This is a genomic window from Echinicola strongylocentroti (genome assembly GCF_003260975.1).
Lineage (GTDB): Bacteria > Bacteroidota > Bacteroidia > Cytophagales > Cyclobacteriaceae > Echinicola > Echinicola strongylocentroti.
On the sequence record NZ_CP030041.1, the window covers coordinates 4,193,530 to 4,251,200 of the forward strand.

31 protein-coding genes and 1 pseudogene (2 of these 32 only partly in view) are annotated in these 57,671 nt (G+C 45.5%); 25 read left to right on the forward strand and 7 right to left on the reverse strand.

All coding sequences use genetic code 11. The features are described 5' to 3' along the window. Positions 1 to 275, forward strand: partial view of an ABC transporter ATP-binding protein gene (locus tag DN752_RS16295; RefSeq protein ID WP_112784935.1) — the end only. Its footprint begins 682 nt before the window's first position; only the last 275 of its 957 coding nucleotides appear in the window; its start codon lies beyond the left edge, outside the window; its stop codon occupies positions 273 to 275. A 241-nt stretch (positions 276 to 516) separates the two neighbouring features. Here DN752_RS16295 and DN752_RS16300 read toward each other — a convergent pair whose 3' ends face one another. The 4 genes from DN752_RS16300 to DN752_RS16320 all read right to left on the reverse strand — a co-directional run bounded on the left by DN752_RS16300 (position 517) and on the right by DN752_RS16320 (position 7,299). Next, positions 517 to 1,035: an FKBP-type peptidyl-prolyl cis-trans isomerase gene (locus DN752_RS16300; protein WP_112786584.1), complete on the reverse strand. Its 519-nt coding sequence runs from the start codon at positions 1,033 to 1,035 to the stop codon at positions 517 to 519. A 191-nt stretch (positions 1,036 to 1,226) separates the two neighbouring features. After that, positions 1,227 to 4,001: a leucine--tRNA ligase gene (gene leuS, locus DN752_RS16305; RefSeq protein WP_112784936.1), complete on the reverse strand. Its 2,775-nt coding sequence runs from the start codon at positions 3,999 to 4,001 to the stop codon at positions 1,227 to 1,229. Positions 4,002 to 5,344: 1,343 nt separating this feature from the next. Continuing rightward, the gene (locus DN752_RS16315; RefSeq protein WP_112784938.1) at positions 5,345 to 6,307 is read right to left on the reverse strand and encodes an outer membrane beta-barrel protein; all 963 of its coding nucleotides are present in this window, start codon (positions 6,305 to 6,307) and stop codon (positions 5,345 to 5,347) included. Between the two features lie 89 nt (positions 6,308 to 6,396). Beyond that, positions 6,397 to 7,299 (reverse strand): mechanosensitive ion channel family protein, encoded by a 903-nt coding sequence (locus tag DN752_RS16320; RefSeq protein WP_112784939.1) that lies wholly within the window; start codon positions 7,297 to 7,299, stop codon positions 6,397 to 6,399. A gap of 153 nt (positions 7,300 to 7,452) precedes the next feature. Here DN752_RS16320 and DN752_RS16325 point away from each other — a divergent pair, with 153 nt between their 5' ends. The 5 genes from DN752_RS16325 (at position 7,453) to DN752_RS16345 (ending at position 14,138) form a co-directional block, all read left to right on the forward strand. Then, on the forward strand, positions 7,453 to 8,994 hold the full coding sequence (locus DN752_RS16325) for a carbon-nitrogen hydrolase family protein (RefSeq protein WP_112784940.1): 1,542 nt from the start codon (positions 7,453 to 7,455) through the stop codon (positions 8,992 to 8,994). Positions 8,995 to 9,245: 251 nt separating this feature from the next. Continuing rightward, positions 9,246 to 9,797, forward strand: coding sequence for a KdsC family phosphatase (locus DN752_RS16330; RefSeq protein WP_112784941.1), 552 nt, complete (start codon positions 9,246 to 9,248; stop codon positions 9,795 to 9,797). A gap of 3 nt (positions 9,798 to 9,800) precedes the next feature. After that, positions 9,801 to 10,649 carry a 3-deoxy-8-phosphooctulonate synthase gene (gene kdsA / locus DN752_RS16335; RefSeq protein WP_112786585.1) on the forward strand — a complete coding sequence of 283 codons (849 nt, stop codon included), beginning with the start codon at positions 9,801 to 9,803 and terminating at the stop codon, positions 10,647 to 10,649. Positions 10,650 to 10,781: 132 nt separating this feature from the next. After that, positions 10,782 to 12,437 carry a L,D-transpeptidase family protein gene (locus DN752_RS16340; RefSeq protein WP_112784942.1) on the forward strand — a complete coding sequence of 552 codons (1,656 nt, stop codon included), beginning with the start codon at positions 10,782 to 10,784 and terminating at the stop codon, positions 12,435 to 12,437. Between the two features lie 93 nt (positions 12,438 to 12,530). Further along, positions 12,531 to 14,138, forward strand: coding sequence for a L,D-transpeptidase family protein (locus tag DN752_RS16345; RefSeq protein ID WP_112784943.1), 1,608 nt, complete (start codon positions 12,531 to 12,533; stop codon positions 14,136 to 14,138). A 35-nt stretch (positions 14,139 to 14,173) separates the two neighbouring features. Here the strand turns inward: DN752_RS16345 and DN752_RS16350 are convergent, their stop codons facing one another. Beyond that, positions 14,174 to 14,899, reverse strand: coding sequence for a murein L,D-transpeptidase catalytic domain family protein (locus DN752_RS16350; RefSeq protein WP_112784944.1), 726 nt, complete (start codon positions 14,897 to 14,899; stop codon positions 14,174 to 14,176). A gap of 406 nt (positions 14,900 to 15,305) precedes the next feature. Here DN752_RS16350 and DN752_RS16355 point away from each other — a divergent pair. The 10 genes and pseudogenes from DN752_RS16355 (at position 15,306) to DN752_RS16400 (ending at position 30,430) form a co-directional block, all read left to right on the forward strand. Continuing rightward, positions 15,306 to 15,715 (forward strand): annotated as a pseudogene (locus DN752_RS16355) (6-pyruvoyl trahydropterin synthase family protein). Beyond that, on the forward strand, positions 15,675 to 16,373 hold the full coding sequence (gene folE / locus DN752_RS16360) for a GTP cyclohydrolase I FolE (RefSeq protein ID WP_112784945.1): 699 nt from the start codon (positions 15,675 to 15,677) through the stop codon (positions 16,371 to 16,373). The pseudogene DN752_RS16355 and the gene folE overlap by 41 nt, the downstream one beginning before the upstream one ends. A gap of 289 nt (positions 16,374 to 16,662) precedes the next feature. Further along, positions 16,663 to 17,238: an RNA polymerase sigma factor gene (locus tag DN752_RS16365; protein ID WP_112784946.1), complete on the forward strand. Its 576-nt coding sequence runs from the start codon at positions 16,663 to 16,665 to the stop codon at positions 17,236 to 17,238. Positions 17,239 to 17,980: 742 nt separating this feature from the next. Beyond that, complete coding sequence (locus DN752_RS16370; protein WP_112784947.1) at positions 17,981 to 19,051, forward strand: FecR family protein; 1,071 nt, start codon at positions 17,981 to 17,983, stop codon at positions 19,049 to 19,051. 124 nt (positions 19,052 to 19,175) lie between these two features. Further along, complete coding sequence (locus tag DN752_RS16375; protein ID WP_112784948.1) at positions 19,176 to 22,574, forward strand: SusC/RagA family TonB-linked outer membrane protein; 3,399 nt, start codon at positions 19,176 to 19,178, stop codon at positions 22,572 to 22,574. Between the two features lie 13 nt (positions 22,575 to 22,587). Further along, a complete protein-coding gene (locus DN752_RS16380; protein WP_112784949.1) occupies positions 22,588 to 24,414 on the forward strand; it encodes a RagB/SusD family nutrient uptake outer membrane protein in 1,827 nt (608 codons plus the stop codon). An 11-nt stretch (positions 24,415 to 24,425) separates the two neighbouring features. Next, positions 24,426 to 25,478 carry a DUF5126 domain-containing protein gene (locus DN752_RS16385; RefSeq protein WP_162633235.1) on the forward strand — a complete coding sequence of 351 codons (1,053 nt, stop codon included), beginning with the start codon at positions 24,426 to 24,428 and terminating at the stop codon, positions 25,476 to 25,478. 236 nt (positions 25,479 to 25,714) lie between these two features. Next, entirely contained in the window at positions 25,715 to 27,541 is a 1,827-nt protein-coding gene (locus tag DN752_RS16390) for a DUF3472 domain-containing protein (RefSeq protein WP_112784951.1), read from the forward strand. 42 nt (positions 27,542 to 27,583) lie between these two features. After that, on the forward strand, positions 27,584 to 29,206 hold the full coding sequence (locus DN752_RS16395; protein WP_112784952.1) for a discoidin domain-containing protein: 1,623 nt from the start codon (positions 27,584 to 27,586) through the stop codon (positions 29,204 to 29,206). Between the two features lie 129 nt (positions 29,207 to 29,335). Next, the gene (locus DN752_RS16400) at positions 29,336 to 30,430 is read left to right on the forward strand and encodes an acyltransferase family protein (RefSeq protein WP_211324062.1); all 1,095 of its coding nucleotides are present in this window, start codon (positions 29,336 to 29,338) and stop codon (positions 30,428 to 30,430) included. 648 nt (positions 30,431 to 31,078) lie between these two features. Here DN752_RS16400 and DN752_RS16405 read toward each other — a convergent pair. Together DN752_RS16405 and DN752_RS16410 are read right to left on the reverse strand one after the other, a co-directional pair. Further along, positions 31,079 to 32,998 (reverse strand): peptide-N-glycosidase F-related protein, encoded by a 1,920-nt coding sequence (locus DN752_RS16405; RefSeq protein ID WP_112786586.1) that lies wholly within the window; start codon positions 32,996 to 32,998, stop codon positions 31,079 to 31,081. A 79-nt stretch (positions 32,999 to 33,077) separates the two neighbouring features. Then, complete coding sequence (locus DN752_RS16410) at positions 33,078 to 34,505, reverse strand: sulfatase family protein (RefSeq protein WP_245949265.1); 1,428 nt, start codon at positions 34,503 to 34,505, stop codon at positions 33,078 to 33,080. Between the two features lie 881 nt (positions 34,506 to 35,386). Between DN752_RS16410 and DN752_RS16415 the strand changes: the two genes are divergently transcribed. The 9 genes from DN752_RS16415 to DN752_RS25260 all read left to right on the forward strand — a co-directional run. Next, the gene (locus DN752_RS16415; RefSeq protein ID WP_112784954.1) at positions 35,387 to 36,970 is read left to right on the forward strand and encodes an outer membrane protein assembly factor BamB family protein; all 1,584 of its coding nucleotides are present in this window, start codon (positions 35,387 to 35,389) and stop codon (positions 36,968 to 36,970) included. Between the two features lie 207 nt (positions 36,971 to 37,177). After that, positions 37,178 to 40,288: a glycoside hydrolase family 2 TIM barrel-domain containing protein gene (locus tag DN752_RS16420; protein WP_112784955.1), complete on the forward strand. Its 3,111-nt coding sequence runs from the start codon at positions 37,178 to 37,180 to the stop codon at positions 40,286 to 40,288. A gap of 34 nt (positions 40,289 to 40,322) precedes the next feature. Next, complete coding sequence (locus tag DN752_RS16425) at positions 40,323 to 41,624, forward strand: DUF3472 domain-containing protein (RefSeq protein WP_112784956.1); 1,302 nt, start codon at positions 40,323 to 40,325, stop codon at positions 41,622 to 41,624. Positions 41,625 to 42,028: 404 nt separating this feature from the next. Continuing rightward, positions 42,029 to 45,040: a SusC/RagA family TonB-linked outer membrane protein gene (locus DN752_RS16430; protein WP_245949267.1), complete on the forward strand. Its 3,012-nt coding sequence runs from the start codon at positions 42,029 to 42,031 to the stop codon at positions 45,038 to 45,040. 19 nt (positions 45,041 to 45,059) lie between these two features. Next, the gene (locus DN752_RS24985) at positions 45,060 to 46,025 is read left to right on the forward strand and encodes a RagB/SusD family nutrient uptake outer membrane protein (protein ID WP_245949269.1); all 966 of its coding nucleotides are present in this window, start codon (positions 45,060 to 45,062) and stop codon (positions 46,023 to 46,025) included. Further along, entirely contained in the window at positions 46,025 to 46,693 is a 669-nt protein-coding gene (locus DN752_RS24990) for a RagB/SusD family nutrient uptake outer membrane protein (RefSeq protein ID WP_245949271.1), read from the forward strand. The genes DN752_RS24985 and DN752_RS24990 overlap by 1 nt, the downstream gene beginning before the upstream one ends. Before the next feature lie 499 nt (positions 46,694 to 47,192). Beyond that, positions 47,193 to 55,208, forward strand: coding sequence for an Ig-like domain-containing protein (locus DN752_RS16440; RefSeq protein WP_112784957.1), 8,016 nt, complete (start codon positions 47,193 to 47,195; stop codon positions 55,206 to 55,208). Between the two features lie 7 nt (positions 55,209 to 55,215). Then, a complete protein-coding gene (locus DN752_RS16445; protein WP_112784958.1) occupies positions 55,216 to 56,184 on the forward strand; it encodes a PorP/SprF family type IX secretion system membrane protein in 969 nt (322 codons plus the stop codon). Positions 56,185 to 56,193: 9 nt separating this feature from the next. Further along, positions 56,194 to 57,671, forward strand: the 5' portion of a protein-coding gene (locus DN752_RS25260; protein WP_112784959.1) for an OmpA family protein. The gene runs 502 nt beyond the window's last position; only the first 1,478 of its 1,980 coding nucleotides appear in the window; the start codon lies at positions 56,194 to 56,196; its stop codon lies off the right edge, out of view.

Sequence of the window (57,671 nt, forward strand, 5' to 3'; positions counted from 1 at the left end):
CAGCCAACGAGTATGTAGCACGGCTGTTTGGGTATTTGAACCCGGTTCCGGGCAAGAAAGGAGCGTATGTGCGTCCGTCAGAGGTGAGGCTTACTGCAGAAAATGGCCTTAAAGCCAACGTGGTCAAACAACAATTTCTGCTTCATTATAACCTGTTGACAGTGAAGCTAGCGGATTCCGGTGCGCTTTGGAAAGTCGATGATCCGAGCAGGGCCTTAGAAGTAGGTAGTGAGGTTTTTTTGGACTATCAAAAAGAACAACTCATCCAGTTTTGAGGAGATGTAGGCCAGTGTGGGCAATGGGCACCTGATGCCATAGGAACGGATTTAGCTGTTTGGGATTTGTAATCCCGAACCGGAATAAAGGGGATTTGAAATCCCCCTAGGCCATTTGTGAAGCGCACAAACATCAATAAGGATGCAGATTTCCAGTAACTTACATGTGTTAGCCAGCCTGCTCTTTTTGGGCTTGCGCTTTCTTCTACCTTGGTACTTCTCCTTAGTGTTATTGTTTTTCTCAGTGTTGGTGGCCATTTATGCCATGTACGTGGCCGTGATTCAGCTCTTCTTCCGTGGCTTTACGGACTTCTTTTACTTCACCATCAAAATGAAGCCTGAAGTTCACCAAGGGGTGGTTGAAGTCTAAAAGTAACTGATCTCCGAGGTCTTTCAGGACTTTGGCCTGCATGGGATAGCCCTCTTCATCCACGAGTGGGAGGAAATTCCCTTCTTGGAGCATTTCAGGTTTGAATCCCCTATCTTCAGTAAGTTGATCCTTGGAGATATCCACAATCAGTTCATCATCTGCCTGTCCATAAGCTTCGTCCACTTCTAGGGTGAAACTGAAATTGTCACCTTGTTTTTTATTGGCCAGATAAGCTTCGAATTTCTCTGGCAAATCACTCCCGCCAAAGATGAAATAAAAAGGATCTTCCTCATCTCTCACTTCCACACTGAAGGGTGCTGACTCCTCATCCACACTGCTTACTTTTAGTTCATAGGTAAGGCCGACTACGGTGTTGTTGGATATTTCCATGTTTTTACTTGTTGCTTTTTTACAAAGATAATCGCTTAATCGTACGCTCCAAAAGGACTTGGGGTAGATCAAGCAAAAAGGATGGCCCTCCGAAGAAGGCCACCCTTTTTTATAGTGTACATTGGCTCCCAAGCATGTCAGTAAGGTGTTTGCCAACATGCTGACAGCTAGTGGCTTGGGTTTTGGTGGGGTTAAACCACGATATTGACGATTTTGCCCGGTACTACGATGATTTTTTTAGGTGTTTTGCCATCCAGCCACTTTTGTACATTGGCATCTGCTAGTGCTGTTTTTTCAATTTCCTCTTTACTAAGGCTGAGGGAAATAGGAAGTTTTACCCTCATCTTACCGTTGATGGAGATAGGATATTCATGTGCATCTTCGGTAAGGTATTCTTCATTGAATGTAGGGAAGGCAGCTTCCACGACAGATCGGTCATTCCCCATGAGCGACCACAGCTCTTCGGCAATGTGTGGCGCATAAGGTGAGATGATAATGACCAATGGTTCGAGAATATCCTTTTTATTGCACTTCATGGCAGAAAGCTCATTCACACAAATCATAAAGCTGGACACAGAGGTGTTGAACGAATAATTGTTCATGTCTTCCTCCGTTTTCTTGATGGTTTTGTGTAGGGCTTTTAGCTCATCCTTGGTTGGCTGGGCGTCAGATATGGAGAAGTTACCGTTTTTGTCATGGTATAATCTCCAGAGCTTTTTAAGGAACTTGGATACGCCGTCGATACCATTGGTGTTCCAAGGTTTGAATTGCTCCAATGGCCCCAAGAACATTTCATATAGTCGAAGAGTGTCCGCGCCATAACGTTCGATGATGTCGTCAGGGTTGACCACATTGTATTTGGACTTGGACATTTTCTCGACTTCTGCACCGCAGATGTACTTGCCGTCTTCCAGTATAAATTCAGCATCTGCCAAATCCGGTCGCCAGGCTTTGAATTTGTCCAGGTCCAGCTGATCGTTGTGGACAATGTTTACGTCCACGTGCATGGCTGCTGTGTCATGGTCTTTGCGAAGGCCTTGGCTTACAAATTTATTGGTGCCCTTGATTCTGTACACAAAATTGGACCGCCCTTGGATCATTCCTTGGTTGATCATTTTCTTGAAAGGCTCGACAATTGTCACCAGCCCCCTGTCATAAAGGAATTTGGTCCAGAAGCGGCTGTAAAGCAAGTGGCCTGTGGCGTGTTCCGCCCCGCCGATATATAAGTCCACTGCTTCCCAATACTGCTGGGCTTCTTTGTTGACAAATTCCGTGTTGTTTTGGGGATCCATGTAGCGAAGGAAGTACCAAGAGGAACCAGCCCAGCCCGGCATGGTGCTGAGCTCAAGAGGGTATTCTTCTCCGTCGGTTTTATAGCTCCAGTCACTGGCCCGTCCCAATGGCGGCTCACCGTCTTCGGTAGGCAGGTATTTGTCGACTTCAGGAAGGACTACAGGAAGGTCCTTTTCGTCCACTAGATAAGGAATGCCGTCTTTGAAATACACCGGAAGTGGTTCTCCCCAGTAGCGTTGTCTGGTGAAGATGGCATCGCGCATCCTGTATTGGATTTTTCCTTTGCCTATTTTCTTTTCTTCGAGAAAGGCAATGGCCTTTTCCATGGCGTCTTTCATGACCAATCCGTCGAGGAAGCCAGAGTTCATGGCGATACCATCCCTTCCAGGGAAAGAACCGTTTTCCATACTGCCTTCCAGTACCTGACGGACTTCCAGTCCGAAGTGGTTAGCAAAGTTATAGTCACGCTCATCGTGGGCGGGGACGGCCATTACGGCTCCTGTACCATAGCCGGCTAAAACATAATCGGCTATCCAAACAGGAATCTCTTCACCGTTAAACGGGTTGATGGCGTAGCTGCCGGTGAAGGCACCTGAGATGGTCTTGACATCGCTCATGCGGTCCCTTTCGGAGCGGTTTTTGGCCACTTGGATGTAGGCTTCCGCTTCTTCACGTTGATCGTCGGTGATCAGTTCCGCTGCCAGCTCACTTTCAGGAGCCAATGCCAGGTACGTCACTCCATAAATGGTGTCGATACGCGTGGTGAAGACTTTGATTTGCTGTGCTTTATCCTTTACCTGAAAGACCATTTCGGCACCTACTGACCGTCCGATCCAGTTGCGCTGCATTTCTTTGATCGGTTCTGGCCAGTCCACCTTTTCGAGGTCATTGAGCAGTCGCTCTGCATAGGCGGTGATGCGCATGCTCCACTGCATCATTTTTTTGCGCTCTACGGGATGTCCTCCACGTTCGGAGAAACCGTCTTTGACTTCATCATTGGAAAGTACCGTTCCTAGGGCCGGGCACCAGTTTACGGTGGTTTCGGCAAGATAGGTCAGGCGATATTGGAGCAGGGTTTGCTGCTGTTCTTTCTCAGAATATCCCTTCCACTCACTAGCGGTAAAGAGCTGAACGTCCTCATCACATACTGCCTTGACATTGGCGTTGCCTTCCTTTTCGAAGGTGCTGATCAGGTCGTTGATGTCCTTGGCCTTGTCCTCGGTTTTGTCATAGTAGCTGTTGAACAACTGCATGAAAATCCACTGGGTCCATTTATAGTAAGATGGATCTGAGGTCCTCACCTCTTTGTCCCAGTCAAAGGCAAAGCCAATATTTTTAAGTTGCTCAGTATAGCGTTTGATATTTTGTTCTGTAGTGATGGCTGGGTGCTGGCCAGTCTGGATGGCGTATTGCTCCGCCGGAAGCCCAAAGGAGTCGTAGCCCATGGGGTGGAGGACATTGTACCCTTGCAGCCGCTTGAAGCGCGTGACAATGTCCGAAGCAATATATCCCAACGGATGCCCTACGTGCAAGCCCGCTCCGGAAGGGTAAGGGAACATGTCCAGACTGTAGAATTTAGGTCTTTGTGGGTCTATTTTGGCATTGAAAAGCTGGGATGCTTCCCACCTCTCTTGCCATTTTTTTTCGATTTCTTGAAAATTGTAATCAGCCATTTTTTAACAAAATTGTTACTTGGTATAGGATTGGTTGCAAAAATAAAAAAATAAATGGTATATGTCGATGGATTGTCGAAGTATCACACATAGAGCATGGACTCCAGTAACTTATGTCAAGATCAGCGATGTCATGTTCGGGATTTTTCCTGAAAAAAATACGGGAAAGATGGACGTTTTTTTTTATGTTTTTTTCAGCAACTCCGCCCACCGGGCATAGCCGTCAGTTAAACCCGGAATCAATGCCGTTTAGTTAGTGTGTATCTGGAAAATATGGGTTCTATATTTTTTCCTTGGGCAGCATTTCGTCAAACAAGCCTGCCTTTTTGCCCACCCGCTTTTTAATTTCTTAACGCCCAATACCTGCAAGGCGGATCCGATTAATAAGTTTCTTATGGATAAATTATCATCATTATTCCATTTAGTGGTATATTTTCTTAAGTAACCAAGTTGAGCGAGAACTATAAGCCCCCCTGAGCCAAAAAAGGTATCGCTTCCTTATTACGGTCCTTGGTAAGCCTGTTTTCCAGCCGATGGTGGAGGCCGTTAAGAAAGTGAGTTGGCTCGCGTCGTGGAACAGCGAGACCCACTCACTTTTAGGTCGTAGCCATCGGGTGGAAATTAAAATGGGTGACGGATTTCGGTCGCAGGGTAAATCCATGTTCCATTTTAAAAGGCATACCACCGGCCTAGATTTTTTTCTTTCTTTTTTCATCAATAGCCTGCCCCGAAGGCTTTCGGGGGAAAAAAGGAAAAGGATAAAATCCACCAAGATGATCAGGTTTCCCCAGCCAAAGTCAATCAAAAAAAGGACTTTTAGGTATATGAAAAGGAGGAAATGCCCTTAACTAAACGGCATTGAACCCGGAATATGCATTAGCCTATCTATTGCGGTATGAACCTACTTCAAAATCAGTCGCTTCGCTGCTGTTTTCGATTTCACCATCCGCCGCGGCGGATGCCTCAATCTCCAAACAGCCTGATTTTCTTGCAGTTTCAAACCTCATCACGATTCCTAATGCATAAACCGGGTTAAAGATGTTATCGGCACACCAGCTGCCACAAATACACCAACTTAGCTGTTCGGGATTTGGAATCCCGAACCGGATTAATGGGGATTTGTAATCCCCCTAGGCCATTTGTGAAGAGCACAGACATCAATAAGAATATAGATTTTAAGCAACTTTCATGCTTTAACCTGACGGCTATGCGCCCACCGGGAGCAAATCTCGTACAATCCCATCCAAAATAATCCCCACCTATCCACCCTAAGATCGTGGAGGTTAGGTGTTCCCAAGTCTCAAGTCGCCCTACTCAAGACTCATGTCTCACTACTACTACTACTACCAGAATCTCCAGCTTCTCTTTTTCGTTCGTCCTCGTCTTAGCCAGTTTTCCCAGATGTCTTGTGAGAAGTAGATTTCTACGCCTACGTTGAATGTGAAATAGCCGTCATAACGGTGGTCAAGTCCGCTTCCACGGCGAATTTCATGCTGAAACTCACCGTTTTTGTCAAAATAGACTGCATTTCGGATTTTTTCGGTGTCGGGCAACCCGTTATCGTCCAAGTATTTGGGGTTTCTCACGGCCAGTCGGAGTCTCTCCGGCATAGGCCCTTCTCCGTTGTCAACATAGCTGGCCAAGAGGCTTAGGTAGGAGTCTTTGATGTTATAAGCACTAATGTCGTCCAAGTAATCCGTAAGGGTAAATCGATAGTTCCCCTCTATAAAGAGATCCATGTAGACATTGAGCTTGTATTTCATGCCCAGCCCCATGGGAAAGACCATTGCCACAGCGGGATATTCGTTGTTTTCGAGGGCCAAAGGCCTTAGGTTGTACCATTCACCGTCCAATTGGGCTTTTGGGGTATTGGTAGTGGCACCTACCCCAGCAAAGACATACCAGTTCAGAAAGTGTCGGGTGATATTGTACAGTTTGACAGGTTTCCAGTGGTATTCTGCCATAAAGGCCATTTCAAAATTTCGCGCCCTAAAATGTAAGTCCCGTGGGTAACGGAAAGCACGAGGATCAGAAGGGTAGTCTTTTCCGGACATTTGGATGTAAGAGGCTTCCACACGAAGCCGGGTATTGGTGCCAATGGTCCTCCGCGCATTGATGGATACATTAAAGTCTGGCTGGACACCTTCATGGTACTTCCAGAGAGAATATAATTCGCCAAAATACTGCGTGACACCGCCTCCTACACCGAAAGACCAAGGCTCTTCAAATTTGAAGCGGTTAAAGCTTTGGGCATGCGTGCCTTGGGCGGTTATTGCCAAAAACAGTAGAAAGAGTATGTATCTCATGCGTATAGGGTTGGTTTAAACCATTGATATATACTTGGTTTAAATCACGCGTTGTTGGTTCTAAACGTGTTGATACTGTAAATAAACAATTAATTGTTCAACTTTTCAAATCCAGATTTTAAATGTAGATCTCTTTGTGGGAAAGGGATTTCTATACCTTCTTCATTGAACCTCCTGAAGATTTCGTAGTATAATTGGCTCTTGAGGACCTGCGGTTTATTAATGTATTGGGAGGTCCAGACGCGAAGGAGAAAATTGATGCTATTGTCACCATAATCCACAAAAAGTACGTCTGGTGGTGGTGTCTTGAGCACCCCATCATTATTAGTGGCGACTTTCATCAGGACAGACTTGATCTTTTGTGGATCCTCTTTGTAAGATACGTCAACAGGAAAGTTAAAGCGGATGTTCCGGTCATTGTGTGACCAGTTGATCACAGGGCTATCGATAAATTGGCTGTTGGGGACGATAATGGATATATTGTCATTGGTGACGATCATGGTAGACCTGGAAGAAATCTTGATGACGTCTCCATTGACGTCATCAACTTCAATTCGATCACCGACTTTAATAGGCCGTTCAAACAAAATGATCAGGCCACTTATGAAATTATTGGTGATGTTCTGAAGTCCAAAGCCAATCCCCACGCCGAGGGCACCTGCCAATATCCCTAGTGCACTGAGGTCAATACCGGAATTTTGGATAATGATCACGAAACCTCCTATCAAAAGGATATAGCGGATGATGGTTCCTACTGACTGTCGGGTACCGATATCCATCTGATAGCGGGAAAGTACCTTGTAAACAATGATTTTTTTGATCCATTCGGTAGCTATTACCAGTATGAAAACCGAAAACATCAACGCGATTAAGAGCCCGACGGTAAGCTTCGAGCTTCCCAGCGTGACCAGAGTATATTCCAAAAAGTTGTTTAAGCGTTCCAAAAATACGCCCAGTCCATCTTCTTTGACATCTTGCAAGAGATCTTCCATAACAATAATAATGTAAAGTATAGTAATAAAGTACCCACAAAATAATAATATTTATATTGTGAAACTAGTCGAAAACTGCCTGATTTAATTATTATTGACGTGGGGTAACTACGGATAGTTTAAGATATTTGTGGCAGAAAACAGTATACAATTATGAGTAAGCAAAAAGAGGAACTAGAGCACAGGCTCAAGCTAAGAAATGTTCAACTATCAGATTATAATGATATCCGAGAGTTGATGACATTGATATATGAGCAAAAAGGGATGACTTATACGAGGGAAGAGCTTAAAAATCAGATAAAAGCATTTCCCGAAGGACAGATCTGTATCGAGGATAATGGGAAGGTCGTGGCGGTGGCCCTAAGCGTGGTAGTGGAGTATTCGCAGTTTGGCGATAGTCATACCTATGATGAAATCACCGGCTTTGGCAAGTTTGATACCCATGATCTGGAAAACGGAGACACCCTCTATGGTACAGAAGTGTTTGTTCATCCTGAGTATCGTGGGCTGAGGCTGGGGAGAAGACTTTATGATGCCAGGAAAGAATTGTGCGAAAACCTCAATTTGAGGTCCATTATCGCTGGTGGGCGGATTCCCGGCTATAGCAAACATTCGGAGCAAATGACCCCACGAAAGTACATTGAACTGGTAAAGAACAAGGAGATCTATGACCCCGTGCTCTCTTTTCAGCTGGCCAATGAATTCCACGTTCGGAAAGTCATCACCAAATATTTGCCTGAGGACAAGGATTCCAAGGCATTTGCGACCTTATTGGAGTGGAACAATATCTACTATGAGAAAGATGAGAAGCTTATAGGGAACAGTAAGTCCATTGTCCGGCTGGGGCTGGTGCAGTGGAAAATGAGGCGGTTTAATGACGTGGACGACCTGATGCAGCAGGTGGAGTTTTTTGTGGATACTGTCTCCGGTTATAAGTCTGATTTTTGCCTTTTGCCAGAGTTTTTCAATGCTCCCTTGTTAGCAGGTTTTAATGATATGGATGCCTCTGAAGCCATCCGTAATTTGGCGGATTATACTGAAGAGGTGCTGTCACGCATGAGGGATTTGGCCCTTTCTTATAACGTCAATATCATCGCCGGGAGTATGCCGGAATACGATGGAAAGAAGCTTCGCAATGTGAGTTATCTATGTAGAAGGGATGGCACCACTGATAAACAGTACAAGCTTCATATCACTCCTGATGAGCAGGCCTATTGGGGCTTACAGGGAGGAAACGGAATTTCTGTTTTTGATACGGATGCTGGTAGGATCGGGATTTTGATCTGCTACGATGTGGAGTTTCCAGAGCTAGGGAGGATCCTCGCTGAGCAGGAGATGGATATTTTGTTTGTGCCCTTCTGGACGGATACCAAAAATGCCTATCTTCGTGTGAGTACCTGTGCGAAAGCCAGGGCAGTGGAAAACGAGTGCTATGTGGCCATCACGGGTTCTGTGGGAAATCTGCCAAGAGTGGAGAATATGGATATACAGCATTCCCAAGCGGCTATTTATTCTCCATCTGACTTCTCCTTTCCCCACGATGCGGTAATTGCGGAAGCGTCCTTGAACACCGAGACCACCATCGTGGCCGACGTGGACCTGGATTTACTGACCAAGCTGCGAAAAATGGGCAGTGTGAGGAACCTTGCCCAGCGGAGACTCGACCTCTATTCTATCCAGTGGAAGCGGAAGTGAGGGATGTTCGGTGACTGAAGTACCAAGGTAGAATACAAGGTACGAAGTGGAACCCGAAATGCGTTGGTGCGATATTCTTTACTCAGGGGTTGACATTCATTATTGCGGAAGTGGTGAAGCCTGAAATTGGGAATACGAAGAGCATCCAATCCAAGTAGTGACCAATAAGCATTATTCAGCAAGCAGTAGCCAGTAATCAGTGGGGAGTAACCAATAACCGAATAGCTCAATAACGAATAACCAACAGCCATATGGAAAACTACCTCAAAGGTATAGACGATAAGGTCGTCAAAAAAGCCGCTAAGATCAAGCTCCTGATTACCGATGTAGACGGAGTGTTGACGGATGGAGGGGTCATTTATGATGACCATTACCTCGAATTCAAAAAATTCAACGTGAAAGATGGGCTGATCGTAAAACTACTCCAAAAACACGGGATAAAGGTAGGAGCCATCACGGGAAGGAACTCACCCGTGGTAAGGAGCCGATGTGAAGAGCTGGGCTTCGACTTTCACTATCATGGGGTCAAGGATAAGCGGGAGAAGTTGAAGACGGTGTTGGATGGGATGGACTTGCGGCTGGATGAGTGTGCCTATATCGGAGATGACCTTATCGATTTGCCTATATTGGTTATGGTAGGGCTGTCTGTAGCTCCCAAAGATGCGTTGCCATATATCAAAGAAGAAGTGGATATGGTCTCTACCCTCAATGGAGGTAGGGGGGTATTCAGAGAAGTAGCGGATTTTATATTGAATTCGCAGGGAAAATTAAAAATGATTATTAACCAATTGAAGGAAAAATAAATGATGCCTGTATTTACACAGCCTATGCGCATCACCGACCAGGTGGTGTTGGGGGAGGGTAAGCCTGTTTTGTTCTCTGGTCCTTGCGCCGTAGAGAGTTTTGATATTTGTATGGAAATCGGCAGTACCGTAAAAGCTGAAGCGGAGAAGAATGGTTTTTCATATGTTTTTAAAGCGTCTTTTGATAAGGCCAATAGAACTTCGTCCGGTTCTTTCCGAGGCATTGGAATGGATAAGTCGCTGGAGGTCCTTCAGCGTGTGGGCAAAGAGCTGGGTGTGCCTTTGGTCACTGATATTCATGAAAGCTGCCAAGCCGCAGAAGTCGCTGAGGTAGCTGATGTGTTACAGATTCCAGCTTTTTTATGCCGCCAGACGGACTTGTTATTGGCAGCTGGAAAAACCGGAAAGGCCATCAAGGTCAAAAGAGGACAGTTTATGGCCCCAGAGGATATGCAATATGCCGTCGATAAAGTAAGGTCTACTGGTAATGAAAACGTATGTCTTACAGAAAGAGGTTTTTCATTAGGCTACCATAATTTGGTGGTGGATATGCGGTCATTGCCTACCATGCGGCAGTTTGCACCGGTCGTGTTTGATATTACCCATTCGGTGCAGCAGCCCGGAGGCCAAGGAGGAAGTAGTGGCGGCCAGCGTGAGTTTGCGCCGTTTTTGGCAAGAGCTGCAGCGGCTGCGGGAGTGGATGGCTTCTTTATCGAAACCCATCCAGAGCCTGCCAAAGCACTGAGCGATGGGCCAAATATGATTCCATTACATAGGATGGCTGATTTTCTTGAAATGCTCAAGGAATGCTGGGAAACAGGAAATAAGTATAGTGGCTTTAAAGTAGAATAGTAAAATGTCTTTTGGCTGCTTTTGGCGGAGTGATGTCACCTGTCAAGGGCGGCTTTTTTTAATTGTTGGTGCTAGCTAAATGGTGAAATCCTCAATTTTTATTTTTAAATTACTTGTGTTAAGCGAATTTTTATGAAAAAATTAATTTGGCTTGGCTGCTTTATGTCATTGTTCTATTGCACGGCAGCAGCACAAGTAATGAGTTCTACAACGGAAGTGTCACTCGAAATCCGAAATATTTTAGAGTCATTTGCTCCTGATAAAACAGCTCAAGTAGGTGAGCAACATTTCCATCACCCTGATTTATTGATTGCGTTTTATAGCAACAGGCAGTTTGAACCTGTCTGGGTAAATGACGGGAAATGGCATGATTTGGCAAGTGACCTTCTTGTCCAAATAGAGGAGTCAAAATACGATGGCCTCCTGCCTGCTTCCTATCACTTGTCCGCAATCAAAGAAGTGATCTCGCTGGATAAGCAACAGTCCATCGACAATGGACATCCCGTCCACCAAGCCTATGTGGACCTCCTGCTTGCTGATGCCTATTTTGGCCTTGCCAATGACCTGTATTTAGGAAAGGTAGTGCAAAAAGGACTTCAAAATTCGTGGGAAATCACTCCAAAACGCGTCAAGGTGGATTTTGGAGAGGCCATGAAAAGAGGGCTTGAAAGTGGTGATATTTCAAAAAGCCTGGAGGATTTTTGGCCACGGTATAAGGTGTATAGAAGCATGCGAAAAAGCATGAAGGAGTTTTATGAGATGGACGAATCCTTGGAGGAAAAATGGGAAAAGGTCGGTGGCAAAACCCTTAAAGTGAATGAAGAGAATAAATCGGTACCAGCGATTAGGGAGCGACTTATTTACTGGAATGACTTGCTGTCCTATACAGTCCCCAATGAAGAGCTTTATGACAGTACGATGCTGGCAGGGGTGATGCACTTTCAGAAACGCAACGGGCTGGATGCAGATGGAGTTATTGGTAAGGATACGTATACCGCACTCAATGCGAGCCCCGCAGATATGGTAAAGAAAATTGCCGTCAATATGGAGCGGATGCGCTGGCTGCCCGACACACTGCTGGAAGGAAGGTTTGTCATGGTCAATATCGCCAATTTTCAACTGGACTATTTGGAAAATAATGGACTTGATACGGTTTTTACTTCTAGGGTAATTGTAGGGAAAGAATACCATACCACACCTGTTTTCAATGGGGAAATGGCCTATATTGTGTTGAGCCCTACTTGGACAGTGCCCAGCTCCATAATCAAGAGGGAGATGATTCCTAAGATCAGGAAGGATGCCAATTATTTGAATAGGAACCGTCTCAAAATCCTTACTTATTCAGGGAAGGAGGTCAGCCCTTCATCGATCGATTGGTCAAAGGCCTCTTCTGGTAATTTTCCCTATATGATAAGGCAAAGTCCAGGCCCTTCCAACTCCCTTGGGCAGGCCAAGTTTATTTTTCCAAACAAACACAACGTGTATATCCACGATACCCCTTCAAAATCCCTGTTCAGCAAAGATTTGAGAGCATTTAGTCATGGGTGTATCAGGATTCAGCAGCCTGCGGAGTTTGCGGAAATACTGTTGGAAGACGATAGCAAATGGGACATGCAGCGTATCCGTGAAGCAATGGATAAGGGAAAGGAAACGACTGTGATGCTTAAAGAAAAGGTGCCTGTAGTCTTGATCTACTTGACCTTTTGGGCTGACCCATCGGGCAAGGCCCATTTTAGAAAAGATATTTATGAACGCGATGATGCCATCGCCAAAGCGTTGCTAAACTGAAAGGAGCTGGTATTAAATATTTATTTTAGGTTATTTATTTTTATGATGGCATAGTCATTGATCTTTTATTGGTACTAAACCAATTAAAATTTTATGGATAGATGCCAGAAGTGGATCGTATTGGGCTTTTTGTTTTTAGCCGCTTGTAGCCCAAAAGTGGATGAGGATACACTACAAGCAATCAAACAGCAACTTCAAGGAGAAGCGCTAGAAAAGGTATATGGGGAGTTTGATTATCAACCCATCTGGATCAATGCTGAGGGGTTAAGCGAAAATGGAGAAAGCTTTGTGGAGGTGCTTAATGAGGATATTGCTGCGGATGGTTTGGATAAGGAAGATTACCACTATGAGCTGATCCAGCAATACGTAGATAGCATAAACCAAGGAGGGGGAGTGGATGCATTGGTGAAGTCGGAACTGATGATCTCCGAAGCGTTCGTAAAATTGGCCAACGATCTTCATTATGGTGCGGTGGATCCAAATGAAATATCCTCCAAGTGGAAAATGGAACCGAAAGCCAAAGAGGTAGATGTGGAGGCACTTTTGGGAGAGATAGGGAAAGGAAATATCGGTTCTCTCAATGAGGTCTTTGATCAATTGCGGCCTGAAAATAGACTCTACGATGGACTTAGAGAGCAGATGAAGAAAGCGCTGGAAGCAGAAGGCGATCTTGATGGACCTTCCATTAAGCATGATGAGACGGTAGAAGTGGGCGACCGAGATCAGGTGGTCGCACAAGTACGCAAGGCTCTCCAAGCAATGGGTGAGGAGGGGATTTCCAGCCCAGAGGAGCCGGATGTATATGATGAGGTATTAGAACATGCCGTAAAGCGATTTCAGCAAAAGCATGGACTCAAGGAAGATGGTGTGCTGGGCGAGGATTTTTGGCGCGCCATCAATTATAGCAAGGAAGATTTGCTGGCGAAATTGAAAGTCAATTTAGAGCGATTGAGGTGGTTGCCGGATTTTTTGGACACTGATGGACCAAAAGTGCTAGTGAATATCCCCAGTTACTATATGGATTATGTAGTGGATCAAGACACCGTTTTTTCTACCAGGGCTGTAGTGGGCAAAGAGTACTACCAAACGCCCGTGTTTACCGCAGAGATGAGTTATGTGGTGTTCAGTCCCTATTGGAACCTCCCTGAAGGCATTCTCTGGGAAGAGACCATTCCTGCTATCTTGAAGGATAAAAACTACCTTTCTGAGCACAATATGGAAATAGTGGATGAACAAAGAGCAGAAGTCAAGCCCAATAGTATTCGCTGGAAGAAGCTATCAAAGGAAGAAGGCTTCCCCTATTTGATCCGACAGAAGCCAGGGGATGACAATGCCTTGGGGAGGGTGAAGTTTATGTTTCCCAATACATATAATATTTACATCCATGACTCTCCCGCCAAGGCCTTGTTTGATAAAGATGAGAGGGCATTTAGTCACGGCTGCATCAGGATAGCTGATCCCGATGGCTTTGCAGAGGTATTGCTGAATGATAAGAAGGAATGGAACAAAGACTCCATTAATAACGCTATGCAGCTGGAGAAGGAGAAGCAAGTGAATTTGGACACCAAGCCTACAGTTTGGATATTATATCTCACAGCATGGAAATCAGCAGATGGGCTCCAGCTAAGGGAGGATGTCTATGACAGTGACAAGGAGCTGGCCCAGAAGATGGGCGCTAAGGTGAGTGATGCGTTTTTTTAGGAAGAATCAACTTGAGCAAGTATGGGGCTAGGTGGTCATGTCCGTGTCAAGTAAGGCGCTTGCCTGGGGGTAATCAGTGGTGGGGCATAGATAAAGAGGCAGCCATCTTCTTTAATGCTGTCAATGATTGCTTTGTATTGGTTCATCGGCAGTGCTGGGCATCCCAGACTTCTTCCCAATCGACCGTATTTTTTGATGAATTCCGGGTTGGCATATTCTGCACCATGGATGACAATGGCCCTTTGGCGGGCTTGGTCATTGACTCCCTTTTCGATTCCGTCCAATCGGAGCGAATAGCCGTGTTTGCCGGAGTAGGTTTCTGCCGTTCGGTAAAAACCGAGGCTGCTCATATAGCTTGAATGGGTGTTAGAGAATTTCTTGGCCATCAGTCCGCCGCTGTTTCTGCCGTGTGCCACATAAGTATGATGGAGGATTTTGCCCGTGATAGGGTCTACGGTCCAAAGTCTTTTTTGGGAAGACGGAAGGCTGAAGTCAATAATGGTAAGCGGCTTGTCTGGAGAAACGCTGCCCTTGGCACTGAGTTTTAAAAAACCATTGATGCCCATTTCAAGTGCTTTGGGAGAAATGGTAGTTTTGGCTTTCATGCCATCAAGGTGGTTACGTACTTTCTGGATGAGTATTTCCGCAGCAGTATTTGCAGTTGATGCGATAGGCTGTAAAGTGATGTTTTGCTGGGGTGTGTACGCAAATAGGCCTGTGCTTAGCAGCAGTGCCAGCATAAGTCCTGTTTTTCTAAGCATATATTCCTTTAATTATTGTCTGGGTAATAAGTGTGTTAATCATTTGATAGTTAATGAATTACTCTCTTGTTTTATAACGCAAAAGTAAAGTAATCATTGCAAATATGAACCGAAAGGGCTGTTTATTTTGTTAAAAAACCTGAAATATTTCATGTAAATCACTTGTGAATCCCTGGTTTGGGGAGGTTATTCCTAAAATGACATGCATAAGAAATAATATTTGGTTAATTTTGCCGTCCTTATTTGGTTCAACTTTTTGGTTACAAATGAGTTGACGTGTTGGGGGCGCAGAGAATGGCCAGTGTTGAAAACAAATAAGTAAAAGGAATTGTTCTGCATAGCGTGATGATGCCAATGAGAAGCAACCGATCACCTCACAGAAAACACCGTAAATAAAAACATAAGCATGAGAGTAGCGGTTTATCGCAAGGAGCATTTTAATGCGGCACATCGATTACATAATCCAAGCTGGACCGATGAGAAGAACGATCAAGTGTTTGGGAAATGCAATAACCCTAGTTACCACGGCCACAATTACGACCTTCATGTCAAGCTAGTGGGCCGATAGATCCAGAGACAGGATATGTATACGACATGAAGGTGCTCAGCGATTTGATTAAAAATAAAGTAATAAAGAAGTTTGACCATAAAAATTTAAACCTGGATACAGATGAATTCAAACAACTCAACCCAACTGCAGAAAACATTGCTGTGGTTATTTGGAATATTTTAAGGAACGAAATTGAAGAAAAATACGATCTAACGGTTCGATTATATGAAACAGAAAGGAATTATGTTGAATACGACGGGGATTAAAATAGATAGTTCAATTGATGAAATGGGAGACGAGCATATCGGAACTTCCCATGAGACCCCATTGCGAGAAGATGCCTTTGAAATGGATGATGAGCTCAAAATGGAGCTGATCGAAAAGCACTTCAAAGATATCATGCATGTGCTGGGGCTGGACTTGACCGATGATAGCCTGAGCGGAACTCCACGTCGTGTAGCGAAGATGTTTGTACAGGAAGTGTTTAGTGGGCTGGACCCAAAGAACAAGCCTGAAGTGAAGCTTTTTGAGAATAAGTATAAGTACAGTGAGATGCTTGTAGAAAAGGACATTACCTTCTTTTCGCATTGTGAGCATCATTTTGTGCCTATTTATGGAAAAGCCCATGTCGCCTATATTTCCAATGGCAATGTGATCGGACTGTCCAAGATCAACCGTATCGTCCAGTATTTTGCTAAAAGACCGCAGGTTCAGGAGAGGCTCACCATGCAGATAGGAAATGAGCTGAAAGAAATCCTTGGTACTGAGGATGTGGCTGTGGTCATTGACGCCCATCATATGTGCGTATCCTCCCGCGGAGTACAGGATGTAAACAGTAAGACAGTGACCTCTTTTTATAGCGGGAAGTTTGATAAAGATGATACCACGAGAAAAGAGTTTATGCAGTATATAGCATTGAAATAACATAAAATACGTTAAATAAGTAAAAAAAGCCAGAGGATTCCTCTGGCTTTTTTTATGTAAAATAGGGTGAAAGCCCTATTTATTTGTCGAATCCTTTTGAATAGAGTATGTAATTATTTTATTTCTTTATTATTTGAAATTTTGATTTTTATAAAAATTTCATTTACCTTCAAATCTATTATTCAATGTTTCAAATGCATCCTGTTTAAGATTACGATCTTTTATTTGGGGTGGTTTGATTTACGTTTTGAATGATATTAACACCACTAACCCTTTAATCCCCTTTCCGATGACTTCATTAAGTCTTTCATATTCCGAAAAAGGTGATACCCAGCTTTGGTTGGATATGAAGGCAGGGGATTCGGAAGCTTTTGAACAGATCTATCGCGACCATGTGGATTTTATCATCCGATATGGAAACAGCTTTACGGATGACCAGGCGGTGATTGATGACTGTGTCCAAGAAGTGTTTTGCAGGATTTGGCAAAAACGTTCCTTGCTAAAGGTGACGGATAATGTCCGCTATTATGTGATGGCGGCTTTTCGGAAAGAGTTATTGAAATTCTTGAAAAAAAGATCCAAGAGCAATTCACTGTTCGGAGTACTATTTCCTGGAGCCGGAGTGAATTTTGAAGCTTCCTTGGAGGTGGATATCATTAGAGAGGAATCGAGGAGGAGCCAAATAGAACTGCTCAATAGGGCCATGGTAAAACTGAGTTCCAGGCAGCGGGAAGTGGTTTACCTGAAGTTTTACAATGAACTGTCCATAGACGAAATAAAAGAGGTGATGGCCCTAGACCGCAAGGCTGTGTACAATGCCCTTTCCAAGGCAATGATGGTCATGAGGAAAGAGCTGAAAAAATAATTTTAGTTGAAGTGTGAAGTGTCAAAAACGACCTGAAAAGGTCGTTTTTTTTATTTTCCTTAAACCCGAATTCTAAGACTTTGAGGAAGTAGCATAAAGTAGCCAACTTATTTGACAACCACAGAGGGCACAATAGGGAAAGTGTCCATAAGCATTCCCCTCCCTTAGACTGAAAGTCTAGTTCAACAGCTCGCTTTAGCCACACCAAATTCCACGATATAAAAGCTTTACGAAGTTAGATGGATATGTATTAGCCTGAGGGCTATGGGCGGCAAGGCAGGCTCACCATCGCGGCGGATGCCCCAATCTCCAAATAGCCTGATTGAGTTTTTTACTCAAGACTACTTGCTGGAATTATTCTTTCGGATATGATATGACGCTAAACTAGTTGTTAATCAACTATGTATATCCGCAATGATACCAGTAATCACAGCAATAGTAAATAGGTCCTCACAGAAACCACTGAAATCTCAGAAAAGCGTTGTTTCATTCTGGGTGTTCTGTGCGTTCCGTGAGAAATAAAACCTACAGGCAAGAGAGCGTGTAATCAGATAATCCAATTAAGATAAAAATTCAGGTTAATTATTGATTTGCTCATATTGTTTTGAAAATCAAATGGTTATGTTTTGAGAATGAGGGCGGTAAATGGTACAGGCCTAAAAAGAAGATATTTTTTCCCTTTTTCAGGGAGTAATTACTAGTATCTGGGGATTATTAGGTTGTATTAATATTCTTTTACGCTTTGAAAAAAACAAATAACCATTACTCGGATTACAAAATCCAGGACTTTTTGACAGATGAGTCCTTTATCGATTGGGCGAGAGGCCTGTCAGTAGAGGAGGATTGGACTAATATTTTGGAACAACACCCGCACTTAGTTCCCTTAGCAGCAGAAGCAAAAAAACAGTTATTGGCCATTAAGTTTGGTGGAGAAGAGGTCGGGGAGCTCCGTAAGGACAAGCTCTTTAATAAGGTCCAAAGCAGGATCAGTAAAGAAAACCGCGAGGACAATATCGTCCCAATAAACACCAAGCATCCCCAAACCGAACGAAGCAAGCATTTCCTATGGCTGGCAGCGGTCAGCATAGCGATATTGTCCCTGGTAGGGATAGCATGGTGGCAGGGAGGGCTGCACTTCGGCTTGGGGACCAAGTCAGGAAAGTACTTGACCAAGGAAACGGCCAAAGGACAAAAGCTGACCGCTATTTTGAGTGATGGCTCGAAGGTAATGCTAAATGCAGGAGGGAAGATTGGGTACCGGGAATTTTTCAGTGATACCGCAAGGATCGTGCACCTAGAAGGAGAAGCTTTTTTTGAAGTAGCAAAAGATATAAAAAGGCCATTTCGTGTGGTCACTGGCAAGACAGTTACTACGGCATTAGGTACATCATTTAATATCCGAGAGGGCTTAGAGGATGTTGCTATTTCATTGTTAACAGGGAAAGTGGGCGTGGATATTTCGGATAGCGAAGGAGTGAAAGTGGCTACGTCACTTTTACCAGGAGAGCAGGTGGTAGCGGATTTAGGTGAGGAAGTGTCCTTTGTGAAAGAGGCTTTTAACCCTGATGAGGTCACTGCTTGGCAAAGGGATATTCTGCTCTTCAAAAATGCCTCCAGCAGGGAGGTCTTTCAGAAAATAGAACTGTGGTATGGAGTGGAAATACATACCAGTGATGATAGTAAGTTTCGAAAGGACTGGAATTATACCGGAAGTTTTGAAGGAGAACGTCTTGAAGACGTGTTGGCGAGCATTGGCTTTGTCAAAGGATTTAACTACAGCATAAAAAAAAATAATCAAGTCTACCTAAACTAAAACACCTATGCAGAAAAACTACAGCAAAAGAAGAAAGGAGTAACCGCCATTACTCCTTTCAGGGCCGGCGAACAGCCGGAAATTTTTAACAAAGTGGATTATTCATTAAAAACTTTACAAAAGTATGAAATTAAATGTACCAAATCCCCATTTGGTATTGAAAAGTACAGCTCTATGGCTTGCCTTTCAATTTTTGGGAATGGGATTGCTCATGGCCGAAGCTACAAACGACAGGCCAACTAATCAGGAAAAGGACCTATTTGTCAATTTGTACTTTGATCAAAATAGCCTTGCTGAAGCCTTCGGTGTCATCGAATCAAAAACTGATTTCAAATTTTCGTACGATGCGACCGACCTTGATCCCACGCTTAGGATCAGTAAACAGTTTATCAATGCTCCACTCGAAAGTGTGTTAAGTTACCTTGGTAAGGAAGGCCACTTGGAATTTAAACGGATCAATAAGATCATTAATGTAGTGGCTTTGGGTTCCCCCTCGGAGAATCTTTCGGAGAGAACGATCAAAGGAGTGGTAAAAGACCCGTCCGGAATTACTATTCCTGGCGTGAACATCATAGAAGTGGGGACTACCAATGGTACCGCCACTGACATTAATGGTGAGTTCAGCATGAAGCTCACGACCACTAATCCCGTGATAAAATTGTCTTTCGTTGGCTATCAGGCCAAGGAAATCAAAATAGGAGCCTCCAGCGTGTATGAGGTGGTGTTGGAAGAAGATCAGAAAGCACTCGATGAGGTGGTTGTGGTAGGCTTTGGAGAACAAAAAAAGGTCTCAGTAGTCGGATCCGTGACCACTATCGAACCCAAGGAGCTGAAGATTCCTACCTCCAATCTCTCCCAGTCATTTGCTGGCCGACTTTCAGGAGTGGTGGCCGTACAGCGTTCGGGTGAGCCAGGTCGTGATGCGGCGCAATTTTGGATCAGGGGATTGGCCACTTTTGGCAATACCAACCCCTTGGTGTTTATGGACGGAATCGAAATTTCCATCAGTGACATGAACAGCATAGATCCCATGAATATCGAGAATTTTTCTATTCTGAAAGACGCTTCTGCGACGGCCATATACGGTGCCAGAGGGGCTAATGGCGTGATATTGATCGAAACCAAGCGTGGCGAAATCATGGATAAACCCCAAGTGAATATCATGATGGAAAATTCATTTATGGGGCCTACCCAGCTGCCGGAATTTGCTGATGCGGTGACCTTCATGGAAATGTACAACACAGCACGTAAAAACCAGAACCCTTTTCAGCCTCCGAAGTTTACCGAAGACAAGATCGAAGGCACCAGACAGGGCCTCGACCCCTACGTTTTTCCCAATGTAAACTGGATGGATGAGCTTTTTAAGGACTTCTCTACTCGCCAATATGCCAATGTAAATGTCCGTGGAGGCGGTAAAATGGCCAAATATTACATGGCGGTGTCCTATTATAAGGACCAAGGGATATTGCAAAAAACTGATGTCAATGATTTTAATAACAACATAGATCAGAACCGCTATAATTTTGTCAATAATATCACGGTAAACGTTTCCCCTACTACTGAACTGGAACTGAATATCAATGCAGATATTATTGATTATAATGGGCCTGCGGTAGATGCTTCGGGGATATTTAACAATGTGATGAATTCCAATCCGGTGCGTTTTCCTGTGACTTATCCTGCGCAAGAGGAAACAGGCTATATCTGGTTTGGTAACAAAACGGGAGGTTTTGTCAACAATGCCTTTTATAATCCCTATGCGGACATGGTGAAGGGCTATAAGGAGCGGAACAATTCCACTTTGATGTCCACAGTAAGGATCAGACAAGATTTAAAAGCGATTACCGAAGGACTTACATTTTCGGGAATGGCCTCTTTTAAAAACTGGTCATCTTCAGAGATTACCCGTTCTTTTGAACCTTATTTTTACGAAATGACCTCTTACGAGTATGATGAAGCCACAGGGCAGTACAATTATAATCTTGGGCTGATCGGGCAAGGAGGACAAGAGGCCTTGAGCCAGGAAGGGGCAAATAATGGTGATCGTTCATTGTATTTTCAGACATCCTTAAATTATAACAGGTCTTTTGGTAAGCATGATGTAGGTGGCCTTTTGGTTTACCTTCAGCGGCAGTATAATACCAACATAGTCGGAGGTAACCTGACAGCTTCATTGCCAAGTAGAAACCAAGGGGTTTCTGGCAGAGTGACCTATGCCTATGACGAGCGCTATTTAGTAGAGGCCAATTTTGGGTACAATGGCTCCGAAAACTTTATAGAGGGCAAAAGGTTTGGGTTTTTTCCCAGTGTGGCATTGGGCTATGTGATCAGTAATGAAGATTTTTTCTATGGACTTACCAATATCTTTAGCCTTCTGAAACTGAGAGGATCCTTTGGGGTGTCAGGAAATGATCGGATCGGTGATGAGAGATTTCCATATCTAAGTAATGTCAACTTGGGTGCAGATAATGGTTACACCTTTGGGCAGAATTTTAATAACAGTAGAAGTGGGGTGATGATCAATCGCTATGCGAATCCTAACATCACTTGGGAAGAAGGCCAAAAGCTGAACCTCGGAATGGATGTAGAGCTTTTTGGTAAAATGATGCTTAACGTAGATGTGTTCAAGGAAACGAGGAGTGGGATCTTTATGCAGCGGAACACCGTGCCGGGCACCATCGGTGTGGGGGATGCCAAGCCGTATGCTAATCTAGGGAAAGTAGAGAACAAAGGCGTGGACTTGACCTTGGCCTATACACAGTCATTTGGGAATGACCTGCTCGTTTCCACCCGGGGTACGTTCACCTTTGCTAGGAATAAGGTACTCGAACGCGATGAACCCAATAGGTTATATCCTTACTTGAGCGGGATAGGCAGGCCGATCAACCAGCTATGGGGGCTTCAAGCAGAGCGCCTCTTTATCGATCAGGCGGAAATAGACGCTCATTCCACACAGACGTTTAGCGGGCAGTATTACCCTGGGGATATTAAGTATACAGATGTCTCCCAAGCGTACGATGAACTGTCCCAGATCGATGCCAACGATAAGGTGCCGATGGGACATCCCACTGTGCCTGAAATTACCTATGGTTTTGGTGTCAATGTCATCTACAAGAAATTTGATGTAGGCATTTTGATGCAGGGAGTGGCCAATACATCTTTCTTTATCAATGACATCCAGCCTTTTGCCCAAAATGAACGCAATGTGCTGAAGGCCATAGCGGATGACTATTGGACAGCCGAAAACCAAAAATTCAATGCCTTTTACCCTCGGCTGTCAGAATTTGACAATCCAAACAATACCCAGAACTCTTCTTGGTGGCTTCGGAGCGGGGCATTTGTCCGCCTGAAACATGCAGAGATCGGCTATCAGTACAGCCCCAAAGTACGGTTCTACTCCAATGGAGTCAACTTGATGACATTTAGCAAATTCAAGTTATGGGATCCAGAGCAGGGTGGAGGAAATGGACTGGGCTATCCGCCACAACGGGTGATCAATATTGGTGTTCAGATTAACCTTTAAAAATTGAGAAAAGATGCAAATTAAGAATATAATAAATAAACTGTCTGTAGGCCTGCTGTTGTCAGGAGCGCTTTCTATGGGGGCATGTGATTATTTGGACATTGTGCCGGATGATGTCAGTACCGTCGAAGATGCCTTTAAACGCCCCAATGAGGCCATGAATTTTCTGTACTCCCTGTACGGATTTATGCCAGCTGAGAATGACATGTTCAGTGCCATCGCACTTTGGGGTACGGATGAGCTGGTGACGCCTTGGGACAGGTCCCACTATTATGCCAAGCGAATGATGCGGGGAGAGTTAAATGCTACCGATCCGTTTTTTGACTACTGGACTCCCAGTGGCGACATAGACATGTATGATGGGATCAGGCAATGTTATATTTTCTTGGACAATATTGACGGTACACCTGGTTTTTCGGAGGCAGAAGTGACGCGGATGAAAGGAGAGGCGACTTTTCTTATTGCCTATTATCACTTCAATCTTCTTCGTCAGTACGGGCCGATTGTATTGATGAGGGGAGAGGTCGCTTTTGATGCGCCAGAAGAAGAATATTTTGCAGCAAGGGAGCCTTATGATGAGTGCGTCTCTTTTATAGCTGGGAAATTTGATGAGGCGATCTCCTTGCTCCCCAGTAGTGTGGCTTCGGCAAGTGAACTGGGACGGGTAACCAAAGTGATCGCCCAGTCCATAAAATCCCGCATGTACCTTTATGCAGCCAGTCCGCTGTTCAATGGTAATGCAGAATTTTATCAGGATTTCACCAACAAGGATGGGACTCCTTTGATGAACACAGGATACGCTGAAGAAAAGTGGCTTTTGGCTTTGGAGGAAACCAAAAAGGCAATAGACCAAGCGGAGGCGTTGGGCAAGCAGCTATATGAACATGAACTAGTGGATGGAGCGCCAAGCGAGCAAGGGAAGTTGAACTATCGGTATTCGATGGTGCAGCCGTGGAATGAGGAAGTGGTGTGGGGCTACAGCCGTCCAGAGCCTTATTATGGCTGGCAAAGGCACAGCATGCCAAGGGTGGCAGGCGCCGCATATAACGGGCAGGCACCTTCCATATCCATGGTGGAGCGGTATTATACCAAAAATGGACTGCCAATTGACGTAGATCCTGAATTTGACTACACCGATAGGTACGATCTAGCGGACAGTACTATTCTGCTGCATAGAGACAGGGAGCCGAGGTTCTATGCTTCCATTGCCTATGATCGGGGAGTGTTTTTGGCCAACAGTACCGAAGTGGTCATGCATATGCGTGAAGGGGAAGAGCATGGGTGGTCCAGTGGCCAAAACAATTATTCCCCTACCGGATATTTAGTCCAGAAAGGAGTCCACCCTGAGTCCATCATTACCACCAGTCAAAATCAAGTCATCAACTATCCTTGGCCATTGGTAAGGCTCGGAGAGTTGTATCTCAGCTACGCCGAAGCCTTGAACGAATATTATGGCGCAGCCAGACATACCGAGGTGATCGAGTACCTGGATGAGATCCGACAAAGAGCCGGAGTGCCGACTATTCAGGAGGCTTGGTCACGTGTGGGTAAGACCTCCTTCTCCAAACAGGAGATGAGAGAGATCATCAAGCAGGAAAGAAATATCGAGTTGGCTTTTGAAGGTCATCGTACTTGGGATGTCAGAAGGTGGAAAGAAGGAGATGAAAACTTCAATACAGTGGCCAGAGGATTGGAAATCACTGCCAATGCTCCTGAAGATTTCTATAAGGTGGTCAATGCAGAAAACAGGATTTTCAACACTCCTTCTTACTACCTGTTCCCCATTAGGATTTCCGAGTTGGAGATCAACCAAAACCTAGTTCAAAATCCCGGATGGTAAAAAATACTGACATGAAAAAAATAACATTATATATTTCTGCCCTATGTTTTACATGGTCATTGGTCACAGGATGTGTCAGTGACGAAGACATCAGCCTTCCTACAGGCCCGTCGAGTATTGAGACGGAGGCAGGTTACGGTGAGGTGGTGTTTACTTGGGTGTTTCCGGAAGATCCTGCGGCTGAATTTGTGCAGGTAAATTATCAAAATGCCGGAGGTGAGGAGTTGCACCAAAAATTCAGTAGGCATGCCGAAACAGCTATAATAGCAGGGCTTGAAGAGCGTTCCTATACGTTTGATGTCATGGTGGGTGATAAGGAAGGCAATCTGTCGGCTGCACAGTCGGTGACAGTGACTCCAAATAAACCGCCACATCTTTTTGTCGCTGAGACGGTGAAGTTAGAGCCGGACTTTGGCAGTATACAAGTGCTTTGGGAAAATGCCACTGAGCGCGAAGTAGCCGTGAATGTGACCTACATGGACGTGAATGGGCAGTCTAAAGTGGCCGTTTTCAATTCCAGTGATCCTGAGGGGATTGGAGAGATTTCTGATGCCGCACTCGAAGAACAGCACTACGAAATTCATGTGAGCAATCCCGTGGGTGCACAATCAGCAGTACAGACTGTTTTGCTAGCACCATTTGCGGAATCCGCCTTTGATAAGAGTGAATGGGAGGTAGTCGAGATCTCCGCTGAAGAAGAGGAAGGTCAAAAGTATAACTTATATGACGATGATGTCAGTACCATCTGGCACTCGCCTTGGTCTTGGTCCCAGCCAGATTACCCCCATTATTTTGTAATCGACCTAAAAGAACAAAAAATCATCAGTCGGGTGGGACTTGTCAATAGACAAAATGACACCAGGGGGATGACCAAAGTGGGTTTTTCAGGTAGTGTGGATAATGAAAACTGGATGGATTTTGGCGAATTTGATTTTGAGCAGATCAATGAGGAACAAAAATTCAGGCTTTCTGCCAACCCCTCTATTAGGTATTTAAAAGTAACTCCTCTCGAAGGAACCAATTTCTTTACCTTTTTGGCGGAGGTAAATATTTATGGACAATAAGTGTTTTAAACCCGGTTTATGCATTGGCCTATCTACGCCACGGCGCACAGGTATTGCGGTTTGATCCGCCGCGATGGACAAAATCAGTCGCCTCGCTGCTGTTTTCGATTAAGCAGATATCGGCACACCAACTGCCACAGTTTAGCGGTTCAGGATTTCTAATCCCGAACCGAGATAATGGGGACTTGAAATCCCCGTAGACATGCATAAACACGGGTATAACCCCAAAAAAAACAATGAGACAACGATATATTATGATTTTATCGCAGGTGATTTTGGCTGTATGCGTGTCCTGTGCGACAGAAATCACAGATCCAATTGTAGAGAATAATGATACCACGGCTACTGATGTGGTCTATAAAGACATCGTCATTCCGGCAAATAAGTCCTATATAGAGCCTTGGGATGAACAATCCCCTGCCATGCTTTACAATCCAGATGCGGATCACGAGGTGGTGACAGGTTGGCAATCCATCGACCATGATCTGGTGGGGTATTATGAACTGGAGCCAGGCCAATACATTACGGGGCTTTTGGCTAAGGTGGAGAATGGTGCAGCAACAGATTTTAAGTTGACCATTTCTTCTCCAAATGATGAAGCCGTTGAATGGGTGTCTACGGCCACATTTACAGGTACGGGGAATTTTGAGGAAGTACTGTTTGATACGATTCAAGTTGATCAAACTGGTTTTTTCAGGTTGGAGCTTTCTCCAGTTTCTGCCACGGGATCCGAAGTGGCAGAAGTAGCGGATTTCGTTTTTAAAACCGAAAGTGGCTCTGCAAGGTATGCCCATTGGCTTTCTTCTCCTTCCGTGCACTTGAGCTTTAAGCCTGGGGACCAAGTTACCAGAGATTATGATTGGCTATATGGAGAAATCAACGTGCCCCAAGGATACGATCCTATGTATACTTTTTATATGTGCATTGGGTTTTATAGGGGATATCTTGGTATCCAGGTCAATAGTTCTACCGAGAGAAGAGTGCTTTTTTCGGTTTGGGACAGTTCCGATGTTCCAGATGATCGTGATGAGGTGGATCCAGAGGATTTGGTGACCCTGATCGATAAAGGTGACCAGGTACACGCAGGTGGGTTTGGCAACGAGGGAACAGGAGGGCAGTCTTACTGGAAATACCCCTGGGAAACAGCCGTTCCTATAAAATTCATCATGAATGTCCGCCGTAACAATGACAACACCGTGCTGTTGTCTGCTTGGTTTATGGATGTGGAAAGCGAAGGGTGGAAATACATGGCCACTTGGAAGGCCCCACAAGAGCAACGGTATTTTGACGGGTTTTATTCATTTCTAGAAAATTTCGGCAATCGAAACGGTCAAAAGGTAAGGATGGCAGAGTATTACAATATGTGGGGAAAGGAAGTAGGAGGAAGTTGGATCAACTTTAACCGTGCGACCATGACCCATACTGACGGAGTGCCCGAAGGTAGGGACGATTACGCAGGAGGGCTTTTGGACGGGGCATCACAGCGGTTTTATATGAGTTCTGGAGGATATACCCATGCAGATGAACAAGCCGTGAGTATTGCTTCGGCGAGATCGAACCCACCAATGGCCGATATTACAGCATTGGCTTCAAGGGTAGATGAGGCATTGTCAAACCAAATCATTCCAATGGACAAAACAGCGTGGACAGTATTAGGGTTTTCTTCAGAAGAGGCCGCGGGCGAAGGGGCTGATAACGGTCGGGCAGCAGATGCCATAGATGATAACCCGGCCACCTTTTGGCACAGCCAATGGGCAGGAGGAAATCCCGGCTATCCACATGATATTACCTTGGATTTGGGAGAAGAGGTGACCGCCAAAGGCATCCTGCTGCAAAATCGCTCTAAGCATAACGGTAGGCCTAAAACAGCAACGGTGGAAGTTAGTGCAGATAATGTGACATGGACTTCTTTAGGAACCATACACTTTCCTCTAGATGGAGGGGCGGTGGAATTTGTTAATTCTGAAAATTTTAGGTTCATGAAATTGACCATTACCGAAGGGTATCACGATGGGACTGAAAGTGACTTTTTCGTGCATGCTGCAGAAATAGGCTTGTACTGATTAGGATCAGATATTATTGTTTTAACCATAACCATAACCAAAATGACTATTCGAAATCAACTAACATTTTGCCTGATACTGGCTGGCTTTTTTTATCAAGGTTGTACCTTGGAAAACAATGTGAACCCCGTAGAGGAAGAGGAAATAGAAAAGGAGTTGGAGCTGGGGAACTATGAATCAGATTACAATTATAATCTTAATGTGGTATATTTTGTCCCCTCAGACATTGAGCCGTTGGCTAATTATCATGAGCGGCTATCTGGTGTCATGTTGTTCATGCAGGATTGGTTTGAGGATGAGATGACAGCATTGGGCTTTCCTGGGAAGACTTTTGGATTGCTAAAGAGTGAAGTGGACCCTTCTTATGTAAAAGTAATCCTGATTCGAGGAGAGGGAGGGCAGGATGATTACCCTTATCAAGGCGGGGGCAGTTCGGCAGGAGCAGAAATCCGTCAATATTTCCAAGCCCACCCAGCTGAGGAAGCGAGTGACCACACATTGGTGTTTATGCCCAGTAGGACTGGAGGTAATGGCTGGGATGCAGGAGGGGTGCCCTTCTATGGGCTTGGTAAGTGGTGCTATGCGCTGGACTACCTTCATTTTGACATGAGCTATTGGCAAGATGGTTCCCGGCAGGGAGACGAACTTTGGATTGGGGGCACGATTCATGAATTGGGGCATGGGCTGAATTTGCCCCATAACAAACATAAGGCAACGGATAATTGGACGTCCATGATGTCTTGGGGCAATCATGAATTTAACGATACACCCGATCAGGTGAAATTGACTTTGGCAGATGCCTTGATCCTCAACAATAACCAAGTGGTCAATGAAAGTACCGGAAGTGGACACTATACGGGAGAGGTGGGGTTTAACTTGAAATCCATGCGTATCCACGCTGATAACCAGAACCTATATTTGAAAGCACGTGCCGAATCCGACATTCCTTTTAATGGCGTGATCGCGTACAATGATCCGAAAACCAGCTCGGGAGATGGGAATTATAATGCCATCACTTGGGCTACCAATAATATAATTGAGGGGGACAGTGTATCATTGACCATGCCGCTGGCAGGAATAGATCAGGATTTTAAACAATATCCTTTTGAATTGCGAGTAAGGTTCCTGCATACCAATGGGAAGCATACTGAATTAAGCTATCCCTACTCCTATATGGCAGGAAAACCAGCTATCGATGTAGATCTCAAAGAGGTGAAAGAACTCTCTAAAGACAATTGGTCAGTAGTCGATGTCTCCTCGGAAGAGTTGGTAGGAGGAGGGACCAACACTGGCGCAGGTACTCATCTTATTGATGGTCAGGATGACACCTTTTGGCATTCCCAGTGGTACCAGGCTAGTCCACTATACCCACACTACTTTGTGCTAGACTTGGATCAAGTGGAAACTGCAAAAGGGATGGTTTTCAGCCAGCGATTGGACAAGTACAATGGTAGGGTCAAAACCATTAATGTAGAAATCAGCAGCGACAATTCCTCTTGGATTGGCCTAGGCAATTTCCAGGTGGGGGACGGAGCAAGAGATGTGGTGGAATGGACTTCAACGGAGAGTTTCCGCTATATCAAAGTGACGGTGACAGAAGGTCATGACAATGGTAGTGGGGAAAATGTGTACTTTTCACATTTGGCTGAGTTCGGTCTTTATTGAGGATATCAGGGCGGGGCTGTCTTGTTTTGTAAGATAGCCTCGTCTTTTTAAGATTGCGTGGGTCATCACTAAAAAAGGAATTGTCCATATTGTTTGTAAATTAAGGGTTACTAAATTAATATGCCCAAAATGAACCCTTCTTCACAGCAGCGCCTTTTGTCACTTGACTTCTACAGGGGGATTACCATGTTCCTGTTGATTGCCGAGTTTTCCCATCTTTTTTCTTATTTGGTCTCTCCTGAATTTGAAGGGACTTTTGTTTATGCTTTGGGGGAGCAGTTTCATCATGTGGAATGGGAAGGGCTGCACTTTTGGGATTTGATCCAACCGTTTTTTATGTTTATCGTTGGGGTGGCCATGCCGATGTCTTTTGCCAAACGGATGGAAAAAGGAGCCAATTACAGTGAGGTCAGCCAGCATGCCTACAAAAGGGCTTTTGTCCTGCTTGTCTTGGGCTGGGGGCTTTATTGCATAGATCCGGGTGAGATCGTGTTTAAGTTTCAAAACGTACTTGCCCAGTTGGCAGTGACCTATCTTTTGGCCTTCTTGGTCATGCGCAAGACGGTGGCTTTTCAGATTGCCTTTTCATTGTTGCTCTTGCTTGTCAGCGAATTGCTTTATCGTTTTTTTCCTGTGGAGGGCTTTGACCATGCGTTCCAAGCTGGGGAGAATTTTGGTGCCTGGTTCAATGTCTTGATTGCCGGTGAAGAGGATTCGGGGCACTGGGCCATGTTCAATGCTCTTCCGACTGCTGCGCACACCATTTGGGGCGTATGTGCAGGGAAATTACTGATCGGTCCACTGTCTGGCAAGCGAAAGTGGAGGCTGTTATTGGTAGGAGGACTCGTGGCGCTTTTCCTAGGATATGCTTTAAGCACTTTCACACCGATTATCAAACGCATAGCGACAAGTAGTTTTGTTATCATTTCGGGGGGGTGGTCTTTGATTGCCTTGGCAATATGCTATTGGTGGATAGATGTCCGGAAGCATCAAAAAGGCGTGTGGGTCTTTGCGATTGTAGGGATGAACCCTTTGTTTATTTACCTTTTTGCCCATGTGGGAGGAGCTGACTTGGTTCGGAAGATTTTGTTGCCCTTTTCCAATGCGACCTTTGGATGGACAGGTGAGCTTGGAGCTGGGCTTGTCCTCAGTTTGCTGGTATTATTGGCGATGTGGTATATCTGCTTTTGGCTGTATAAAAGAAAAATATTTTTTAAAGTATAAAGTCGAGGAAACAGGGCGAAGGCAATAAAAAGAGAATGACTATCCTTGATTTTGCACGTAATGGAACAATGACATAATATGATTTCGAAAGTTAAGGAAATCCCTTGGTGAGACCGCTTTAAGAAATCTGCCGTTCCTATGGGATTTAGCTTCATACGTGCTACAATTTTGGGCGCGGGTGACGTCAAAGTCCGCAATAGATAGGCAAATGCATATTCCGGGTTTAATGCCGTTTAGTTAGTATATACCTGGAAATATTGGTTCTATTGTTTTTCTGCTAAATTCCAAAATGGTTTTCATCTCTTTACCTTTGTCACTTTTTTGCTGCAGGTCAAAAAAGTGACCAAAAAACCCCGCCGCTGTGCATCTATTGGCCTAAAATTAAAACCTTCCCTCATGCAGGCAAACTCCTCCTTTTCTAGCAGCCAACATTCTTTTTGACTAGTATTTCGTCAAACAAGCCTGCCTTCTTGCCTGCCCGCTTTTTAATTTCTTAACGCCCAATACCTGCAAGGCGGATCCATTTTGTACATATTTTAAAAGCCCATGGATTAAAATCATAACTCTCTCAATGGACGATCCGTATTGGAAAATCTTCTTAACTAAACGGCATTGAATCCGGGTTAAACACAGGAAGCTAACTATGAACTACTCCTTCACCCTTAGCCTCTTATTGTAGATCATTTCTCCTTTGATAAAAACTTGGAAGAAATAGCGACTTTTGGGATAGCGGGTCAGGTTTAAGGTGAATTTCCCTTCTTTAAGGTCTTGGTAGATGTGTTCTTCCACTACTTCTCCGCCCGGGTCCTTTACCAGTTTTATGGTGACTTCTTCGGGGGAATTGGACAAATAATCGAAGGTGGTGAAGTCCTGTGCGCGGGTAGGGAAGACGCCTAGCGAAATTTCCTTGTCATTGATTGGCAATATGGCCTCTCCTACTTCGAAATCATAGGTGATGCCACTTCCAAAATCCGAATCGAAGCTTTTTACGATCTGCCCGTCATTGTTCAATAAGATGACCTTTCCTCTTCCTGCCTTTGTCTTGTACCAAAACTCAAGACCATCTCCTCCAGTATCGGTGAAGTGCAGGCGATAAGCTCCTTTGGAGAGGTTTAGGCTGTCTTTGTAGGTGGTGTCGGCAGCCATGGACCCCACGGTTCTTTCAAATAAAACATTGCCTTCTGCATCGGTGACCGTGTACCCATTTTCCTGGGCAGCTTTATTGGTTTCAATGTGTAGAATCAGTTGCTCGCCATGTACGGCTACCTTTTCATAAGGTGATATGGCCTTATTGTCGCCGAGGTATCCATCTTTTTTTCCGTTGGGTTTTTTGAGTTCAAATTGATAGTTCAGGCTACCCTCCTGAGGGATTTTTCCCTCTAGGGTAACCGTGTCCGATTTGCCGGGAAGCAACTCCCCTGACCAAGAGGATTTTTGTGGTTGTGGTCCGACGGTACCGTGTTCGATTTCTAGGCTTTTCAGTGGATGGCTTCCATTGTTTTTAATCACAATAGTAGGCCCGAAAGCAGCTGGGTTTTTCCTGCTGTGAACGGCTTTTTTGGAAGGGATGATAATGTCTTCAATGGAAACGTCCTGCTTTTCCTGATAAGACTTGTATTGGATCACATAGGCTGCTATCAGCTCGTTGGCGCTGGGTTTTGGAGATACATAATCTTCCATTTGGAGTTGGACGGTATGCTCAGGTGCGTTCAGGTCAAAGTCATAAATGTCTGGCTGTACCAAGTCTCCCGGGCACCAATTGGCGCGGTCAAAGATCCAGGTGCCGGCTTGTGGGTAAAGCGGGTTGCTGCCGCATTGCTTCCACATTTGTCTGCTGGCTGTCAGTTTTCCGTCCAGGTAAAAATCCCGGTACTTGTTGCAGAATTCCCCGCATCCATCTGGTCTGTCCATGCCATGTCCGGTCTGGATGACCCTAAATCTGCCCAAAGAAGCTCCCTCGTCAGTGGTGATGGTGGTGGCCTTCAAGGTCTCCTCGATGGGGTTTTCCTTGTCTCCGTAGCGATAGGAGCCTTGGTAGACTTTGGTGATGCTGACGGGCTCCATGATGGGTGGGCCTTTGATTACTTCAAAATCAACCGTGACTTTCCAACCCCGGTCTTCATTGGGCTCGTAGCCCGTGTGTTTGTACTCGACCTCCACGCTGTCCCTAAGCAAAAGACTGAAGTCGGTGACATCCACTTCCCACTCGAATTCCCAGTCTTTGCCGAAAGCTCCACCGTAAGGAGTGAGCATCCGCGCAATTTCATAATCCAGCATTTCACCGTTTTTGCCACCGGCTCTTTTGAGGGTGATGTGGTCTACATAATCCCAGTCCGCACAGCGCATGCCGTCCGGACAGCCAAAGTTGATTTTTAGGATGATTTGGCGAATGGCTTCGTCCTTATCAGGAAAAACCGCCCAGTTGGTATAGCTGTTTTCACCTTTTTTGGGATTGGTCACGACGGTGGTCTGGTCATGGCTGATGATATGGACAGTATCTTTCTCACCGGCCAAAACGTTTCCTGCAATAATAAAGGCTATTAGAAAGCTGAAAAGTGTGGTTTTCATTTGTTTTTCTATCATTTAGAAATTAATAGAGCCTCTCGTTAAGCCCGAAAGGCTTTATCAATGTACGGGTTGGTGGCTTTTATTTGCTTTGGTGTTTTAGCTCAATCATTTCTTTGTTCCATTCTTTATGGAGCTGGAGGAGTTCTTGTAGGATTTCCGGGTTTTCTTTTGCTACGTTGGTCGTCTCGGTGGAGTCGATAGCCATATTTACCAAATAAAGCTTATCGTCTTCTCCAATTTCCAGTTCTTTTTCAGAATCCCAAGGATTGCCCAATAGCTTCCAGTCACCTTTTCGCACTGCCCAAGAGTTGGTAGTGGCTTCTGGGTCTCCGGTGGCCCAGTGGAGGACGTCATGTTGGCTAGGTGCATTTTTATCCTTGATGATTGGCATCAGGCTTTTTCCGTCGATGTCACCCTTGTTGGGGATGGTGGTTTTGGTCAATTCAGCAAGCGTGGGCAGCCAGTCGATGCTGTTGGCCATTTGGTTGCGGGCTTCGTTCGCTGGAACTGCCTTTGGATACCGGATCATGGCTGGTACCCTGATGCCTCCTTCGAGCATGCAGAATTTGGCGCCATGGTAAGGGCCGTTGTTTCCTCCGCCAAAGAAAGCCCTTTCTTCTGTGCTGTGTCCATGGTCAGATTGGTAGACAATAATGGTATTGTCCAATTGGCCAGTGGCTTCCAAATGATCCAAGATCTCGCCTATCATTTCATCATAAGTACTGATAAAAGCAGCGTATTCCCTTCGCGGCGAAGGAAGGTCTTTATAATGTTCCAACCACTTTGGTTTGCCTTGGTAGGGGTAATGCGGCATGTTGATGGCCCAATAGACAAAGAAAGGGTCTTCCTTTTCTGGGGCGGTGAATTTTTTAACTTCGTCCACCATCAGGTCGCCAAAGAACTGGCCGGGATAATAGACTTCTTCATCATTTCTGTACAGGTCATGCATATTTGGCCCATCCCAAAAGAAAAAGTGTGAATAGTTATCGATGCATCCCCTTTGGTGTCCAAAGAAGTAATCGAAGCCTTGTCCATTGGGAAGTTTTTCGGGGCTGTGACCAAGGTGCCATTTGCCGATCAGTCCAGTTTCGTAGCCGTCCGCTTTGAACACTTCGGCCATGGTGATTTCCTCTGTGGGCAGACCTGATTTATACGCTGGGTCTGCATGTGGTGGGGCTACATTGCCAAAGAGCCGTGCATGTTGATTGTATTTTCCAGTGAGCAAGCTGGCCCGGGAAGGGGAGCAGACCGGAGCAGCAGCATAGAATTGGGTAAACCGAGTGCCTTCGTGGGCTATCCGGTCGAGATTTGGAGTTTCCAGGTCTTTTGATCCATAGGCATTGGTGTCAAAAGTGCCTTGGTCGTCAGCAAAAATGACAAGGATATTGGGTTTGCTTTTTTGCTCACTGCTTTGCGAGGTGTTTTGCTGATTATCGGATGTGTTTTTACATGAGACTGCGGTTATAAGCAGGCAAAAGATAGCAAGGGAAAAGTGATTCAGTTTCATGATGGGGTATAAATTGGCTATGTGCATTAGTTGTTGCTTTACGAAAGTTCTTTTATCACAGGAGTGTAGAAAGTTAATTCAAATGGTTAGATGTGATAAAATTTGTCGAAAGTTAGTTTGAGTTGATTTAAAATTATTATAAAAATAACGAAATTAAATAAAAAAATAAATTGTCCTTCGTTTTTCCCTGGTACACCGCCAGCTTGGGAAGATTATCAGTACTTATACCCAGTGCCTTCCCCAGAGGTTGCTTTAAACCCAAATTTGGAGTAGTTGAAAGTTTTCATGAATTTACTCAGGGCAAGGGCATTTAGTGTATTGAAGGGGACAGTTTTCGTGTAGGCATAGTTATCATCCGTGCCGCTGGCACTCCTTCTGGAAGTTGAGGGGGCTTAAGCTCCTGCGGATGAATCCGCAGGTTACAAAATTTATCGTGCCGCTGGCACTTTATCTCAGTTTGTACATTAGGAATCGTAGTGACCTATCTTGCCGAATGTCGGGAAAGACTGAAAGAGTAATGAGATGATTTGCAGGTCGAATAAGCCTTCGTGCCTGCCTGCGCAAGTATGACGGTTGGCTTATATAGGAAATAGAACAGGTTTTGTAGTCAACAACTGCGCATACTACTTAATCCGCCTTTGGCGGAGGATCATATAGAAGGTGCAGGTGACAACAAAAAATGATTACACACAAAAGGGTAAGTTCCGTAGGAACGGCAGATATAAATACAAATCGGGACGTTTTTTTTGAATGCGTTTGCCCGGTGAATTAACCAAAGCCCCTAAATTACCAGTAGAATTACAGGTAATTTAGGGGCTTTTTGTGTATGTTAGGTTTAAGATACGATCCTGTTTGTAGTTATTGACATTAAACCCATATTCATGAAAAAAACATTTGCTTTTATTACTGTTTTGTTGATTGGTGCAAGTTGTGCTGATAGCCCTGATAACAACATCAACTGGCCTCAGCCGTCAGGTCCCAATGGTGATTGGACAGTGTCTTCCTCTATGGAAGTGGTCGACAATTTCAGTGTTACGACAGGAGAAAATATCATTTGGAAAACCCCACTTCCCGAAGGTGGCCAAAGTGGAATAACCGTTTGGGAAGACAGAATTTTTCTCTCGGTCATGCAGCCAGTCACCGCTGTAAATGACAAGAGTGATTTGAAAGGGGCGGATATTTTGGCCCTTTGTGTGGATGCCAATGATGGTAGCGTGCTATGGGAGAGGGCGTTGGAGGGGAGTTTGGAAAGCGATTACATGTATGGGTTTTCTGACGCCAGTACCCCCGGGCCGGTGACAGACGGAGAATACGTCTGGTTTTATAATGCCAGTGGCCAATTAAGCTGCTTTGATTTTGAAGGGGATTTGGTATGGGAGAGAAGCTGGGAGCCTGTAGAGAAATTGGATGGAGTTCATTTTCCCTTCAATAAACAATTTGAGCCCATATTGAATGGAAATCTGGTCTTGAACATGGAGCCTTATTGGAAAAGGGATGGAGAGCGGGTGTATGGATGGAATTACCTGTACGCTATGGACAAAACTACCGGCGAGGTACAGTGGATTTCAGAGGATGGGCTGACTCATTATAACACGCCGTCTTTTGGAAAAACGGCCGAGGGAAAGCCTGCAGTGCTCATCGGTCGGGGAGGCCATCACAAAGTGCCGGAATCGCCAAAAGGCTACTCCCTGATCAATATGGATAATGGCAAACGTATCTGGCAATATGAAACAACCGAAGGTATGGCGCTTTACCATGCCAGCTGGGATGAAGACAGGGCTATTTGGTACACAGAAGCTGAAGGGGAACTCCATGTGTTGGATGCCAAGAATGGCGACCTGAAGAAGAAGATATCCCTGACGGATAACGTAGATGTTCGTCTGTGGGAACAAGAGCAATATGGGCTAAGGTCCAATATTGACCTGAAGGAAGAGTTGGGTATAAGTGTTTTTCCTGCGTGGTATACTAATATTGTTGTCGATGACAAACTTTTTTTTATGTGTTTCAAAGAAGGGAATTACAGGAAAAATATCGGTCCGGACTATTCCCTGGGACGTGTGGATTTACAGTCGGGTAAAGTGGAATATCTTCAGGTGCCCGTTCAGGTGGATTGGCAGGGGCAGCAACAGCACTATATTTGGGACAAGGCCCTGCGTACACAGACTACAAATAACCGGGGACTGGACGTGGCTTACGACAAAAGGTCGCAAAGGGATGGCTGGCACTGGAATTTTAATGGAAACCCAATTAGTGTTAACGGAAAGATATTTTTCACTACTATGTTGGGAGTCGTCTATTGTGTAGCTGCAGATACAGCCGATTTTGATGAAAGTGCTTTGGTAAGCGTAAATGACCTCGGCCCCAAAGGGGAGACTTGGTCAGTAAATGCACCTTCTTTTGCAAATGGAAGGTTGTATCACCGCAGTCTAAAACACTTGGTGTGTATTGGTGATTCTGCTAACTGAAAGGAGATGGTACGTGATGAATGGTGATTTGGTAAATCGTTATTTTTTCACCAAAAATATTTTCAATTTATTTCATATTACATTATAAAATATTCGTTTTATTTCTTTTTTTTGTGCTATTGTGAGTTGTCAAAAGTATGTGTAAAAAATCATAGTAAGATCACACGTTGATACGACGAAATCCTCTAGACCAAAAAAAATAGTTTTATGAAATCAATCATCACTTCGGCACTGTGCGTGATGTTCTGCGTGATGCAGGGAAATGCACAGGAGAAGAACGCCGACCCGATATTTGAAAACCCCAATGTCCAAGAAGAAAACAGGTTGCCGATGCGGGCATCCTACTTTCCATATGAAAGTAAGAGCTTGGCCAAAAAGGACGATAAGGCCTCATCCGAAAGGTTCTATGACCTAAACGGTGCTTGGAAGTTTTTGTGGGTAGATCATTATGAGAAGCTTCCGAAGGACTTTTACTCAAAAAGCTTTAATGATAGCAATTGGGATGATTTTCAAGTGCCTGCCAACTGGGAGTTTAATGGGTACGGTACGCCGATATACGTCAATCATCCATTTGAGTTTGCGGTGGATCATCCCAATCCGCCTTTTATAGAGAATGAGAAAAACCCTGCAGGTGTATATCGTCGCACGATCATCTTGCCTGATGGGTGGGAGAATGAACAGGTCTTTATTCATCTAGGAGCAGTAAAATCGGCATTTCGTCTGTATGTAAATGGGGAGTATGTAGGCATGGGCGAAGACAGTAAGTTGGAGTCTGAGTTTGAGCTTACCGATTATGTGGCTTCTGGCGAAAACCTGATCACCATAGAAGTGAGAAGATGGCACGATGGATCGTACTTGGAAGCGCAGGATTTTTGGCGGATTTCAGGAATAGAACGGGATGTATATCTTTATAGCCGCCCAAAAGTGCATTTTTATGACTTGTTCGTAAAAAGCCCGTTGGCCAACAGCTACCGGGATGGTCAGTTGAACGTGACCGTTGATCTGTGGAACCGAACAGAAGAGGAGCAAGGTGAAAACACCGTTACAGCCACGCTTTTTGACCCTGAAGGCAATGTGATATTCGAAAAACAGCAGAAGACCATTGGGCTAAAAAGAAAGCTGGGAAAGACAGTGTTGAACTTTGCTACGGAAATACCTAACGTCAAGGCTTGGTCGGCGGAGGTCCCTACCCTGTACGAGCTGGAACTGACATTGGCCAGTTCAGCGGGCGAGCCACTGGAAGTGGTTCGGCAGCATGTGGGTTTTAGAACGTATGAAATTGTCGGCAACCAGTTTTTGGTCAATGGCAAAGCGGTACTTTTCAAAGGTGTAAACCGTCACGAATCGCATCCGGAGACCCACCATGTGATCACGCGAGAACAGATGGAGACGGATGTGCGGATCATGAAGGAGCTGAATATGAATGCGGTGAGACTGTCGCATTACCCCAATGATCCTTATTGGTATGAGCTGTGTGACAAATATGGCTTTTACGTGATCGATGAGGCCAATATCGAATCCCACGGCATGTATTACAGCCCAGAGCGGTCTTTGGGCAATGCCCCAGAATGGCTCCATGCCCATATGCTGAGGATCAAAAGGATGGTGTTCCGGGATAAAAACCACCCCTCTGTCGTCGCTTGGAGCATGGGCAACGAAGCAGGGAATGGCTATAACTTTTATAAAGCTTACGAATGGATCAAGGCGTATGATCCTTCCCGTCCGGTACAGTACGAGCGTTCTACCTATGAGTGGAATACCGATATTATCGTCCCGCAATACCCGCATCCTAAATCGATGATCCGCTATGCGGAGAGCAATCCCCCAAGACCGTATATTATGAGTGAATATGCACATGCGATGGGGAACAGTATGGGGAATTTCAAGGAATATTGGGAAGTGATCAAGGAGTACCCAATGCTTCAGGGCGGATATATCTGGGATTGGGTGGACCAAGGGGTTTACTTGGAAAAGGATGGCAAAAAGATTTTTGGTTATGGAGGCGATTGGGGACCTGAAGGGACGCCTAGCGATGATAACTTCCTGATCAATGGAGTGATCATGCCGGATAGAAGATGGAACCCACATGCCTATGAAGTGAGAAGAGTGCATCAAGAGGTTTCTTTCGAATTGACGGAAAATGACCGCTTGGAGATATTTAACGAATATTTCTTTAGGGATCTTTCCAATTACACGTTTGAGGCTATTTTGTTGAAAAATGGCGAAGAGGTGAAGCGGGCCAGTATCGGGTCGTTTGCGCTGGCACCGAGGCAGCATACCACAGTGGATCTTCCTTTTGACTTGACCCGGGAAGAGAGTGCCGAATACCGTTTGCAAGTAGAAGGTAAGATCATCGAAGAAGAAGGGAGGATGGCGCCGGGTACCTTGCTGGCGGAAGAGGAATTTGCACTGACGGGACCCGTGCTGATGACCTTTGATCCCGTAAGGGCAGAGGTGGAAGTGACTGAAGAAGCAGGTAAGCTGGTCATTGGCAATAAAAACTTCAATGTTTATTTTGATACCGCTACGGGGCAGTTTCATGATTATACCGTAGGGAAGGAAATATTGATCGTGGATGGGCCTTCATTGTCCCTTTTCCGGCCACTTGTGGATAATGACTTCGGTGGCGGTCGCGGAAGTAAGCTGAACTATCAGCATGGAAAGGTGACCTCACTTAAAAATCTGGCGCATCAGACAGCAGCAGACGGTACCTATCAGGTGACCGCTACTTATGAAGTCCTCGATGGGGATGCGGCTTATACCCAAGTGTACAGTTTTGACAATGATGGTAAAATCAAAGTGGACAATGAATTTAAGGCGATTAAAGGCGATCATGATTATTTGTTGAAGGTCGGGACCGATCTGAAGCTGCCGGGAGAGCTGGGCCATTTTGAGTGGTACGGCAGAGGTCCGTGGGAAAGCTATTCCGATAGGAAGTACAGTGCCCAAGTGGGGCTGTATGAAGGCAGTGTTCAGGAGCAATACCATCCGTATGTCAGGCCTCAAGAGTCAGGCAATAAAACGGATGTGCGTTGGGCGTCCGTTAGCGAATCCCAAAAAGAAGGTGTAAAGATCTATGCGGTCGAAGACTTGCTGAATGTTAGTGCGCTGCCGTATGGTATTGACCAGCTGTATCCAGGCAAGGAAAAGCAAAATATCCATAGCGGAGAACTGGAGCCAAACGGATTTACCAATCTGCATGTGGACCTGGTCCAGACAGGAGTGGCAGGCATCAATAGCTGGGGATCCATTGCGCTGGAAGAATATAGGGTCGCCTTTGAGGATTATGCCTATAGCTACGTGATAGTACCGTTTTAATTGTAAAGAAGAAAAAATAAAATAGTAACCCAATATGAAGCGTATTAAAAGCTTATTGCCAATGATTGCCCTGGGAACACTGTTGGCGTGTGAGTCTTCAGGACTTCAGGATGTGGCCAAGGAGTTTCAGGTGACCACTGACATCCCCGTGGGAGGTAATTCATATTTGACAGCTGGTGAAGGGCTGGAAGTCACGAAAAAAGGTGTGAAAAACTGGACCTCTGAAGAAGCGGTGCTGAGCACTTACTTCAAGATGGAGGAGCCGCAGCAGGTGTTTTTGCAGCTTGTTTTGGAGGGGCGTGATACGGCTTGTGATTTTGTGGTGACTGCAGGAGGACATAGCAAGGATGTTTCGGTAGCATCTCAAGGGCGTGATACTGTTAATGTGGGGGTTTTTGACCTCGAAGCAGGTTATGTGAAGATGGATGTTCAAGGTGCTTCCAAGGAAGGTGAAGCGTTTTCATCGATTAGGTCGCTGTTGGTGAAAACGAAAGAAGATGCCTCTATTGTGTATGTGAAAGATAACGAAAGTAATCGGTTTTACTGGGGGAGGCGAGGTCCTTCCGTTCACTTGACTTATACATTGCCGGAAGATCAAGATTTCAAATGGTTCTACAATGAGATCACTGTCCCTGAAGGTGAGGATCCCAATGGGTCCTATTATATGGCCAATGGCTTTGGAGAAGGTTATTTCGGAATACAAGCCAATTCAGATGATGAGCGAAGGGTGCTGTTTTCCGTTTGGAGCCCCTTTCATACGGATAACCCTGATGAAATCCCCGAGGAGCAGCAGATCAAGCTGCTGAAAAAAGGAGACGGTGTGTATACTGGTGAATTCGGAAACGAGGGATCTGGTGGACAGAGCTACTGGAAATACAAGTGGATCACGGGAAATACCTACCGGTTCCTCAATTCAGTCGAGCCTGATGGGAAAGGTAATACCATTTATACGGCCTATTTCTATGCGCCAGAACTCGGTGAGTGGAAGTTGATTGCCCGTTTTCTAAGGCCTCAGACCGACACATGGTATAAGCGTCCACATTCTTTTTTGGAGAATTTTAATGACAGAAATGGCTATATGGGCCGAAAAGCCTTCTATCATGACCAATGGGCGATGAACGTGCAGGGAGACTGGGTAGAGCTTACCGAGGCCAAGTTTACCGGAGATGATATAGCACGACGAGGATATCGGATGGATTATGCTGGAGGGGAAGAAGAGGGTAGGTTCTTCTTGCGCAATGGCGGATTTTTCGATGCGTTTGAACCGCTGAACAGCATGCATCAGTGTCAAGAAAAAGGGCAGTCACCTGAAATAGATTTTGGACAGTTGCCATAGTAGGCGCAAATAGAAGATTTAATTGTAAGCCTGTGCACGTGTAGTGTACAGGCTTTTTGCAGCTTAATATAATTTTTTAAAAACGGTTTCGTAAGTAATTTTCTTTTGTTTTAGTTGCTTTTTTGCATAATCCTAGTTAAAAATATTGATTCGAAATTTTAATTGTTTACATTTAGGGTGTTAATGATGAGATTATCGAAATAAAACGAAGCTTATTGACGCTGATGAGCATTGGATAGTCATAACAACTACGAGTAAATAACAGCAGGATCAATGGGCTTGCCTAAGTCATTTGATCAAGAAGTAATACGAATAAAACCCAAATAATAACAACAAAGAGTGCCGTCTCGGGAAGCATGGAGACCAGACGTCAGGCACCAATTACCAACACAAAAAACAATATTATGATGAGAAAACTACTTGCCAGAATGGGGTGGGTGGCTCTAGGGAGTTTCTCCCTAGCGTTGACTGTGTCCCCAGCCAGTGCCCGTTCCTTATCGGAGGAGGTGCTGAAAGTTGACAGCTATGAGGGCAATGATGTTGCTGAAAAAGCAGAGATTGATGTTCAAGGAACCGTTAAGGATTCATCGGGAGAGCCGCTTTTGGGCGTGAGTATCTTGGTAAAAGGAACCACCAAAGGTACCATCACCGATATGGACGGATCCTTTAAGTTGACCGGCATTTCTGAGGATGCGGTGCTTCAGGTGTCTTTTATTGGTTTTAAGAGCCAAGAGGTGTCCATAGGAGGAAAGAGTCAATTGGATATCGTATTGGAAGAGGATACGCAAGGCTTGGACGAAGTAGTGGTGACAGGGTATACCACTCAAAAAAGGGAAAACCTTACAGGCTCAGTAGCTATAGTGGATGGGGATAAGTTGCAGGACATCACTTCTCCCAATGTCGGTAATATGCTACAGGGCAAGCTGGCCGGGGTAGATGTGAGTGCTTCATCTGGAGCGCCCGGAGCACTTCCCGATATTAGGATAAGGGGTAAAAACTCCATTCGGTCTTCGGTAAACCCAATTTGGGTAGTGGACGGTGTGATTTGGCATGGCACCCCAAATATCAATCCTGCTGACATCAAAAGTATTTCTGTTTTGAAAGATGCCGCATCCGCAGCACTCTATGGATCAAGAGGTGCAAATGGGGTCGTGGTAGTGACTACCAAAACCGCCCAGGGAGCCAATACGAGCTCTGTTAATGTAAGTGCAAAAACAGGGGTGGCAATGTTTAATACTGGCGGATTTGAGGTCTCCAATAGCAGGGGGATGTATGATCTATGGGGGCAGTTTCCTAATACGGACGCCATTCCAGGTTATTACACTGAAGAACTCCTGAATACCGATACTGATTGGCTGGATATCGGGACACAAGCCGGTATTGTGCAAGACTACAACCTGAGCTATACGGGGACTTCCGAAAAGACCCGGATCTTTGCTACAGGAAATTATTATAAAGAAGAAGGTTCGGTAAAAGGCTATGATTATGAGAGAATGACCGGTAGGGTGAACTTGGAATATGATATTTCACCAAAGCTTACCATCAAACCAAAACTGGCCGCTACTTATATCAAAACTGAGGACAGGGAGCATAGTATCTATGACATGTACCGTAACCTTCCTTGGGACAATCCCTATGGAGAAGATGGTGAACCAGTGAATCCTCAAGAAGGAGACGTCACCTGGTACGGAAGGGATAACAGCAATTACCTGTACGACCTTCAATGGAATTACTCTACTGGAGATACGGTCAATGTAATGGCCAATGTGGACCTTCAATACGATATTACCGAAAACTTGTCCTTTATCTCCACCAATAATATTACCTATTATGAAGGAGAGTCGTTTACCTACACCGACCCAAGGTCAAATAGTGGGCTGGCGGACAATGGGCGCTTGTACAATGCGATCGGGAAAAGAACGACGCGTTTTACCAACCAGATGTTGTCTTACAACAAGGCCATCGACGATCATACCATTAGCGCTTTGGTAGCCTATGAGTATAATGATTATGTCTATAATAGTCTGAGCGCTACAGGTAAAGGCATTGTTCCCGGAGCGTCTATTATCGGTAGTACTTCAGAACCCACGACGATAGGTGGTACTAAAAATGATTATGCATTCCAGTCTTATCTCTTCAATGCCAACTACGGCTACAAAGGCAAGTACAATGCCCAAGTATCCTTCAGGCGTGATGGGGCCTCGCGTTTCGGGGAAAATAAGAAGTACGGTAATTTCTTTGCCATTAGTGGATCGTGGAATATCAGCAGAGAGGACTTCTTCAACAGCCAAGCATTTGATTATTTAAGGCTAAAAGCATCTTACGGTGGTGTAGGAAATACACCCAACTCTCTGTATCCGCAATATGAGCTCTACTCTCTGGATGCCCAGTATAATGGAGATCCAGCAGCCATTGCTTCCACTTTGGGAAATGATGATTTGACTTGGGAAAAGACCTATGACACCAATATTGGGGTGGAATTTGGCCTTTGGAGTAGATTGACCGGTGTCTTGGAAGTATATAACAAAAGCACCAGTGGACTGCTCCATTTTGTGCCACTTCCTGATGTGTCAGGATATACAGGGTATTTTGACAATATCGGTGGTGTAAGAAACAGAGGAATCGAATTCTCCTTGGGAGCAGATGTGCTCAGCAATGCTTCCGGTTTCAACTGGCACTTGGATTTTAATATTGGTAAAAATGACAATGAGATCACCGAGCTGTATGGAGGAAAGAGCCAGATTTCAGGAAATACCATTATTGAGGAAGGTGAAAACATCGATACTTGGTACATGAGAAAGTGGGCCGGTGTGAATCCAGAAGATGGCACGCCGCAATGGGAGCAGGTAGACCCAGCTACTGGGGAGACTGTGGTCACAGGGGCTTATTCTGCGGCTACGCTACAAAAAGTAGGTACTTCCACTCCGGATTTCTTCGGTGGACTTAGCTCTAGCATGGAATACAAAGGGGTGTATCTAAATGCTACCTTTGCCTATTCTGAAGGAGCGATGGTGTACCAAGCTGCCCGAGAGCTTTTTGACAGTGATGGGGCATATCCCACTTATAATTTCATGAGCCTGCAGGACGGCTGGTCCAGATGGTCTCCGGACAATCCAAATGCAACGCACCCACAGCCTATTTATGGAGGGAACAACAACGCCCACAAACCCTCTTCCCGTTATTTGGAAGATGCCAGTTATCTGAGAATGCGAAATGTGACCTTAGGGTATACCATTCCTGGACGCATCACTGATGCATGGAAAATCGGTAGCCTCAGCGCTTATTTGTCAGCTGATAACTTGATCACGATCACTGATTATTCAGGGTTGGATCCTGAAGCAGCTGTGAATGGGGATGGGTTTTCTCCTTATCCACTGCCCAAAAGGCTGACCTTCGGTGTGAATCTTTCTTTCTGATTTAAAAAGTTACGAAATTATGAAATACCTAAATAGAAAATATTGGATTGGGCTGGCTATGCTGACCTTGTCCGCTTGTGATATAGATAGGAGTCCCTACGACTCCATTACCTCCGATGACTTGGCCAATTCCGAAACCAGTGCCCAATCAGTGACACTAGGGAATTATAGCCGGATGAAAGATTGGAGTGACAATTGGCACCGTCTTTTCGAGTACCCTTCGGATAATGTGGCGCTTAGTGGCACGACGACAGACCCATTGTTTTTTACCTATAATTATCAGCGGATCCCCAATGGTTATCGGGTGGAGGGCTTTTGGAGAAGCTCTTACCAGATTATTGTGGGGACCAATAAGGTGATCGAAGCGGTAGAAGAAGGAGGCACTGATGCCGATGATCAGTTGTTGGCAGAGAACTACTACATCCGTGCGCTGATGCATTATCAGTTGGTGAATATCCTTGGACGTCCTTATGCGCAAGGTAGGGACAATGAAGGGGTGCCGTTAAAACTGGATGGTGATCCTGAGAATATCCCGGTGAGATCCACTGTAGGTGAAGTCTATGATCAAGTAGAAGCTGACTTGTTGCGCGCTGCTTCCCTTTTTACAGAGGATAAATCCAACGTGTATGCCAGCCAAGAAGCAGCATGGGCATTGCTTTCAAGACTTTACCTGTACATGGAAGATAATTCCAAAGCCATTGAATATGCTGATAAGGTGATAGAATCAGGGAAGTTCAGCTTGGTGGATACCGACCGGTTGGCGGATTATACCAAAATGGCTCCAGAGTCTAATTCTGAAACTATTTTCGCCATCAAATTTATCCCTGATGCCGATTATGCCAGCAACGGCTGGTACACGGTGGGCTCACTGTATGCCAATATCCAAGGTACTGGCTGGGGGAGATGTACGCTTCCAGGAGGTACTTGGAAATGGTCAGGGAATATCCAGAAGATCAGCGGTATAATTCTATCAAACCTGTGGTAGTGGATGAGAGCATTACTTGGGCGTTGTATGTGGATGATAGCTATTCTTACAAATGGAAAGAAGTGACGGCATCGGGGGATGATTATGTGTATACAGAAGATGGGCAACAAAAAACGCTTCAAAAAGAAAGCGATGGACACGGCGGATACCATTATTTCATTCAGACCGAGGAAGGGAGTAAGCGCGTCTTGATCGATAATAAGCTGGATGTCAGAAACGGGTTCCCTAAATACTATGTGTTGAAGTGTTCTGGGCAAGAAGACCAAGTGCATTTGTGGTCTCCTGTAATCTCCAGATTGGCAGAGATGTACCTAAACAGGGCCGAAGCCAATGCCAAATTAGGAAATGATGTTTTGGCATTGGAGGATGTGAATATGATCCGGTCCAGAGCAGGTATTCCAGATATTGGCTTGCATACGATGGCAAACCTGGGAGACAAGTCTGTATTGGACGTGGTGTTGGAAGAGCGCCAGTTGGAGCTGGCCTATGAAGGACACAGAAAGGTGGATGTCTTCAGAAACGGCAGAACGATGAATAGGGAATACCCTGGCACTCACTTATCCGGGAATAGTCCAATCTATACTATTCCAGCCAATGATAATGCAGTGGTGGAGTACCTCCCAGAAGGGCAATTGCTCATTCATGAAGGATTGACGCAGAATCCTTGATATACTAGCTACTTAGTAATAATACAAAAAAAAGCCACTCGCAACTGCGAGTGGCTTTTTTTGTGCTCACCTGTTTCAGTGTTTTTTTTTAGGGCTTTTGGATGAGAGATGGTAGGCTTGATTTTTTGCCCAGTATGACAAGAAATAGGTGAATCATGGCAAATTTTTGTCATGGCATGTCATATAAATATATTTAATAATAATTGATTTTTTTGTGTTTAACTTTGATGAGTGTGTTAGGGGATGTACACCTTTTATGTGTGTTTTACTGTTTTAAAAAACTGTTTTTGTGACGATTTTTAATGTAAAATAATGTTTTATGGAGTTTCATGGAATAATATCGTCATTTTAAAAACACAGTAAAGTGTATTTGAATAATCATATATAAAATTGGTAAAATATACATTGTTGGTTGAGCGGAAAGGCGTAGAGCAAAGTGCTCTCCTAATCATGAATATAGAAACATAGGACCTTTACAATTATTAAATGAGTTTAATTTATGGCATCTATTTTTACCAAACCAATAACGTGTAGGGACGTTTCGGTTTTACTACTCTTACTTCTGTTTTCCTATCAAACTTCGTATGGACAGGGGACAAAGGAGCTGGCGGATGAGGTGACTTTTTCAAGTCCCAACGTGCCGGCTGGGCTCCTTGATTTCCCGCCTTATGATAAGGAAACAGTAGAGACTCCCCAAAATGCAACGGTGGATGATGAGGCCTTTGCTCGTCTTTTGGCCAGCCCAGGACTTATTGCTGGCCTAGGAGCCTATCATGGAGAGCTGGAATTAAAATATCCATCGATCTTGCCTGCCAATACCACAACGTATATTAGAGTGGACGGAAGCAATGGGCTTTTCAATTTGTTGCTAGGAGGTAGCCTCGGTGAGCTTTTAGGAGATGTGTTAAGTCTGGTAGCACTGGGTGAGCAGGAGTTCACTGTCATTGCGCGTAATGGCAGTGATGAAGTGTATTCCAGAAGCACTACTCAGGGGTTCGACACAGATCGTGCGCGAGTGGTCACTGGAGCTGATGGCAACTTCTATATTGCCATTACCCCAGATGGAGAATATGATCGGGTGTTTATAGAAAATGGTTCATTGTCATTACTTGGTTTAGGTGATGAGGTGAACCTTGATGTATATAACGCTTTTAATTATGAGTCTGCCAGCATTTGTGGCAATCCCATCGGGACTTCATATGATGTCAGTGGGGTAAACCTCGACCTGTTAAACCTGGGCGGCTCTGCAGCGGATAACCTGCATTACGCCATTGATGGTGACGAAAGTACCTATACGTCCCTCAGTCCGGGTGTGTTGAGTGTTGCGGGGGTATTGGAGCAGCATTTTTACTTTGATGGATTGGGCAAAGATACCGATGAAGTAATGGTGACATTCAGCGCCGACCCGGATGTGTTGGATGTTAATTTACTTGGGAATATTGAGCTGGTAGCCTACAATGGTGATACAGAGGTGGGGCGTCAGGATTTGGAAAATTTAGGTAGCGACTTGTTGGGCATTGCACAGTTGGACCTGCTGGGGTTATTGGCAGATGGGGAGGCCGTTACCTTTACGATGACGCCAGGGGCTGCTTTTGACCGATTTGAAATAGAGGTCAGCACCTTGCTGGATCTGGGGACTTCTCAGAGTTTAAGAGTGCACGAAGTAAGCCGTACCCCGGGGCGCCCAGTGATCGATGGCGTGGACGATGAGCAAAATATGTTGGTCTGTGCCGGTGAAGAGGTGACGCTGAATGCGACAGTGGCCAGCGGAGACCAAGTAAAATGGTACGATGCCCCTATTGGTGGCAATTTACTGCATACTGGTGCGAGCTTTAATATTGGCGAAGTAGGCGGTAAGTCTACCTATTATGCGTCGACTGTACGGCCAGGCTGTGCGGAAGAATCCATTCGTGTACCCGCTACAGTAGATATCAATAAGAATCCATTGATTTCATTAAACGGTTCTGCGGTTTATAACATCGCCGTAGGCGAATCCTTTATCCTTCCCGGCGCGACAGCGACCAATGAGGATGGATCTGATGTAGCCGTTACGTGGGCCGCCTTGGATGGGGCGCCATTTACCGCTCCGAACATTGCCGGACAATTTACCCAAGGCGGCAGGTATGTATATCGCGTATCCGCGACCGGTGCGGAATGCACCAATTTTGTGGATGTGGTAGTGAACGTATTTGACCCTGACGGATGTCCTCCTGTTTACAATAGGAGGTACGCTACGAGTGCAGAGGATTTTACCACCAGTAGCCTGCTGGGCTTACAGCTAGGCTCGGTGACCAATACCGAGTCGGCTGCGGGAAATGACATGCAGGATTACTCCGAGCTATTGGAGACAGTGGGCACTAGTCTGCTGGGACTGACAGGAGAGACCTCCCAAACTGTTCGCTGGAATACCATGGTGCCTGCTGGTACGCCGGTTTCCATCAAGCTGGGAAGGGAATATGGTGCAGCCGGAGTGGCCGGAGGAATTTATGTCCAGGCGGTCGATGGTGACCCGGTGAACGGAGATGAGCTTTTGGGCATTCGCCAAGTCGCTGATGCCAACCTTGTATCTGCTGTAAATGGCATCAATGAATTTGTCTATACATTTATTCCTGTGGACGCCAATGGCGTTCCGGTGCCTTATAATGCCGTAAAAATCTCCTTGGCCTCCTTGCTAAATGCTGTTCAGCAGGTGAGGGTGTATGGGGCCTATTATCATGAAACCAGCACTACTCTGGAGAGTTGCACTTTTGGAGCGCTGGACTATTTGACGGGATTTGAAGCTATTATTGGTGGGTTGGATGTGGCCAGTGGCTTGACTTCTGTGACTGATCCAGGTTTAGCTTTTGACAATGATGAAAGCACTTATGCGGTGATGAACAATGCCGTCGGTGCCAATGTCAGCACCAAGTTGGATGTAACCTTTGCTGCTCCGGCGATCGCAGGCGACTCCGTATTTATAAAAGTTGGTGGAGCGACAGGATTGTTGGATTTGACCTTGTTGGAAGGATATACCATTCAGCGATACCTGGGCAATCAGGAAGTGGGTGAGCCTTTGGATGTGGGATCAAGTCTTCTTGAACTGCGCTTGCTGGAAGGAGGTGCCGAACAGGCATTGACATTTATCAACGACACGCCTTTTGACAGGATTAAGATCCTGACAGGTGGAGTGGTAGAGGCCATCGATAACCTTCGTGTATATGAAATAAAACTCATCCCGCTTAGTGAGTTGGATGGGGAGCAGCACGATGATGCCACAGGTACGGATTATATGGAGATTTGTCCAGGAGATATCATCGAATTACCGGATGCCAGTTGTGACCAAATCAAATTCTTTACTGACGAGACCGGAGATACAGAAATTACGACAGACGAAATAGCCGCTTGGGCACCAGGTACCGTACAGACCGTCTATTTGCAAGTGGTACGATTTGGCTGTGAAGATGGCATTGACAGAAGGCCGATAGAAATCCGAGTGAAAGAATCTTCAGGTGATCTTTTAGAGAATATCTTGGTCAATGGCATAGATGCAGGTGCATTTTGTCCTTCTTCTGGCCCTGTTACCTTGGAAGCTGGCCTGATTTCAGGTGCACCATCCGGTGTGGCTTATCAGTGGTTTGTTGACAATGCCGGTACCCCTGAGCCACTTTCTGGAGAGACCAATGCCACTTTAGAACTGTCAGGTCTTACTGCTGGAGAGCATACTTATTATTTATCACTTTCGGCGGATGGTTTCTGTACACCAGCTCCTATTCCGGTAGATTTTACCATCAATAGAAATGCTACAGAGGACGACATCCATATCGACGACCTCACACAATGTGTAGGTGTGCCAGCGATGCTGTCCCCCTCCAGCGATATTGCCAACCCTGTCTTTACGTGGTATTACGACGCTGCCAAAACCACCCCTATCACAGATGGGGACACGGATGGCGGTGTGTCTTACGCCATTAATGCTGATGGTGAGCTGACTATCACAGGAATAGCGGACGGTTCTAGCGAAGTAGTTTATGTGACTGTTACGGGTGATGAGGTTTGTGAAAATATAGAAGGCAAGGAAGTGACCGTTACCGTATCCGATGACCTTCCTGCGCCTACGTTTACCACGGCGGATGTGAGGCTGTGTGGAACAGGACAAGACGCCGTATTTGAGGTGACCAACTCGGCAGGAGGGTTTACTTATACAGTATATGACGCTGAGACTGGAGGTACGGAAGTAACTGCAGGAGTGAGTATCGCAGATAATATCATTACCATTAGCAATGTGACTGCTGATGCGTCCTATTGGGTGGCTGTAAATGGTGCAGGAGGCTGTATCGGTACCGTCAGAAGTGAGATCAGTGTTGCTGTTCTTCCGATTGCCAATGAAGCTGACCTGGAAGTGATCGGTGCCCCGATTTGTGAAGGGGAAACAACCACTTTGTCAGCATCAAGTGCTACGGTGACCAATCCGATTTTTAGATGGTACAGTGATGCTGACCTGACCAATTTGATTTTTGAAGGCTTTGACTACGAAGTTTCGCCTTCTTCGACTACCACTTATTATGTGACCGTCCAGGGAGATGGCATTTGCGAAAACCTTCCTGGAACAGCCGATGCGGCTACCTTGACGGTAAATGAAGTACCGGATGTACCGGGTGTTTCCGGTGATGTAAGGATTTCGGAAGGCTTCGGTACGATGCTCAGTGCATCAGTAGGAGATACTACTCCGGCGGATGTACAAATCGTTTGGTACGATGAAACAGGAAATGAATTGGCCACTGGGGCCTCATACAACACAGGACCTTTGAACCAAGGAACCTATACCTACTATGCGCAAGCCCGCAATACCGTTTCCGGCTGTACATCAGCGGGCAGAGGAGAAGTGACCGTCACCGTAGGGCCTCCCAATCCAATTGAAGATTGTACGATAGCCAATGCTCAGACCAATGGTACCGATCCAGTATGTGTGCTTTGCTCGGTAGAAGATCCCGATAATGCGGTGGACGGTAACCTCAACACCTTTGCTAGGTTTGTAGCACCAGCTTCTGTGTCCGGTGGTGTTTGGCAAGAGCTTAAATTTCCATCCAATGGCACTGCAGGCGATACCATCACCGTGACCATTGGCAGTGGAGGATCATTGATCGATCTTGACTTGCTGAGCGGGTTGCAGTTTGAAACATATAACGGGCTTACGTCCAATAGTGACGGTGGAGCAGTGGATGATAATACCATTGATTTAAGACTTTTGGATGGTCAAGATGACAAGGCGGAGATCGTGTTTGTGGCTGGAGGTGATTTTGACCGTGTCCGTATTAGCTATATGCCACTGGCTGGTGTCCTGAGCAGTGGATGGAGAGTATATCAGGCGCAGATCAATTATACCTTACCCACCGCCATCAGTACTGGCGTCGAAGTATGCGCTGGAGACATGGCCACATTGTCTGCTACAGCAAGCGATGGGACCACCTTGAGATGGTATGATGCAGCTACTGGCGGCACCATGCTCGCAGAGGGGAGTTCCTTCACTACCGGGGCGTTGATGACCCCGGGGACAGTTACCTACTATTTGGCTGTAGTGAAAGGCACATGTGAAGATCCCGACAGGACCCCTGTGGAGGTGGCGGTGAAACCAAGCCCTACAGCTGCAGATATAGCAGTATCAGGAAATGAGAATCCTGTTTGTGCTGACGTGCCCGTGGTATTGACGCCTTCAGTGGCCGCTGGCAGCACACTAGTGACTGGTGCGGGTGCCTTTAGCTGGTACTTGGATGCTGCCCGCACTATGCCTATCAGTGATGGTGATGTGGATGGAGGCATTAGCTATGCTATTGACGCCAATGGTGTGCTGACCATTACGGGCCTAAGTGGCGCCGATAGTCCTTACCGTTATTACGTAAGCGTAGTGGGAGATAATGGATGTGAAAATGCCCCCGATAGGCTTAAAGAAGTACCTGTTGAAATCAACCGCAACGCAACTGATGCTGATATTGGGCTAGCTGATGAAATCACCCAATGCGTGGGCTCTCCTGTGACATTGACGCCAAGTACCGGTATAGCAGACCCTGTATTCAGTTGGTATTTGGATGAAGCCAAGACGGTGCCGATAAATGATGGTGACACCGATGGAAGCGTGACCTATAGCATAGCTCCTAGTGGAGCCTTGACGATCGAAGGCATTGCCGCGAACAGCAGTAAGATGTTTTATGTCTCCGTAAGTGGAAGGGACGTTTGTGAGAATATTACCGGAAAAGGGGTCAATGTAAGCACCTCCAATACACTCGACAAGCCAGTCCTCAACATGGCTGACATGGTGGTGTGCGGGACAGGCAATGACGCGACCTTTGAAGTGACCAATTCCGCTGGTGGATTGACATATAAACTATTTGATGCAGAAACGGGTGGAAATGAAGTAACGGATGGAGTGACTATCGCCAATAATATCATCACCCTAGAGAGTGTCAATGCGGATGCTACTTACTGGGTAGAGGTCGCCGGTACTTCAGGGTGTGTGGGCGCTAGCCGGACACGAGTTACACTGACAGTCAATCAAACTGGCTCTGCTGCTGATATAGAAGCCGCTGGAGGAGCAATCTGTTCGGGGGGTAGCTTTACACTTTCTGCGAGTAGCACCATCAGCAATGCTACTTTCAGATGGTACACAGATGCCGCGCTTACCAACCAGGTTACAGAAAGGGACGTCTCTCCAACGAACACCACAACTTACTATGTCACTGTGGAAGGGGATAATGTGTGCGAAAACCTACCAGGTGAGTCAAAAGCTGTAACGGTAACGGTCAATAGAATCGGTACTTCTTCTGATATACAGGCTACTGGTGCTACTATTTGTGCAGGAGGAAGCCATATGTTAAGTGCTTCCAGTACTATTGAAAATGCCGTATTTAATTGGTATGCAGACCAAGAACTTACAGAGAAAATTGCTAGCTCAGAGGTCAGCCCAGCTGAAACGACCACTTACTACGTGACGGTGACCGGAGATGGGGTTTGTGAAAATCGGCCGGGTACTGCCAAGGCAGTAACGGTGATGGTAAATAGAAATGCAACACCAGACGATATAGATGCCGATGGTGGGGCAGTTTGTCCAGGGGAGAGCATTACCCTAAGTGCAAGCAGTAATGTAGCTAACTCTGTATTTACCTGGTATACCGACGCCGCGTTGACGACAGTGCTTACAGATGTGGAGGTAATGCCTACAGCGACCACTACCTATTATGTGACCGTCAGCGGTGATGGTGTATGCGAGAATGTCTCCGGTAATGCCAAGGAAGTCACCGTGTCTGTAAATTCGGTGCCTGCACCTACCGCGGACAGTGAAGTACAATCCTTCTGCGGTGCCGGCGGAGGGACTATAGCTGACCTACAGGTGAATGAAGCAAGTATTGTTTGGTATGACGCCGCCACTGGCGGAAACCAATTGGATCCATCTGAAACACTCGTGGAAGGAATGACTTATTATGCCGCTCGGGTGGATGTCAATACGGGTTGTGAAAGTGTCGATAGGCTGGCCATCATGGTAGCAGATTGTGCCCACTTGGAAGTAACTAAAACAGCAGAGCTACCAACGGTTGTGGTCGGTCAAATGTTTGATTACACCATCGCCATTACGAACTCCGGTGTAGTACCGGCCCAAAATGTGGTGGTGACCGATGAGGTACCTGTTGAGCTGCAAGTTTTGGAAGCTTCTCATGATGGCGCCGTTTCAGGCAACAATGTCACTTGGACAATTGCTGAAATTGGAGCGGGTGAGACCTTGGAGTTGACACTTGGCGTGATGGCACTGACCGAAAGCCAAGGAGTGGTGAACAGTGTCACCGCGGACAGTGATAATGCGGATCCAGATGATGACGACTCTGATCCTACCACCATCCTAAGCGATGATATAGACTTGGCGATGAACAAGACAGTGTCCGCACCAGTGATAGAGATCGGCCAGGAATTTACTTATATCCTGACAGTGACCAATCAAACAGCAACACCGGCACTGAACGTGACCGTGACGGATTACATGCCGGCTCAAGTGAGGTATTTAGGTTCCAATGCTCCGGCGGATATTGTCGAAAACTACGATGCTACTTCTGGAGAATTGACCTTCACTATCCCTGAAATACCAGGTGAGACAGTAGTAGAAATCACCCTTCGTGTAGAGGCGCAGGATAGGGGCTTGGTGACTAACTCCGCAGCAGTGGAGACTGCTGATCAGGTGGATCGATTCGAGGGTGATAATACCGCTACTATTAATCACGATCAGCTGGAAGTCACCATACCTAATGTGTTCTCTCCAAATGGTGACGGTATCAATGACACTTGGGAGATCGAAGGGCTGACAGAACTGTATCCTGAAAATGAAATCATCGTGGTCAACCGATGGGGCGGGGAAGTGTTCAAGACTTCCAATTACCAAAATGATTGGGATGGCGGCTCCTTGGATGAAGGCACCTACTATTACAGGGTGATCATCAGGGACGGAGATACAGGAAGAGAAACCGAGTTTACTGGATACGTAACCATTTTAAGATAAAGAATCGATGAAAAGCTTAAAATACATCTTGATCGTAGCGGGGATAATTTTTACTTGCATGGATGCGAAAGCACAGCAGGCTCCCGTTTTCAGTCAATACATGTTTAACCCCTTGTTCTTGAACCCGGCCTATGCCGGGTACAAGCAACAGATTTACCTTCAGAGTTATTACAGGAGACAATGGACAAGTGTGCCGGGGAGCCCGGAGACATTTGCCATCTCCGGTGATGGATTGATTACCGATACCAATGTCGGGATCGGTGGCCACATAATGGTGGATCGTTTGGGCGCACAGAAAACCACTGGCGGATATGCCAATGCAGCCTATCACCTAAGGGTTTCCAATGAAGGTTATTTGAGCTTTGGGCTTGGTGCCGGACTGGTGAATACCAGTTTGGATGGCTCAATGCTGAATCCGATGGACCCCTCAGATCCGTCGGTGTCCGGTGGTAACGAAAGGGTCCTTTATCCTGATCTTAGGGCAGGCTTATTTTACTATAACCCAAAATTCTATGCTGGGCTATCAGCAGACAACTTGTTTTCCTCCAGCTTTAATTTTGACAATGGAGCCGTGCTGGTGCAGCCGTCCTCAAACATGTACCTGACAGCAGGTACTATCATAGATGTGTCCTATAATGTGGCCATAAAACCGTCGATCCTGTATGCAGAGGATTTTAACGGGCCTTCAAGGTTGGACTTGAATGCGTTTGTGCTACTGGGCGAAAAACTGTGGGTAGGTGCTTCATATAGGACATCGGTAAACCTTAAGGGAGAGGAGTTTCAGGGGGAAACCAAACGGCCGGTGTCTGTGGTGGGCTTATTGGAGTTTTATGTAAATGACCGCCTCAGGATTGGATATGCCTATGATCACAATGTATCAGGATTCAGCACCAAGGCTTTCTCTACACATGATTTCTCAGTGGGGTATTTGTTCCCGCCAAAACGCGTGAAATTAGTTTCTCCAAGATATTTTTAATTCCAATATATGATGAAAAGAACTACCTACTATTTTCTTACGGTATTGATATTGGCAGGGGTCTGTTCATGTTCCAGTTTGAAAAACAGGGACCTGATCAAAGGCGACCAGCAGTATGAGATGCTTAACTATGCCGTGGCAGTAAATCACTACAGAATAGCCTGGGAAAGAACAGAACTGCCGGAAGTAGCAAGAGGGTTGGCAAGATCCTATTTTGAGATGAGGGAGTTTGACCTTGCCGAATCATGGTATGCAAGGCTGGACAGGGAAGATCAGCTTTCTAACCAGGACAGGCTTGATTTTGCCAAGGCGCTGATTGCCAATTCTAAGTTTGATGAAGCGCAAAAACAGCTGATCAAGTACAACCGCTCCGAAGCTGCCGAAGTAAGCCAAGAGGAAATCAATAATTTGCTCGAGACGGTAAAAGAGGCCAAAACACTGCTTAATGCCTCCAAGGATGTACGAATCACCAACCTACAGGGTGTAAATTCTTCTTTTGCTGATTTTGGCGCATTTATCAAGGATAGTACTTTGGTTTTTGTCAGCGATCGTATGGACCAAGATCCCGATAAGATGAAAGTGGATCAGTACAATGCCCTGAGGAGTGATATTTATGGATGGACTGGAAATGGCTATTTGAACGTCTATGAAGCCACGGGCGACTGGGACAAGTACGATGTGGATACTGTCTTGATGCTAGATGAGTATAAGAGTGACCACCACAGTGGACCGGTATATGAGACTGAAAAGATGGTGTTCTGGGTAAAAGCCGGTAAGCCTGGCGATAAGAAAAAGGGCGATAATGTAAACAAAAAGAACTATACACTCTACCCTCAGGTGTTTTATAAAATGAAAAGAGATACCGTTTGGGGAGAGCTCAAAGGGTTACCATTCAATAATCCCTACGAGTATTCGGTGAGTGATCCGTTTTGGGATGAGAAAGAAGAGCGACTCTATTTTTCATCAGATAAGCCAGGGGGCTATGGTAAGGCAGATATCTATTATAGCAAGTTTATGGGAGAGGATAAATGGTCCGAGCCGATTAACCTAGGAGATGAAATCAATACGTTTGGAGATGAGCGGACGCCATTTGTGGATAATAAAGGACAACTTTATTTTTCCTCGGATAGTAGAAAAGGGCTCGGCGGATTGGATGTTTTTATGAGCAAGCCAAAGGGAAATAATTGGCAAAAACCAACAAACCTAGGAGCCCCAATTAACTCCACCCGTGATGATTTTGCTTATTTTATCAACCCCGAGATTCCTGACAGAGGGGTGCTCTCTTCTGACCGCCAAGGTGGTGAAGGATGGGATGATGTGTACGCCTTTGTGCTGGACATAAACTCTAAGATTTTCCTGAGTGGTACCGTGAAGGACAAGGAATCCCTTCTGCCACTTCCCAATGCCGTGGTCGTGCTGTCCGACAGAAGTACGGGTACTGAATTTACCTACGTTACTGACGAAAAAGGGGAATATAGCTTCCAGCT

Bases quoted from the DNA above. Each gene is read 5' to 3' on its own strand.
- DN752_RS16395 (WP_112784952.1), top strand. From the start codon at position 27,584: ATGACTATTCGAAATCAACTAACATTTTGCCTGATACTGGCTGGCTTT.
- DN752_RS16340 (WP_112784942.1), top strand. From the start codon at position 10,782: ATGAAAAAATTAATTTGGCTTGGCTGCTTTATGTCATTGTTCTATTGC.
- DN752_RS16425 (WP_112784956.1), top strand. From the start codon at position 40,323: ATGAAGCGTATTAAAAGCTTATTGCCAATGATTGCCCTGGGAACACTG.
- kdsA (WP_112786585.1), top strand. From the start codon at position 9,801: ATGCCTGTATTTACACAGCCTATGCGCATCACCGACCAGGTGGTGTTG.
- DN752_RS16445 (WP_112784958.1), top strand. From the start codon at position 55,216: ATGAAAAGCTTAAAATACATCTTGATCGTAGCGGGGATAATTTTTACT.
- folE (WP_112784945.1), top strand. From the start codon at position 15,675: ATGAAACAGAAAGGAATTATGTTGAATACGACGGGGATTAAAATAGAT.
- DN752_RS16420 (WP_112784955.1), top strand. From the start codon at position 37,178: ATGAAATCAATCATCACTTCGGCACTGTGCGTGATGTTCTGCGTGATG.
- DN752_RS16405 (WP_112786586.1), bottom strand. From the start codon at position 32,998: ATGAAAACCACACTTTTCAGCTTTCTAATAGCCTTTATTATTGCAGGA.
- DN752_RS16390 (WP_112784951.1), top strand. From the start codon at position 25,715: ATGAGACAACGATATATTATGATTTTATCGCAGGTGATTTTGGCTGTA.
- DN752_RS16315 (WP_112784938.1), bottom strand. From the start codon at position 6,307: ATGAGATACATACTCTTTCTACTGTTTTTGGCAATAACCGCCCAAGGC.
- leuS (WP_112784936.1), bottom strand. From the start codon at position 4,001: ATGGCTGATTACAATTTTCAAGAAATCGAAAAAAAATGGCAAGAGAGG.
- DN752_RS16410 (WP_245949265.1), bottom strand. From the start codon at position 34,505: ATGAAACTGAATCACTTTTCCCTTGCTATCTTTTGCCTGCTTATAACC.
- DN752_RS16365 (WP_112784946.1), top strand. From the start codon at position 16,663: ATGACTTCATTAAGTCTTTCATATTCCGAAAAAGGTGATACCCAGCTT.
- DN752_RS16350 (WP_112784944.1), bottom strand. From the start codon at position 14,899: ATGCTTAGAAAAACAGGACTTATGCTGGCACTGCTGCTAAGCACAGGC.
- DN752_RS16400 (WP_211324062.1), top strand. From the start codon at position 29,336: ATGAACCCTTCTTCACAGCAGCGCCTTTTGTCACTTGACTTCTACAGG.
- DN752_RS16385 (WP_162633235.1), top strand. From the start codon at position 24,426: ATGAAAAAAATAACATTATATATTTCTGCCCTATGTTTTACATGGTCA.
- DN752_RS16380 (WP_112784949.1), top strand. From the start codon at position 22,588: ATGCAAATTAAGAATATAATAAATAAACTGTCTGTAGGCCTGCTGTTG.
- DN752_RS16375 (WP_112784948.1), top strand. From the start codon at position 19,176: ATGAAATTAAATGTACCAAATCCCCATTTGGTATTGAAAAGTACAGCT.
- DN752_RS16330 (WP_112784941.1), top strand. From the start codon at position 9,246: ATGGAAAACTACCTCAAAGGTATAGACGATAAGGTCGTCAAAAAAGCC.
- DN752_RS16440 (WP_112784957.1), top strand. From the start codon at position 47,193: ATGGCATCTATTTTTACCAAACCAATAACGTGTAGGGACGTTTCGGTT.
- DN752_RS16430 (WP_245949267.1), top strand. From the start codon at position 42,029: ATGATGAGAAAACTACTTGCCAGAATGGGGTGGGTGGCTCTAGGGAGT.
- DN752_RS16325 (WP_112784940.1), top strand. From the start codon at position 7,453: ATGAGTAAGCAAAAAGAGGAACTAGAGCACAGGCTCAAGCTAAGAAAT.
- DN752_RS16300 (WP_112786584.1), bottom strand. From the start codon at position 1,035: ATGGAAATATCCAACAACACCGTAGTCGGCCTTACCTATGAACTAAAA.
- DN752_RS16415 (WP_112784954.1), top strand. From the start codon at position 35,387: ATGAAAAAAACATTTGCTTTTATTACTGTTTTGTTGATTGGTGCAAGT.
- DN752_RS16345 (WP_112784943.1), top strand. From the start codon at position 12,531: ATGGATAGATGCCAGAAGTGGATCGTATTGGGCTTTTTGTTTTTAGCC.
- DN752_RS16320 (WP_112784939.1), bottom strand. From the start codon at position 7,299: ATGGAAGATCTCTTGCAAGATGTCAAAGAAGATGGACTGGGCGTATTT.
- DN752_RS24985 (WP_245949269.1), top strand. From the start codon at position 45,060: ATGAAATACCTAAATAGAAAATATTGGATTGGGCTGGCTATGCTGACC.